The organism is Gibbsiella quercinecans (genome assembly GCF_002291425.1).
Taxonomy (GTDB): Bacteria; Pseudomonadota; Gammaproteobacteria; order Enterobacterales; family Enterobacteriaceae; genus Gibbsiella; species Gibbsiella quercinecans.
This window is the reverse complement of the sequence record NZ_CP014136.1, coordinates 4,428,842-4,486,512: the sequence shown is the minus strand read 5'-3', so window position 1 is coordinate 4,486,512 and position 57,671 is coordinate 4,428,842. Positions and strand designations below refer to the sequence as shown.

48 protein-coding genes (2 of these 48 running past the window's edge) are annotated in these 57,671 nt (G+C 57.2%); 17 read left to right on the top strand and 31 right to left on the bottom strand.

From position 1 onward, the window contains the following. The 4 genes in view from ACN28Q_RS20470 to ACN28Q_RS20455 are tightly spaced (each overlapping or abutting the next) and all read right to left on the bottom strand, a layout consistent with a single transcriptional unit that may run on beyond the window. A protein-coding gene (locus ACN28Q_RS20470; RefSeq protein WP_095848029.1) for a class I SAM-dependent methyltransferase crosses the window boundary here: on the bottom strand, positions 1-443 show its 5' portion. Its footprint begins 376 nt before the window's first position; 443 of the gene's 819 nt are visible here — the first part of the coding sequence; it begins with the start codon at positions 441-443; the stop codon falls past the left edge of the window. Further along, positions 433-1,221, bottom strand: coding sequence for an ABC transporter ATP-binding protein (locus ACN28Q_RS20465; RefSeq protein ID WP_095848028.1), 789 nt, complete (start codon positions 1,219-1,221; stop codon positions 433-435). The genes ACN28Q_RS20470 and ACN28Q_RS20465 overlap by 11 nt, the downstream gene beginning before the upstream one ends. Then, positions 1,218-2,210, bottom strand: coding sequence for a FecCD family ABC transporter permease (locus ACN28Q_RS20460; RefSeq protein ID WP_095848027.1), 993 nt, complete (start codon positions 2,208-2,210; stop codon positions 1,218-1,220). The genes ACN28Q_RS20465 and ACN28Q_RS20460 overlap by 4 nt, the downstream gene beginning before the upstream one ends. Beyond that, on the bottom strand, positions 2,207-3,229 hold the full coding sequence (locus ACN28Q_RS20455; RefSeq protein ID WP_095848026.1) for an ABC transporter substrate-binding protein: 1,023 nt from the start codon (positions 3,227-3,229) through the stop codon (positions 2,207-2,209). Before ACN28Q_RS20455 ends, ACN28Q_RS20460 begins: the two co-directional genes overlap by 4 nt. A gap of 292 nt (positions 3,230-3,521) precedes the next feature. On the opposite strand from ACN28Q_RS20455, the gene ACN28Q_RS20450 reads away from it, so the two are divergent. From ACN28Q_RS20450 to artJ (ACN28Q_RS20425), 6 genes are all read left to right on the top strand, one after another. After that, positions 3,522-4,064, top strand: coding sequence for a lipoprotein (locus tag ACN28Q_RS20450; RefSeq protein ID WP_095848025.1), 543 nt, complete (start codon positions 3,522-3,524; stop codon positions 4,062-4,064). A 236-nt stretch (positions 4,065-4,300) separates the two neighbouring features. Continuing rightward, on the top strand, positions 4,301-5,029 hold the full coding sequence (gene artP / locus ACN28Q_RS20445) for an arginine ABC transporter ATP-binding protein ArtP (RefSeq protein ID WP_095848024.1): 729 nt from the start codon (positions 4,301-4,303) through the stop codon (positions 5,027-5,029). 16 nt (positions 5,030-5,045) lie between these two features. Continuing rightward, positions 5,046-5,777, top strand: a complete 732-nt coding sequence (gene artJ / locus ACN28Q_RS20440; protein ID WP_095848023.1) for an arginine ABC transporter substrate-binding protein — start codon at positions 5,046-5,048, stop codon at positions 5,775-5,777. Between the two features lie 9 nt (positions 5,778-5,786). Continuing rightward, entirely contained in the window at positions 5,787-6,503 is a 717-nt protein-coding gene (artQ, locus tag ACN28Q_RS20435) for an arginine ABC transporter permease ArtQ (RefSeq protein ID WP_095848022.1), read from the top strand. After that, positions 6,503-7,171, top strand: coding sequence for an arginine ABC transporter permease ArtM (gene artM / locus ACN28Q_RS20430; RefSeq protein WP_095848021.1), 669 nt, complete (start codon positions 6,503-6,505; stop codon positions 7,169-7,171). The genes artQ and artM overlap by 1 nt, the downstream gene beginning before the upstream one ends. Positions 7,172-7,404: 233 nt before the next feature. Next, the gene (artJ, locus tag ACN28Q_RS20425) at positions 7,405-8,139 is read left to right on the top strand and encodes an arginine ABC transporter substrate-binding protein (protein WP_095848020.1); all 735 of its coding nucleotides are present in this window, start codon (positions 7,405-7,407) and stop codon (positions 8,137-8,139) included. Positions 8,140-8,176: 37 nt separating this feature from the next. Here the strand turns inward: artJ (ACN28Q_RS20425) and rlmC are convergent, their stop codons facing one another. The 8 genes from rlmC to ACN28Q_RS20385 all read right to left on the bottom strand — a co-directional run bounded on the left by rlmC (position 8,177) and on the right by ACN28Q_RS20385 (position 15,430). Further along, on the bottom strand, positions 8,177-9,304 hold the full coding sequence (gene rlmC / locus ACN28Q_RS20420; protein ID WP_095848019.1) for a 23S rRNA (uracil(747)-C(5))-methyltransferase RlmC: 1,128 nt from the start codon (positions 9,302-9,304) through the stop codon (positions 8,177-8,179). 71 nt (positions 9,305-9,375) lie between these two features. Then, complete coding sequence (locus ACN28Q_RS20415) at positions 9,376-9,855, bottom strand: YbjO family protein (RefSeq protein WP_165907108.1); 480 nt, start codon at positions 9,853-9,855, stop codon at positions 9,376-9,378. Between the two features lie 94 nt (positions 9,856-9,949). Next, a complete protein-coding gene (gene potI / locus ACN28Q_RS20410; protein WP_095848018.1) occupies positions 9,950-10,795 on the bottom strand; it encodes a putrescine ABC transporter permease PotI in 846 nt (281 codons plus the stop codon). Further along, entirely contained in the window at positions 10,792-11,754 is a 963-nt protein-coding gene (gene potH / locus ACN28Q_RS20405) for a putrescine ABC transporter permease PotH (RefSeq protein WP_095848017.1), read from the bottom strand. Before potH ends, potI begins: the two co-directional genes overlap by 4 nt. A 23-nt stretch (positions 11,755-11,777) precedes the next feature. Beyond that, positions 11,778-12,911, bottom strand: coding sequence for a putrescine ABC transporter ATP-binding subunit PotG (gene potG / locus ACN28Q_RS20400; RefSeq protein WP_095848016.1), 1,134 nt, complete (start codon positions 12,909-12,911; stop codon positions 11,778-11,780). Between the two features lie 126 nt (positions 12,912-13,037). Next, positions 13,038-14,147: a spermidine/putrescine ABC transporter substrate-binding protein PotF gene (gene potF, locus ACN28Q_RS20395; RefSeq protein WP_095848015.1), complete on the bottom strand. Its 1,110-nt coding sequence runs from the start codon at positions 14,145-14,147 to the stop codon at positions 13,038-13,040. Between the two features lie 395 nt (positions 14,148-14,542). Further along, on the bottom strand, positions 14,543-15,022 hold the full coding sequence (locus ACN28Q_RS20390; RefSeq protein WP_095848014.1) for a type III secretion system chaperone family protein: 480 nt from the start codon (positions 15,020-15,022) through the stop codon (positions 14,543-14,545). Between the two features lie 114 nt (positions 15,023-15,136). After that, on the bottom strand, positions 15,137-15,430 hold the full coding sequence (locus ACN28Q_RS20385) for a YbjC family protein (RefSeq protein ID WP_095848013.1): 294 nt from the start codon (positions 15,428-15,430) through the stop codon (positions 15,137-15,139). Positions 15,431-15,632: 202 nt separating this feature from the next. On the opposite strand from ACN28Q_RS20385, the gene ACN28Q_RS20380 reads away from it, so the two are divergent. Further along, a complete protein-coding gene (locus ACN28Q_RS20380) occupies positions 15,633-15,896 on the top strand; it encodes a GrxA family glutaredoxin (protein WP_095848012.1) in 264 nt (87 codons plus the stop codon). A gap of 48 nt (positions 15,897-15,944) precedes the next feature. Here the strand turns inward: ACN28Q_RS20380 and ACN28Q_RS20375 are convergent, their stop codons facing one another. After that, positions 15,945-16,337: an inner membrane protein YbjM gene (locus ACN28Q_RS20375; RefSeq protein ID WP_095848011.1), complete on the bottom strand. Its 393-nt coding sequence runs from the start codon at positions 16,335-16,337 to the stop codon at positions 15,945-15,947. Positions 16,338-16,652: 315 nt separating this feature from the next. On the opposite strand from ACN28Q_RS20375, the gene ACN28Q_RS20370 reads away from it, so the two are divergent. Then, positions 16,653-18,341, top strand: a complete 1,689-nt coding sequence (locus ACN28Q_RS20370; protein WP_095848010.1) for an aspartate:alanine antiporter — start codon at positions 16,653-16,655, stop codon at positions 18,339-18,341. Between the two features lie 591 nt (positions 18,342-18,932). Then, on the top strand, positions 18,933-19,724 hold the full coding sequence (locus tag ACN28Q_RS20365; RefSeq protein ID WP_165907109.1) for a glycosyltransferase family 9 protein: 792 nt from the start codon (positions 18,933-18,935) through the stop codon (positions 19,722-19,724). Between the two features lie 57 nt (positions 19,725-19,781). Here ACN28Q_RS20365 and ACN28Q_RS20360 read toward each other — a convergent pair whose 3' ends face one another. After that, complete coding sequence (locus ACN28Q_RS20360; protein WP_095848008.1) at positions 19,782-21,899, bottom strand: TonB-dependent siderophore receptor; 2,118 nt, start codon at positions 21,897-21,899, stop codon at positions 19,782-19,784. 464 nt (positions 21,900-22,363) lie between these two features. Here ACN28Q_RS20360 and ACN28Q_RS20355 point away from each other — a divergent pair, with 464 nt between their 5' ends. Next, the gene (locus tag ACN28Q_RS20355) at positions 22,364-24,013 is read left to right on the top strand and encodes a putative bifunctional diguanylate cyclase/phosphodiesterase (RefSeq protein ID WP_095848007.1); all 1,650 of its coding nucleotides are present in this window, start codon (positions 22,364-22,366) and stop codon (positions 24,011-24,013) included. 324 nt (positions 24,014-24,337) lie between these two features. After that, complete coding sequence (locus tag ACN28Q_RS20350; RefSeq protein ID WP_095848005.1) at positions 24,338-25,603, top strand: dicarboxylate/amino acid:cation symporter; 1,266 nt, start codon at positions 24,338-24,340, stop codon at positions 25,601-25,603. A 57-nt stretch (positions 25,604-25,660) separates the two neighbouring features. On the opposite strand, the gene rcsC is transcribed toward ACN28Q_RS20350, so the two are convergent. Then, positions 25,661-28,516 carry a two-component system sensor histidine kinase RcsC gene (gene rcsC, locus ACN28Q_RS20345; RefSeq protein ID WP_095848004.1) on the bottom strand — a complete coding sequence of 952 codons (2,856 nt, stop codon included), beginning with the start codon at positions 28,514-28,516 and terminating at the stop codon, positions 25,661-25,663. Between the two features lie 242 nt (positions 28,517-28,758). Further along, entirely contained in the window at positions 28,759-31,407 is a 2,649-nt protein-coding gene (gene gyrA / locus ACN28Q_RS20340) for a DNA topoisomerase (ATP-hydrolyzing) subunit A (protein WP_095848003.1), read from the bottom strand. A 212-nt stretch (positions 31,408-31,619) separates the two neighbouring features. Here gyrA and ubiG point away from each other — a divergent pair, with 212 nt between their 5' ends. The 4 genes from ubiG to yfaE all read left to right on the top strand — a co-directional run bounded on the left by ubiG (position 31,620) and on the right by yfaE (position 36,581). Further along, positions 31,620-32,348, top strand: coding sequence for a bifunctional 2-polyprenyl-6-hydroxyphenol methylase/3-demethylubiquinol 3-O-methyltransferase UbiG (gene ubiG, locus ACN28Q_RS20335; protein ID WP_095848002.1), 729 nt, complete (start codon positions 31,620-31,622; stop codon positions 32,346-32,348). Positions 32,349-32,767: 419 nt separating this feature from the next. Beyond that, positions 32,768-35,056, top strand: coding sequence for a class 1a ribonucleoside-diphosphate reductase subunit alpha (gene nrdA, locus ACN28Q_RS20330; protein ID WP_095848001.1), 2,289 nt, complete (start codon positions 32,768-32,770; stop codon positions 35,054-35,056). Positions 35,057-35,158: 102 nt separating this feature from the next. Next, positions 35,159-36,289 (top strand): class Ia ribonucleoside-diphosphate reductase subunit beta, encoded by a 1,131-nt coding sequence (nrdB, locus tag ACN28Q_RS20325; protein ID WP_095848000.1) that lies wholly within the window; start codon positions 35,159-35,161, stop codon positions 36,287-36,289. A 31-nt stretch (positions 36,290-36,320) separates the two neighbouring features. Beyond that, entirely contained in the window at positions 36,321-36,581 is a 261-nt protein-coding gene (yfaE, locus tag ACN28Q_RS20320; RefSeq protein WP_095847999.1) for a class I ribonucleotide reductase maintenance protein YfaE, read from the top strand. A 60-nt stretch (positions 36,582-36,641) separates the two neighbouring features. Here the strand turns inward: yfaE and ACN28Q_RS20315 are convergent, their stop codons facing one another. After that, positions 36,642-37,838, bottom strand: coding sequence for a nicotinamide mononucleotide deamidase-related protein YfaY (locus ACN28Q_RS20315; protein WP_095847998.1), 1,197 nt, complete (start codon positions 37,836-37,838; stop codon positions 36,642-36,644). A gap of 225 nt (positions 37,839-38,063) precedes the next feature. Here ACN28Q_RS20315 and tyrP point away from each other — a divergent pair, with 225 nt between their 5' ends. Then, positions 38,064-39,272 carry a tyrosine transporter TyrP gene (tyrP, locus tag ACN28Q_RS20310; RefSeq protein WP_095847997.1) on the top strand — a complete coding sequence of 403 codons (1,209 nt, stop codon included), beginning with the start codon at positions 38,064-38,066 and terminating at the stop codon, positions 39,270-39,272. A gap of 286 nt (positions 39,273-39,558) precedes the next feature. Next, positions 39,559-40,995: a catalase gene (locus ACN28Q_RS20305; RefSeq protein WP_095847996.1), complete on the top strand. Its 1,437-nt coding sequence runs from the start codon at positions 39,559-39,561 to the stop codon at positions 40,993-40,995. A 97-nt stretch (positions 40,996-41,092) separates the two neighbouring features. On the opposite strand, the gene tcuC is transcribed toward ACN28Q_RS20305, so the two are convergent. The 14 genes from tcuC to nuoL all read right to left on the bottom strand — a co-directional run. Further along, entirely contained in the window at positions 41,093-42,421 is a 1,329-nt protein-coding gene (gene tcuC / locus ACN28Q_RS20300; RefSeq protein WP_095847995.1) for an MFS transporter, read from the bottom strand. A gap of 178 nt (positions 42,422-42,599) precedes the next feature. Continuing rightward, a complete protein-coding gene (gene menE, locus ACN28Q_RS20295) occupies positions 42,600-43,997 on the bottom strand; it encodes an o-succinylbenzoate--CoA ligase (protein ID WP_095847994.1) in 1,398 nt (465 codons plus the stop codon). Further along, the gene (menC, locus tag ACN28Q_RS20290) at positions 43,985-44,968 is read right to left on the bottom strand and encodes an o-succinylbenzoate synthase (protein WP_095847993.1); all 984 of its coding nucleotides are present in this window, start codon (positions 44,966-44,968) and stop codon (positions 43,985-43,987) included. Before menC ends, menE begins: the two co-directional genes overlap by 13 nt. Continuing rightward, positions 44,968-45,825 carry a 1,4-dihydroxy-2-naphthoyl-CoA synthase gene (gene menB / locus ACN28Q_RS20285; RefSeq protein WP_095847992.1) on the bottom strand — a complete coding sequence of 286 codons (858 nt, stop codon included), beginning with the start codon at positions 45,823-45,825 and terminating at the stop codon, positions 44,968-44,970. Before menB ends, menC begins: the two co-directional genes overlap by 1 nt. 11 nt (positions 45,826-45,836) lie before the next feature. Beyond that, entirely contained in the window at positions 45,837-46,604 is a 768-nt protein-coding gene (gene menH / locus ACN28Q_RS20280) for a 2-succinyl-6-hydroxy-2,4-cyclohexadiene-1-carboxylate synthase (RefSeq protein WP_095847991.1), read from the bottom strand. Beyond that, positions 46,604-48,277: a 2-succinyl-5-enolpyruvyl-6-hydroxy-3-cyclohexene-1-carboxylic-acid synthase gene (gene menD, locus ACN28Q_RS20275; RefSeq protein WP_095847990.1), complete on the bottom strand. Its 1,674-nt coding sequence runs from the start codon at positions 48,275-48,277 to the stop codon at positions 46,604-46,606. The genes menH and menD overlap by 1 nt, the downstream gene beginning before the upstream one ends. A 412-nt stretch (positions 48,278-48,689) precedes the next feature. After that, positions 48,690-49,001: a stress response protein ElaB gene (gene elaB, locus ACN28Q_RS20270; RefSeq protein ID WP_095847989.1), complete on the bottom strand. Its 312-nt coding sequence runs from the start codon at positions 48,999-49,001 to the stop codon at positions 48,690-48,692. A 104-nt stretch (positions 49,002-49,105) separates the two neighbouring features. Further along, positions 49,106-49,870, bottom strand: coding sequence for a gluconate 5-dehydrogenase (gene idnO / locus ACN28Q_RS20265; RefSeq protein WP_095847988.1), 765 nt, complete (start codon positions 49,868-49,870; stop codon positions 49,106-49,108). Between the two features lie 183 nt (positions 49,871-50,053). Continuing rightward, on the bottom strand, positions 50,054-51,301 hold the full coding sequence (locus ACN28Q_RS20260) for an MFS transporter (protein ID WP_095847987.1): 1,248 nt from the start codon (positions 51,299-51,301) through the stop codon (positions 50,054-50,056). Positions 51,302-51,667: 366 nt separating this feature from the next. Further along, a complete protein-coding gene (locus ACN28Q_RS20255) occupies positions 51,668-51,898 on the bottom strand; it encodes a hypothetical protein (protein WP_131928994.1) in 231 nt (76 codons plus the stop codon). A 506-nt stretch (positions 51,899-52,404) separates the two neighbouring features. Continuing rightward, on the bottom strand, positions 52,405-53,274 hold the full coding sequence (locus tag ACN28Q_RS20250) for a DMT family transporter (RefSeq protein ID WP_095847986.1): 870 nt from the start codon (positions 53,272-53,274) through the stop codon (positions 52,405-52,407). A 246-nt stretch (positions 53,275-53,520) separates the two neighbouring features. Then, complete coding sequence (gene nuoN, locus ACN28Q_RS20245) at positions 53,521-54,978, bottom strand: NADH-quinone oxidoreductase subunit NuoN (RefSeq protein ID WP_095847985.1); 1,458 nt, start codon at positions 54,976-54,978, stop codon at positions 53,521-53,523. Between the two features lie 6 nt (positions 54,979-54,984). Next, positions 54,985-56,514 (bottom strand): NADH-quinone oxidoreductase subunit M, encoded by a 1,530-nt coding sequence (nuoM, locus tag ACN28Q_RS20240; RefSeq protein WP_095847984.1) that lies wholly within the window; start codon positions 56,512-56,514, stop codon positions 54,985-54,987. A 95-nt stretch (positions 56,515-56,609) separates the two neighbouring features. Next, a protein-coding gene (nuoL, locus tag ACN28Q_RS20235) for an NADH-quinone oxidoreductase subunit L (protein WP_095847983.1) crosses the window boundary here: on the bottom strand, positions 56,610-57,671 show its 3' portion. Its footprint extends 786 nt past the window's final position; only the last 1,062 of its 1,848 coding nucleotides appear in the window; its start codon lies off the right edge, out of view — the gene reads right to left on this strand; it ends in the stop codon at positions 56,610-56,612.

The window sequence follows — 57,671 nt, the reverse complement described above, 5'->3', positions numbered from 1 at the left end:
TTCAACTTGCGCATCGCCTGGCGCAGATCGGCCACCAGCGTAGAGCGCGAGGCAACGGCGATGTCGCATTGCGGCACATCGTCCCAGCTGTCTTCCCACGCCTTGCGCAGCAGGGTGGCATTGGCGATGCCCTGCGCCTGGGCGCGCTGGCGCGCCACCGCCAACATGCCGCTGCTGTAATCCAGGCCATAGACCCGTTGCAGGCGATCGGCCACGTTCAGGCACACGGAGCCCGGCCCGCACCCCATATCCAGCAGCGTCTGCGCGCCGGTAAAATCCATGCGGGCGATCAGTTGCGCCAGATAAGGATCCTGCGGGTTGGCGCAGGTCTGCGCCATTTTCTCCGCCCGCCGATCCCAGTGCTCGGGCGTTTTTTCCGTTCTTTTCGCCAGCTTCATCTGCTGTTGGTACAGCGTGGCGAAATCAATGTCATCAATCAGCATGGTGTTTGTCCTGAATGTCGTTTACGGGGTTCCCCTGAAAGTGGCGGCGAATTTGCGCGGGTGAAACCTGATAAATGGCCGCCAGCGTTTCCGCACTGAGCATCTCTGCCGGTGAACCCTGGCGCACGGCGTGCTCTGGGCTCATCAGTATCACGCTGTCGGCAACGGCCTGGGCATGCATCGGGTGGTGGGTCGACATCAGGATCGTCATCCCGCCGGCCTGCAAGCGCCGCACCTGCTCCAGCAACGCGATTTGGTGGCCAAAATCCAGGCTGGACGCCGGTTCATCCATCATCAACAGCGAGGGTTGCTGCACCAGCGCGCGGGCGATCAACACCAACTGGCGCTCGCCGCCGCTGAGCGTGGGGTAAAGACGCCGTTCCAGGTGCGCGATCCCAAGCGCCGCCAATGCCTGCCGGGCCAACGCATGCTCCCGCTTGCCCGGCGACGTAAACAGCCGCAGCCGGGCGCTGCAGCCCATCATCACCATCTCCCGCACCCGAAACGCAAAGGGGCCGTCATGCGCCTGCGGCACATAGGCTACGGCCCGCGCCAGTTCGGCGGCCGGCCAACGGGATATCGGCCGATCATAAAGGCTGATGTCGCCCGCAAGCGGCGGCATCAGGCCCAACAGCGTGCGCATCAGGGTGGTTTTTCCGCAGCCGTTGGCGCCGAGCAGGCAGGTTATCTGCCCGGCTTGCAGCGTAAAGTTGACATCGCGCACCAGCGGCCGCCGCCGGTAACCCAGGCTGACCTGCTCTACCTTCACCACGTTCATCGCCGCCCGCCTCCCAGTAACAGGGCCAGAAAGAACGGCGCCCCAACCAACGCGGTCAGGATGCCGAGCGGCAACTCAATGGCGGCGATGCTGCGCGCAAGGGTATCGGTCAACAGCAGCAGCAATGCGCCGCAGCCCATGGCCGCAGGCAGCAGATAGCGGTGATTCGCGCCCACCAGCAGCCGGCTGATATGCGGCACAACCAGCCCGATCCAGCCAATAATACCGGCAACCGAAACCGCGGCGGCGGTCACCAGCGTTGCGCACAAAATCAATACCAGCCGCAAGCGAGCAACATTGACCCCCAACGTGCGCGCTTCGTCGTCGGGCAGGCTGAGCAGGTTCACCCGCCAGCGCAACAGCAGCATTGGGATCATCCCCAGCAACAGCGCCGGCGCCACCGCCAGTAAGTCCGCTGGCGTCAGGGTTGACAGGCCGCCAAGCAGCCAGAAGGTGATCGACGGCAGTTGCAGGTAAGGATCTGCCAAAATCTTGATCAGAGAGATCACCGCGCCGCACAGCGTCCCGATCGCAATCCCCACCAGCACCAGCGACAAAACCGGATCGTGGCGGGTTGCCAACCTTGCAATCAAACACACCGTGATCACCGCCGCCAGGCCGCCGAAAAAAGCCAGCAATTGGATCATCAGCATCGGCAAGCCGAGGAAAATCGCGATGCTGGCCCCCATACCGGCGCCGGCAGAAACACCCAGAATATCCGGCGACACCAGCGGGTTGCGAAACATGCCCTGATAGGCGGCCCCTGCAGCCGATAACGCGGCGCCAATCAGCAGCGCCCCGGCCACGCGTGGCAAGCGCACCTGCCAGAAAACCACCGCCAGGCGCCGATCCGCCGGCGTGATCGGCTCCGGCGCCATCAGGTGCAAGATTTGCGTTAACGACAGCGAAAACGGGCCGGTGCACAGCGCCAACAGCACGGCGGCGCACCCCAGCACGCAAAGCAGCACCATGCGTATCCGTATGCTCATGAGCGCACCAACAGTTCGGCCAACTGCGCATCGTTCAGTTCCGCATGATAAAACAGCCGAAAGAACTGCCCAATATCATCGGCGATACCGGCGGCCAGTTGCGGATCGAAATGGCTTTGCAAGCGGCGCAGCCCCAACAGGCGGTTGATGCCCGGCGGCGCATCCAACCAACCGAACGGCAGGCCAGTGAAACCGTATACCCGCCCTTGCGCCACCGCATCCAGGCTGCGCCAGACGGGGTTGGTGTTCAGATACTGCCGCGTCATGTCGCTTTGCGTGATGATAATCTCGGGGTTCCAGTGCGCGATCTGTTCAAAAGACACCTGCGCCAACCCGCTCAGCCCCTGTTCGGCGGCAACGTTCACCAGCCCGAGCATTTCAGCCGCTTGCGTATGCAACGAGCCGCGCAGGCCGGTTTCCAACCCACGCGGCCCGCGCGCGGCATAGAAACGCCTGGCGCTACCCGGCCTGGCGGCAAATGCCTGCGCGTCCGCCAGGAAACGCGCGGCCATATCGGCCAAAGGCGCACTGCGAGCTTCAACACCAAGCAACGCGGCCAACTGCCGAATCTGCTGCGCCGCATGGGGCAGCCCGCCATCAATCAATACGTAGGGAATGCCGGTTTGGGCGGACACCCGTTGCGCCAGCGAACGATAGGTGGCGTCGACGCTGCCACAATCAATGATGATGTCCGGATTGATTGCCAGGATTTTTTCAATGGAGAGCGTGCTGCCGCGCCCGGCTAAACGCCCCAGCCGGGGCAACCGGCGCAAGCTGTCGGGCAACATGGCCGCCGTGGAGAAATCGAACGACGATAAACCGGCCAGGCGCTCCGGCGCCACGGCCATCAACAGAAGATCGGCCGGCGCCCCAGCGCTGACCACGCAGCGGATCGCGGACGGCGCCGGCAATTGCCCAAAGAGGCTGACGAGCGCCGGCGGGCGCGCTACTGCGGGGAACGCGCTAAAACAGGCGGCGGTAAACGCATAGCGAAGAAAACGGCGCCGGGATATATCCATATCGATACCTGTGATTCCATCCGTTATATAAAATATAACATAACGAAATAGTCACCCTGTTGTATTGATGTACATCAACAGGCCGGCCAGGGCATGGCCACGCCCGGCGGGCAAGCGGCGAGAATAGCCATTTCAGACACCTACCTTCACAGCAAAATCTATTTATACTGTAAGCTGTTGGTGTATTCATGGCATGCTCTGTGACAACAGCCTGCTGGGGGAGAGGTTCGCTTGCCGCCTGCCGGTGCCTTGAAATCTATGGGATAGAGAGACTTTCACAAAAGGTATTAAGATGAAAACAAAAACGATTGCGGCTGTTTTGCCTTTAGCGTTATTACTGAGTGCCTGTACTACCGTTGAGCCGGCTTACAAGGATATCGGCACCCGCAACGGCGGCTGTATAGACGGCGGCCCAGACAGCGTGGCGCAAGCGTTTTACGATCTGCGCATTGAGCAAGGCGCCGCGCGGCCGGATAGCGCCCGCCTGGGCGAACTCCAGCCCTATCTGAGCCAGCAGCTCTATCAGGAACTGCTAAAGGCCAGCCGGCAGCCGGGTAAACTGGCCGCCAACGGCGATTTGTTCTCGGGCAGTGCCGCAGGGCCGACCAGCGCCAACGTCGCCAGCGCCTCCACCATTCCGAATACCGATGCGAAAAATATTCCGCTGCGCGTCGCGCTGAGCTACCAGAAAGCCGGCGGCAACGACGTTAACTGGCAAAATGAAGTGCTGATGGTGCGTGAAGGCACCTGCTGGACCGTTAACGATATTCGCTATCTGAATACCCCGACGCCGGTTTCCCACGCCACCCTGCGGCAAACCCTGGAAGATCAATAATCACCGTGCGAAACCGGCGCTCCGGCACCGGTTTTATTATCGCCCGCAGGCAGAAGCAAACTGACTGGGGTTTTCATCGGCGGCGCGACAAATTCATGCGCCGCGGCTGCTGCCCGGCACATTGTGCTATTATTTATTAAATAACCGCATATAAATAAATTTTAACTCACAAACATTGCATAACTATGCTGTGGAAGTTAACATTCGCGGCATCTAAATCTATCCGATCCTGGCGCATGAGCATTCAATTAAAAGATATCAATTGCTTTTACGGCGCAAACCAGGCGCTGTTTAATATCACGCTGGACTGCCCAGCGGGCGAAACGTTAGTGCTGCTTGGCCCAAGCGGCGCCGGGAAAAGCTCCCTGCTGCGGGTGCTGAACCTGCTGGAAATGCCGCGTTCCGGCCATTTGCAGATTGCCGGCAACCAGTTTGACTTCACACAACCCCCGGGTGAAAAAGCCATCCGCGAACTGCGCCAGAACGTCGGAATGGTGTTTCAGCAATATAATCTGTGGCCCCACCTTACCGTGGTGCATAACCTGATCGAAGCGCCCTGCCGCGTGCTGGGCTTGAGCAAAGCGCAGGCGATGGAACGCGCCGACAAACTGCTCAAGCGCCTGCGCCTGAGTGATTTCGCCGATCGTTACCCATTGCATCTTTCCGGCGGCCAGCAGCAGCGTGTCGCGATTGCCCGCGCGCTGATGATGGAACCGCACGTGCTGCTGTTCGACGAACCCACCGCCGCGCTGGATCCAGAAATCACGGCGCAGATCGTCAGTATCATTCGTGAGTTATCCAGCACCGGGATTACCCAGGTCATCGTGACTCATGAAGTGGAAGTGGCGCGCAAAACCGCCAGCCGCGTAGCCTACCTGGAAAATGGCCGGGTAGTGGAACAGGGCGATGCCCAGCATTTCGCCCAGCCGCAAACGGCCGAGTTCGCCAACTATTTATCACACTAGGCTTAGGGGATTTTTAATGAAAAAATTGTTTATCGCCGCCGTCTTAGCCGGCATCAGCGTTTCCGCCGCCGCCGCTGAAACCATCCGCTTCGCGACGGAAGCCTCTTACCCGCCGTTTGAATTCGTTAACGCGGACAACCAGATCCAGGGTTTTGACGTCGATTTGGCCAATGCCTTGTGCAAAGAAATCCAGGCCGAATGCACCTTCACCAACCAGGCATTCGACAGCCTGATCCCCAGCCTGAAGTTCAAACGCTTCGATGCCGTGATGGCCGGCATGGACATCACTCCCGAACGCGAAAAACAGGTGCTGTTCACCCAGCCTTACTACGATAACTCCGCGCTGTTTATTACTGAAAAAGGCAAAGTGGCCGATGTCGCCGCGCTGAAGGGCAAAAGAGTCGGCGTGCAAAACGGCACCACCCACCAAAAATACCTGGCGGATAAACACCCGGAAATCACCACCGTGCCCTACGACAGCTACCAGAATGCCATTCTGGATCTGAAAAACGGCCGCATCAACGCCGTCTTCGGCGATTCTGCCGTGGTTAACGAATGGCTGAAACAGAACGACACGCTGGCGGTAGTGGGCGAAAAAGTGACAGACAAAGACTACTTCGGCACCGGCTTAGGCATTGCCGTGCGCCAGGGCAACACCGCGTTACAAGGTAAATTCAATGCGGCGCTGGACAAGATCAAACAGGATGGCACTTACGAAACCATCTACAAAAAATGGTTCCAGCAGTAATTAACCCCGATGAATGAAATCCAACCCTTAGCAAGCGCCGCCGGCATGACCGTCGGCCTTGCCGTTTGCGCCCTGGTGCTCGGGCTTGCCCTGGCCATGCTGTTTGCCGCCATCGAATCTGCACGCTGGCGTCTGGTCAGCTGGCTGGGCACCGTCTGGGTTACACTGCTGCGCGGCCTGCCGGAAATCCTGGTGGTGCTGTTTATCTATTTCGGCTCATCGCAGTTACTGCTGTTGCTGTCCGACGGTTTCACCCTGAATTTCGGCCTGTTCCAATTGCCCATCCAGTTGGCGATTGAAAACTTCGACGTCAGCCCGTTCCTGTGCGGCGTGATCGCCCTTGCCCTGCTCTATTCTGCCTATGCTTCGCAAACGCTGCGCGGCGCGCTGAAAGCGGTGCCGCAGGGGCAATGGGAATCCGGCCAGGCGCTGGGTATGCGCAAATCAGCGATATTTTTCCGCCTGATTATGCCGCAGATGTGGCGCCATGCCCTACCCGGCCTTGGCAACCAATGGCTGGTGCTGCTGAAGGATACCGCGCTGGTGTCGCTGATCAGCGTTAACGATCTGATGCTGCAAACCAAGAGCATCGCCACCCGCACCCAAGAGCCGTTTACCTGGTATGTGGTCGCCGCCGCTATTTATCTGGTTGTTACCCTGCTTAGCCAGTACGTCATTAAACGGATCGAACGGCGTACCACGCGTTTTGAACAGGGGGCATCCTGATGCTTGACTACCTGCCCGAAATCGCCAAAGGGCTGCACACCAGCTTAACCCTCACCGTAGCCGCGCTGATTGTCGCCCTGCTGCTGTCGCTGGCGTTGACGGTGGTGCTGACGCTGAAAACGCCGCTCCTCACCCCGCTGGTGAAAGCCTACATCACACTGTTCACCGGCACGCCGCTGCTGGTGCAGATCTTCCTGATCTACTACGGCCCCGGCCAGTTCCCGGCGATCCGCGATTACCCGTGGCTGTGGAACTTGCTGTCACAGCCGTGGCTGTGCGCCATGATCGCGCTGGCGCTCAACAGCGCCGCCTATACCACCCAGCTGTTCTATGGCGCGGTGCGGGCCATCCCGGCGGGGCAGTGGCAATCATGCGAAGCGCTCGGCATGTCGCGCCGGCAATCGCTGCGCATCCTGCTGCCGTTCGCCTTTAAACGCGCGCTGTCGTCGTATTCCAACGAAGTGGTGCTGGTATTTAAAAGCACTTCGCTGGCCTACACCATTACGCTGATGGAAGTGATGGGCTACAGCCAACTGATGTACGGCCGCACCTATGATGTGATGGTGTTCGGCGCCGCCGGCCTGGTTTATCTGGTGGTCAACGGCCTGCTGACGCTGCTGATGCGCCTGGTGGAACGCCGTGCGCTGGCATTTGAACGCCGCAACTAGCCGTTTTTCCCTTGCGTCCGGGGCCGGGCGCTTCCTCATGCCCGGCCTGTATTTCCCCGCCCTTTGCGTCAAGCCACCGTCAAACCACTTTTTTAATCATTTTTATTGCATATTAATTCACTCAATGGCATGGTTAACGCCATCACCACCACGGATGATTTTCGGCGGTTTGCCCGCAGAATCAAACGGTGGCCTAAAATAACAGCAGATAAATTGCAGACAGGAATTTGTGCATGAAAAAACTATTGCTTGCCGCCACGATGCTGGCCGGGATCGCCTTTACCGCCCAGGCGGCCGATACCATCCGTTTCGCCGCTTCCGCCACCTACCCGCCATTTGAATCGCTGGACGCCAATAACCAGATTGTCGGCTTTGACATCGATCTTGCCAAGGCGCTATGCAAGCAGATGCAAGCGGAATGCACCTTCACCAACCAGGCTTTCGACAGCCTGATCGCCGCGCTGAAATTCAAAAAATACGATGCGGTGATTTCTGGCATGGATATTACGCCAGAGCGCAGCAAACAGGTGGCGTTCACCCAGCCGTATTATGCCAACTCGGCGATCGTCATTGCGCAGAAAGGCAAATTCAACAGCCTGGCGGATTTGAAAGACAAAAAGGTGGGCATGGAGAACGGCACGACCCATCAAAAATACATGCAGGATAAACACCCGGAGATCAATACGGTGGCCTACGACAGCTACCAGAACGCGATTCTTGAGTTGAAGAACGGCCGTATCGACGGCGTATTCGGCGACACCGCCGTGGTCAATGAGTGGTTGAAGAACAACCCGAACCTGGCGCCGGTCGGTGAACATATCACCGATGCGCAGTATTTCGGTACCGGCCTGGGTATCGCCGTGCGCCCGGATAACAAGGCGCTGCTCGCCAAGCTAAATGCCGCGCTGGAGGCGATCAAGGCCGATGGCACCTATAAGGCCATCAACGACAAGTGGTTCCCGCAGTAAACGCCCCATAGCCCTCGCCGGCGGCGGGGGCAACCTTTCAGGCTCGCACCAGCAATGCCAACACTTCGTAATGCGCCGTATGCGGGAACATATCAAACAGTTGCACGCGCGCAACCCGGTAACCGGGCAGCAAGGCGATATCGCTCGCCATGGTTTGCGCATTACAGCTGGAATACAGCAGATAATCCGGCGCCATGGTATTCAGATACTCGCACAGCGCCCGGCCGATACCGCGCCGCGGCGGGTTGACCACCACCAATTGCGGCACCTGGCCTTCGGCGGTGGCAAAGCGGGTTGAATCCAACGCCTGAAACCCAACCTTACGCAGCCCCAGCGCTTGCGCTGACTGGCGGGCGCAGGCGATCGCCTCGGCGCTGATTTCAATACCGGTCAGCTGCGTTTCCCGATCGGCGCAGTGCAGGCCAAACCCCCCCACGCCGCAAAACAGATCCCACATGCTGCTGATGCCAAGCGCCCGCACCCAGTCACGGGCGGTGGCGTAAAGGTGGGCCGCCACCTGCGGGTTGGTCTGGAAAAAGCTCTGCGGGCGGATATACAGCGGCACCTGATTAAACTGCTCTTCCAGCGCCTGCTGCTCGGTGAGCGGGATCTCGCGTTCACCTTCCATGATCGCCATATGCACCGGTTGGATATTGGCGGATATCACCTTAAGCTGCGGCAGTTGCTGCTGCAACCAGGGCAACGCAGCACGCAACTGGGCCAGCTTGGTTTCCGAGCGCAACACAAAACGCAGCATCACGCCGCCGCTGTGGGTGCTTTCGGTCAGCAACAGGTATTTTAGCTCGCCGCGTTTGCGCGCCACGTTATAGGGCGTTAACCCCGCGCGGGCGATAAAGGTTTTTAATAGCGGAAACAACGGCGCAAAGCTGGCGGGATACAGCGGGCAGGCGCATAAATCGGCGGGCGTGCCGTCGCGCTGTAATATGCCGAGCAGCGGCCTTTCCACGCTGCCGCTGACCACCATCTTGGCTTTATTGCGAAAAGCGGCCTGCGGCCCGGTTACCGGCGCCAGCCACTGCGCCACCGGGTGCTGCGCCAGCAGGTTTTGCAGGTGTTGCTGTTTGTCAGCCAATTGCTGCGGATACGGCTTTTCCAGCCACTGACAGGAACGGCAGTTGCCCGCCGTGTACAAAGCGCAATGCATGACGATTAACCGGTAAAATTCAGGATGACGATTCAAGGGCGCAGAGTTTACCACTCTGCGCGGCTAAAATCTCAGTTGCGCGCGCGGAAGAAACGGCGGCTGGCTCGCGGGACAAACAGCAACAGCAGGATCACCAGATCGGGCAGCTTGACCAGTATCAGCCGGTGGAGGATTTGGCTACTGGTTTCCCCTTCCACGGTAAACACTTCGGGAAACTGGCTGCCGATAGTCGCCAGCAGCAGGTAACCGACCACCAGGCATTGGCAGACAACGTAGCCCCAGCGCCCCCAGTTGCGGCCACGCGTCACCATGATGCCACAGCCAATCTGCCCGCACAGCACCACAATGCCCGCCAGAAAAATCAGCGTTGAATCCCACGCCTGCGCACTGGTGCTGACGAACTCCCTGGCGCCGGAAAAACCCAATTCCCCCAGTAACAACACCACGCTCAGGCACTTAATCGCCACTATCGCGGTGCCTGCTACCATCACCGCTACCGGTGCATCAGCCCGCATATGTATTCCCTGCCCGCTTTTCAGCATATCAGCCATATCCGTATTCCGCGCAACAGCGCCGCCCCGTAAGGCGGCGGATCGGGAGATTATGCAACCACAACCCAAGCAAAAGTAGCAGGTTTAGCCGCATTCAGCCACGGGCAGCCTTGTGCAACTCGCGCACGCGCTGTTTTTCCGCTCGCGCCATAAACCACCAGGCGATAGTGCCGATGATCCCCACCACCAGCAGGATCAGCGTCGCCAGGGCGTTAATTTCCGGGTTGACCCCCATACGTACGCTGGAGAACACCAACATTGGCAGCGTTGTCGCCCCTGGGCCCGCCACGAAGCTGGCGATAACCAGATCGTCCAGCGACAGCGTAAACGCCAGCATCCAGCCCGAGATCAGCGCCGGCGCGATCATCGGCAGCGTGATCACAAAGAACACTTTCAGCGGTGCCGCGCCGAGATCCATCGCCGCTTCTTCGATCGAACGGTCAAGCTCACGCAGGCGAGAAGCGATCACCACCGACACATAGGCGGTACAGAAAGTGACGTGCGCCAGCCAAATGGTGAACATACCGCGCTCCGACGGCCAGCCGAGCGTGTGCCCCATCGCCACGAACAGCAGCAGCAGCGACAGGCCGGTGATAACGTCCGGCATAACCAGCGGCGCCGTCAGCATGAAGGCAAAGCCGGTGGAGCCGCGGAAGCGGCCGAAGCGCACCATCACCACCGCGGCGATAGTGCCGAGGATCACCGCCGCCGTCGCCGAAGCTGCGGCAATGGTCAGGCTCAGCCCCACGGCGCTGATCATCGCAGAGTCGTGGAACAGCTCGGTGTACCAGCGCGTCGACCAGCCGGCCCACACCGTCACCAGTTTTGAGCTGTTGAAAGAATAGATCACCAGCATCAGCATCGGCGCATACAGGAAGGTGAAGCCCAACACCAAAATAAAAATACGCCACGGGGAACGCACTACCGGCAAATTGCTCATCCCTGGCCCCCCATTTCTTTGTTCTGGTGCTTGTGGAACCAGAGAATCGGTAAAATCAGCAGCAGCAGCATGATAACCGCCACCGAAGAGGCCACCGGCCAATCGCGGTTATTGAAGAACTCCTGCCACAACACGCGGCCGATCATAATGCTGTCCGGCCCGCCGAGCAGTTCCGGAATAACGAATTCACCCACCGCCGGGATAAACACCAGCATCGAGCCGGCGATGATGCCGCCGCGCGTCAGCGGCACAATCACGCTGAAAAAGGTTTTGAGCGGCCGGGCGCCAAGATCGAGCGACGCTTCCACCAGGCTATAATCGATCCGGGTCAGTGCGGTGTAGATCGGCAACACCATAAACGGCAGGTAGGAATAGACGATACCGATATACACCGCCAGGTTGGTATGCAGGATCACCAACGGCTGATCGATCACCCCCAGCCACATCAGGGCGTTGTTCAACACCCCGTTGTTTTTCAGAATCCCCATCCAGGCGTAAACGCGGATCAGGAACGAGGTCCACGAAGGCAGGATCACCAACAGCAGCAGGATATTGCGCGTTGAGGATCTGCTGTGCGCCACCGCCCATGCCAACGGGTAACCAATCAGCAGGCAGCAAACCGTTGAGACCGCCGCCACCTGCAGCGATTGCAGATAGGCCTCCACGTACAGCGGATCGTCCGTCAACTGCAGGTAGTTGGCAAAGTTGAGCGCAATATCCAGCTTGCCGTCCGCCCAGCTCATAAGATCGGTATAAGGTGGGATAGCGCGCGCCATTTCGGCCAGGCTGATTTTGAAGACAATCAGGAACGGCAGCAAAAACAACAGCACCAGCCACAGATACGGCAGCGCGATCACCAGCTTGCGACCATGCGCCATTTGCACACGGCGGAAAAACGCTTTCAGCGGGCCGGGCTGCTGCACCGGCGCCGATGGGGGCTGTTCAGAAAGTATTGTCATAACGGTAACTCCTCACATCCCCATTAGACCGTCAGCACCACACAGCTATCGGTATCCCAGCACAAGCGCACTTCATCACCCCAGGTGGGCATCCCTTTGCGGAAGCGGTGGCCGTTTTGTAACTGGGCGCTGATCATCTGGCCGCTGAGCAACTTCACATGGTAAATCGACAAATCGCCCAGATAGGCGATGTGCACCACTTCGCCCACGGCAAAGTTGCAGCCGTCTTCCGGCACGTCTTCGCACAGCGTGATCTTTTCCGGCCGCAGCGCAACCTGGATCGGCACCCCGTCCACCACCGACGCATCCGGATCCACCTTGATGGCGTGGCGCAGGCCGGGGCTTTGCAGAATCAGCGCGTCGTCCTGCCGCTGCTGTAAAACGCATTCGAACACGTTAACCGAGCCGATGAATTCCGCACTGAAGCGGCTGTTCGGGTGTTCATAGATCTCTTCCGGCTCGCCGATCTGAACAAACTTGCCGCGGTTCATGATGGCAATGCGCCCGGCCATGGTCATCGCTTCTTCCTGATCGTGGGTCACCATCACGCAGGTGACGCCAACGCGCTCAAGAATATCCACCACTTCCAGTTGCATGCGATCGCGCAGCTTTTTATCCAGCGCGCCCATCGGTTCATCCAGCAGCAGCAGCTTCGGCCGTTTGGCCAGGCTGCGCGCCAGCGCCACGCGTTGGCGTTGGCCGCCGGAAAGCTGGTGCGGTTTGCGCTTGGCGTATTCCTGCATGTGCACCAGCGCCAACATCTCTTCAACGCGCGCGTTGATTTCGCTGCGCGGCATTTTGTCTTGCTTGAGGCCAAAGGCGATGTTCTGCTCCACGCTCATGTGCGGAAACAGCGCATAAGACTGGAACATCATATTCACCGGCCGCTGATACGGCGGCACCAGCGCCAGATCTTGGCCATCAAGGACAATCTGCCCGGCGGTGGGCTGTTCAAAGCCCGCCAGCATACGCAGCAGCGTGGATTTGCCGCAGCCCGAAGGCCCCAGCAGTGCGAAGATCTCGCCTTTGTAAATGGTCAGGCTGGCATCTTCCACCGCGTTCTGGCCATCGAAGGTTTTCGTGAGGTTACGGATTTCCAACAGCGGGGTGAAAACCTTCTGCTGCCGGGTTTGAGGACGAGGAATCGCGTCGTTCAACGAGGGGCTCTCCGGTGCTAAATCAGTACAAACCGCCACGGCAATGGCCGTGGCACTAAAATGGCAACACAGGCGGGAAAGGCCCGCCTGCGGTTGATGATTACCGTGAGGGTTGCCCCTTACTCATCACTTCCCACTTTTAACCTTAGTCCAAGAGCGGGTAATAACACGGTCAATTTTTGGATCCTGCACCTTCAGCGTGAACAGCTTGGCGCGAATATCCGCCGGCGGATAAACGTTCGGGTTATTACGCACTTCGGCGTCCACCAGCGGCGTTGCGTCTTTCACCGCGTTGGCGTAGTAGACGTGGTTGCTGATATCAGCAATCACGTCCGGCTTCAGCAGGAAGTTAAGGAACTGGTAGGCTTCGTCCTTGTTCTTGGCATCCGCTGGCATCGCGAACATATCAAAGTAGGTCAGCGCCCCTTCTTTCGGAATCGAATAGGCGATATTGACGCCGTTCTTCGCCTCTTTGGCGCGGTCTGCCGCCTGCATGACGTCGCCGGACCAGCCGATCGCTACGCAGATATCGCCGTTAGCCAGATCGTTGATGTACTGGGAAGAGTGGAAGTAACGAACGTTCGGCCGCAGCTTGAGCAGCAGATCGTTCGCCGCGCCGGTGTAATCCGCCGCATTGGTGCTGTTGGGATCTTTACCCAGATAGTGCAGCACGGTGGCGTAGACTTCGCTCGGCGCATCCAGGAAGGAAACGCCGCAACTTTTCAGCTTCTCCAGGTTTTCCGGCTTGAAGATCAAATCCCAGCTGTTGACCGGCGCATCTTTACCCAGCACCGCTTTCACCTTGTCGATGTTATAGCCGATGCCGGTGGTCACCATCATGTAAGGGATGCCGTATTTGTTGTCCTTGTCGTTATGCGCCACCAGTTGCAGCATTTCAGGATCAAGGTTTTTGTAATTCGGGATTTTGCTCTTGTCGAGCGGCTCGAAGATGCCGGCCTGCGATTGACGCTCCAGGAAGTTGGAGGAAGGCACCACCAGATCATAACCGGTGCTGCCGGCCATCAGTTTACCTTCCAGCACTTCGTTGGAATCGAAGACGTCGTAAACCACTTTAATGCCGGTTTCCTGCTGGAATTTGGCTAAGGTATCTGGCGCGATATAGTCTGACCAGTTATAGACGTGCAGCGTTTTCTCCGCTGCTGACGTGGTGACGGAAGTCGCCATCAGCAACCCCGTAACAACACCCGCTAACCATTTTTTATGTTGGGCGACCATCCGTAACTACCTCCAAGAACAAGGGGAGCTCAATTTGTATCGGCAATGATACAAAACCTTTCCTGATCGAGCGCAATCGCTGCAACCGCGGGTGCATAGCCATGCAATTGATGCTGCAGGCATTTTTACCGCTCAGCCCACGTGGTCACAAAGGTAATCGCAAGCCCTTAGCAGAATCAGCAGCATACCCGCTGTTGTAAACAGGCACCAGTCCTGAGGGTGAAAAACGCCTTTTATCGATTTTCTATGCAAATTTTCTCTATGTGCTACGCCAATAACGGCGAACTAACGAGGAATATCTGGCAAACTGGCTTGAAATGCAGAATATATGATTACTGAATGGAATAACGCTGGCACACCGCCGCGCTGGCGGTGCGCATCATTTAAACAAGTGGTTAGTGCACGGTTATTTGGCGGGGAGCGCTAGCCGGGTTCTCTTCTTCCTCCCCCATAAACAGCAGATCGTTCGCCCGGGCTTCCAGGATAATCATCGAAATCTGCTCTTCGCCCTGCTGCATAAAGTGGGCGAACTGTTCCAGAGTAATGCCGACCACGCCGCTCAAGGACTGGCACACCACCAGTTTGGGCAAATTGTCATCTTGAATATCGACAAACGCTTTGGTGGTCAGAGAACTGGCATTGATTTGGCTGAGATCGCCCACCAACGGGATCAACGCGGTTGGCTTCACCTCCGCCAGCGCCGAGAACAAGATCACGTTGTCGACCAAATCAATCTTGGCGTCGAACACCCCATCAAAGTTCTGCATGTGCGGCAAGTGCAGCGCCTGGCAGGCATCGCATTCGAAGAAGGAGATCCCTAACTGATCCAGCCAACGTCGTAATAACGCTAAATCCGGGACGATGAGTGAATCCATAAATACCAGCCTCAAATATTCAACATGCGAAAAGGCGCATAGCTTACGGAATATTCACCCAATACGCCACGGCCAATCCGCCTTAATTGACAAATCTGCTCGATCACGCAGGGCTTAACGGCGCGGATCCCGATCCGGCTTCTCGCCGCCGTGTTGTTCGCTATCCGGCGGCAAATCACCGCGCATCAGCGGGCTAAACCCCTGCACCACGCGCCACACCAGAAAGGCGGCGGCCGGCACCATCAGCGCGACGCCAAGAAAAATCATCCCGACCGCCGCCATCTGGCTGCCAAGCATCCCCGGCAGTTGCACATGCCCATGGATGCACAAATACGCCAATATCAGCAATAGCATGCCGATCCCTTCCAACACCAGAACCGGGCGCGGCAGATCACCCAACGATCGCATATTTTTGTCTCCAGCAGGGCAATGGCTAAGCCATCGATTGTATAAATCAGATTAACAGGTAATTCCTGCTTTGTTTTACGCCGCCATATGGGCATAGTGTGCCGCAGCAACAGTGGTGCGCCAACGGCAGTCTTATTTTAACCGGCAAAGCGCCATTGCAATGACAGCTATTTATCTGAATATAAAAACGAAGGAGTATTGCATGTATGCAGTAATTTTTGGGCGCCCTGCTTGCCCTTATTGTGTCCGGGCAAAAGAGCTGGCGGAAAAACTGGCTAACGAACGTGACGATTTCAACTACCGCTATATTGATATCCATGCCGAAGGCATCACCAAGGCCGATCTGGAAAAAACCGTCGGCAAACCGGTAGAAACCGTTCCGCAAATCTTCCTGGATGAAAAACACATTGGCGGCTGCACCGATTTTGAAGCCTATGCCAAAGAACACCTGAGCCTGTACCAGTAATCAGGTTGGTGCCCTCCCCCGCTATCGCTGAGGGCACCGCGGCCTTGTTTACTTTAAGTGCGAGCCGTTGCCACCGCCCTGGCGGCAAGCCTGCAGCATCACCTTGATACATAAAAACAGCATCGCACCCGATAAGCACCAGAATACTGCACTGGTGGCATAAGCCAATTCCTGCCAAAACCAATACGCTGTCGGCCTGAAATAACGGACGAGCAGGCACAGTGGCACCGCACACAACGTGCCGATCAGCGGGCAGCGGATACGCCGACGGCCGGAGAGCGCGCTGGCAATAAATCCTGGGATCATAAACAGCAGCAGGCCAATTTCGCCACGATGCTCGTGATCCATACTGCGTAGCACATCATCCCGTTGGCCCAAAAACACCAGGCTGAACAACAGGAAGCTGCTGACTATACCTGCCCAGTAACGATAGGTCGTCATGGAACTCCTCCTCGATAGTGACGGCCAGGTACCCATACCCAATGACATACCCGCCTTGCCATTTACCTGTAGGCAAAGGCCGAACTTTCCCTTGTCAATAAAAAGAGGATTAATGCAGCAGGCGGTAAACGTTATCCCGCTTTGTGCTGGCTGTCATGCGCCAGAGCGACTAGAATAAGCGCCGCTGAACGATGGAGCGAATTGCCTTCGGCGTTCGGCAATTTTTATAGGATTTTTCTATGTATTTGATGGCTGAATTTAGCGCTTATAGCCATTAATATCAAGCACTTACTGGTAAACAATAAGTTATCCTCCGTGAACATAAACGTCGCTAGTTTGTTAAACGGTAACTACATCCTGTTACTGTTTGTGGTACTCGCTCTGGGGCTTTGCCTCGGAAAAATTCGTTTGGGCTCCGTCCAACTCGGTAATTCGATTGGCGTTTTGGTCGTGTCGCTGCTGCTTGGGCAGCAACATTTCACCATTAACACCGAAGCGCTAAATCTGGGCTTTATGCTGTTTATCTTCTGCGTCGGCGTTGAAGCCGGGCCTAACTTTTTTTCCATTTTCTTCCGCGATGGCAAAAATTACCTGATGCTGGCATTGGTAATGGTCGGCTCCGCCATGGTGCTCGCCATCGGCCTGGGTAAACTCTTCCACTGGGATATTGGCCTTACCGCCGGTATGTTGGCCGGCTCAATGACCTCAACCCCGGTGCTGGTGGGGGCCGGCGATACGCTACGCAACACCATTACCAACGGCCCGGCGCTACTGGCCGCGCAGGATCACCTCAGCCTGGGTTACGCCCTGACCTATTTGATTGGCCTGGTGAGCCTGATATTCGGCGCACGCTACCTGCCGAAACTGCAGCATCAGGATCTGTCGACTTCCGCCCAGCAAATCGCCCGCGAACGCGGCCTGGATGCGGACAGCCAACGCAAGGTCTATCTGCCGGTTATCCGCGCCTACCGCGTCGGGCAAGAGTTGGTGGCCTGGGCCGATGGGAAAAACCTGCGTGAGCTGGGCATTTATCGCCAGACGGGCTGCTACATCGAGCGTATCCGCCGTAACGGTATTTTGGCTAACCCGGACGGCGATGCGGTGTTGCAAGTGGGCGACGAAATCTCGCTGGTGGGTTACCCAGATGCGCATGCGCGGCTGGATCCGAGCTTCCGTAACGGCAAAGAAGTGTTTGACCGCGATCTACTGGACATGCGCATCGTCACCGAAGAAATCGTGGTGAAAAACAGCAATGCGGTCGGCAAGCGCCTTAGCCAGTTAAAGCTGACCGACCACGGCTGTTTCCTCAACCGCGTGATCCGCAGCCAGATTGAAATGCCTATCGACGACAGCATCGTGCTGAATAAGGGCGATGTGCTGCAGGTCAGCGGCGACGCGCGCCGGGTGAAAGGCGTAGCGGAAAAGATCGGCTTTATCTCGATCCACAGCCAGGTTACCGATCTGCTGGCCTTCTGCGCCTTCTTCATTATCGGCCTGCTGATTGGGCAAATTACCATTCAGTTCAGCAACTTTTCGTTCGGCATCGGTAATGCCGCCGGGCTGCTGATGTCCGGTATCATGCTCGGCTTTTTGCGGGCCAACCACCCTACCTTCGGCTATATCCCGCAGGGCGCGCTGAATATGGTGAAAGAGTTCGGTCTGATGGTCTTTATGGCCGGCGTTGGCCTGAGCGCTGGCGCCGGTATCGGCCATGGCCTGGGCGCCATCGGCGGCCAGATGCTGATTGCCGGGCTGCTGGTCAGCCTGGTGCCGGTGGTGTTCTGCTTCCTGTTCGGCGCCTATGTGTTGCGCATGAACCGGGCGCTGTTGTTCGGCGCCATTATGGGGGCCCGCACCTGCGCCCCGGCAATGGAGATCATCAGCGATACGGCGCGTAGCAACATCCCAGCGTTGGGCTATGCCGGCACCTATGCTATTGCTAACGTATTGTTAACTCTGGCGGGTTCGCTGATTGTGGTGATTTGGCCCGGCCTGTTTGGATAACGGGAACAATATCGGCAAAAATTGGCGGTAAATCTTTGCGATTTTTTTACCCTTCGTGAGAACTTTCCGCCCAGGCCACAGTCTTAATTAGTGCCACTGCTTTTCTTTGATGTCCCCATTTTGTGGAGCCCGATAATCCCGCCTTTTTAGGTTCAAGATTATCGGGTTTTTATTGTCTGTATAACCCCTATTGCCGCCCAATAATCCCCAGTCCATAAGCGAAAAACTGCCGCTATCTGCACGAAATACATACGATTTTATTTCTAACTATTTACCCGGCGCCGCCTGAACTTACGCAGAAGCAGTGAGTCATATGAAAATATTTTTTGAATTACGCGGGAGCCATGTTTGAAAGCCTTGATAATCTGCAGAGATAACATTGGGGATACCATTGTTGCGACACCACTCATCAGGAGTATTTCTGCCGAACTTAATTATGATGTCGATGTGCTGGCTAATAGTTACAACGCTGCAGTATTAGAAGGCAATAGCCACGTCAATAAATTGTATATTTATCAAAAAACGCACCACCGGGAAAAAAATGCGTCGGTGATGAAAATTGTTTTCAGGCGCATAGCGCTGGTCCTGGCATTGAGAAAAAATAAGTACGATGTGGTATTTATCGCCAAGGGCTGCTGGGATAAACGCGTGATGCGTTGGATCTCGTTGATTAAGCCGGGGCGCGTTATCGCCCTGGGTAAAGAAAAACACCCGCTTATCAGCGATCTGGTCACGCCGCCGGAAAACTGCGCCATGAGTATCGTCACGCGTTTTCACTACCTGATGAAGCCGTTTGCCGCTCACTCGCAGCCCGGGCCGTTAGCGATCGCCGCCGATCCGTATCAGGTTTCATCATTGCGGAAAAAACACCCGATCTCGGATACGCTGCCGGTGTTTGGTTTAAACATCAGCTCACGTAAAGTCCGCCAGCGCTGGTCGGTGGAAAACTTTGCCGAATTGGCCAAACGCCTGGCCGCAACGCTACCTTGCCAGCTCGTTCTCCTGTGGTCGCCGGGCGCAGAAGATAACCCATGCCACCCCGGCGATGATGAAAAGGCCCGGAAAATGTTAGCGCTTTGCCAAGGGCTACCGATAACAGCCGTCCCGACCAGCGAACTGAAAAACATGATAGCTGCCACGCAGCTGTGCGATTTCGTGGTGTGCAGCGACGGCGGGGCCATGCATATCGCCGCCGCTCTGCAAAAGCCGATCGTGGCACTGTTCGGCAATAGCGATCCTGTCTGCTGGGCGCCGTGGGGTGTGCCGCATGAAATACTGCAAACGCCTGACGAGAACGTCATGTCGCTCTCCGTCGACGCGGTGTTTGAGAAAACCATGCATCTTGCCCGCGCGGTTAACCTGGTTAACTCGAACGTGGCGTGATGCGGCTGGTTGGCCCCGCACGGTAATAACCGCCGCGGGGCCGCTCATCGGCTTTGATTAAAAATCATAACCCACGGTCGCCATCACCGTGCGTTCTGCCCCCCAGTAGCAATATCCCGTGCCATAGCAGGCAGCCACATACGCTTTATCCGTCAGGTTATTGGCATTCACCTGTACAAATGCCCCCTTCAGCGCAGGGTTCCAGGCCGCCAGATCCATCCGCACCGACGCATCAACCAGGGTTGTCGAAGGCAGGCGCAGCGTATTTTCATTATCGGCCCATTGTTTGCCAATGTAGCGCACGCCGGCGCCCACGCTGATACCGTAGTCAAACTGGTATTTCGCCCAGGCAGATGCCATCTGGTTAGGCACTACGTATGGCGTATGGCCATCGTTGCCGTCCACCGAATCCTTAAAGCGCACGTGGCTAAGCGTATAGCCCATAATGGTGCTCAGGCGCGGGGTCAACTGATTGCGCGCTTCCAGCTCGATCCCCTGCGAGTGCACCTTACCGGCCGGGACATAAGTGGCCGTCAGCACATCACGGTTGGCCACATCTTTTTGCATCAAGTCATACACCGCCAGCGTATACAAATCTGAAGTGCCAACCGGTTGGTATTTCACCCCGGCTTCATACTGCTCGGCCGTGGTCGGTTTGAGCAGATTACCGTTGGCATCGGAAAGCGAAGTGGGCGTAATCGCCTGGCTGTAGCTGACATACGGCGAAATGCCATTATCAAACGCGTACAGCACCGAACCACGCCCGCTGACGTGATCGTCACTGCGGCGATCGGCGGTGGCATAACTGTCGCTCACCCGTTTGGAGACGATACGATCGTAACGCATGGACAAATCAACGTGCCATTTATCCAGCGTCATCGCATCCTGCACATAAATGCCGGTTTGGTAGTAACGCCGATTATTGTCATCGTCTTTATAGAACGTCAGCGCATCGCCGCCGGAAACGCCGGTTACCGCGTTCAACGTGCTGGCATAAGCCCCGCCGTCCCACAGATTATTGCGGTACTGATGATATTCCGCCCCCAGGATCACCTGGTGCTCCAGCGCGCCGGTGGCGAAATCCGCCTCCAGTTGGTTATCAATGGCAAACGCATCCAACGATGAGCGCTCACCGGTATAGTAGCGGCTCATCTCATTGCTATTGCCCACCCAGCCGGCCTGGTAAATCTGATCGATTGCAACGTTGGAGTGGGTATAGTTGGCGTTGGAGCGGAACGACCAGGTATCGTCAAAGGTGTGGGCAAACTCATAGCTGTACATCTGGATACGGCGCTTGTATTGATCCAGGCTGCTTTCCCCGTCGTAAAAACTGCGGCTCAGTTTGTAACCATTACGTGAGAAAAGGCTGCCTTCGGCGGGAACGGCGCTGTGATAACCGCCGGAAGGATCCTTCTGCAAATAGGCTTTTAATAACAGCGAGGTATTGTCATCCGGCTGCCACAGTAAAGAAGGCGATATCGCATAACGCTCTTCGCGGGTATGGTCATACTGGGTGTCGCTGGTACGGGTCATCCCGGTGATGCGGAAGGCCCACTGATCGTTAATGGCATTGGTATAATCGAATGCGCCCCCTTTGGTATTCTGGCTGCCGGCAAACAGCCGGAAGTGCCCTTCAGAGGTAAACTGCGGGCGTTTGGAGGTCATATTGACCAGGCCGCCCGGCACCGTCTGGCCATATAACGCCGAAGACGGCCCTTTTATGATATCAACGCGTTCCAGGAACCAGGGATCGATCTGCAAATTGTTATGGCTGCCGCTGTCGCTCATCACCCGCAGGCCATCAAGGAAGGTGTTATCCACATCCCCTCCATGAAAACCGCGCAGCGAAATAGTATCAAAGCGGGTCGCCGCGCCGGCGAAGTTGGTAAACACCCCTGGCGTATAGTTGAGGGCCTGGTTCAGGTTCGCCGCCCCCTGATCTTCGATCTGCTGGCGTGTCACGACAGAAACCGACTGCCCGGTGGTGATCAGCGGCTGGTCCGTTTTGGTTGCGCCACTGCTGGTCTGCACGGTATACCCGTGGGTTCCGCTCTGTGCGGAATCTTCAGGCGCTGAAGTCACCACTACGGTTTCTTCGGCAAACGAAACGCCGGGCAGCAGGATAGCCAGCGAGCATAACAGGCAGGATCGTTTTACACTGAAAGGCACCCACATAATCTCTGAACTCCTAATAGAAGAATTGAAAATCGCACCGTGCAACACTTGCCGTATGGCCGGCAAAATAAATGGAATGATAATCATTAGCGTCGAACTGTAAAACTTTCAAGCATATTCAGAAATTTATTATTCAAAATAATACATTGAAAATATTGTGGTTATTGACTGCTTCCGCCGTTGGACTCATTAAGCAGGCAAATAATTAGCTGATTTCAAATAAAAAAACAAGGAGACGCCAGGGTTAGCGCAACGCAGCTAAACAATGCCAACGCGGGTAATATCGCGCGACAAAAATACCCACACAATTAACAAGGCCTGTTAAAAAATAATTATTTTGCAGATAATCATTACCCACAACATTATCCCCTGGCGGCCATCACAACTCTGGCTGGAATGCATTTCTTTTTCACCATGCGCCGTATAAACTTACTAAAAATAGCCATACAAAAGGTTTGGTCGACATGGGTCATCTGGGGTTAAGCGATCTTTCCTATCGCCATTTTGTGGAAAACGTTAAAGACTACGCGATTTATATGCTGAATCCTGATGGCACCATCGCCAGTTGGAATTTAGGTGCGCAAAAAGCCAAAGGCTATACCAGCGAAGAAATCGTTGGTCAGTTTTTTGGCATTTTTTACAGTGAATCCGAACAGCGGGCCGGGGTGCCGGAAAAAAACCTGGCGGTGGCGCGCCTGAACGGCAAATTTGAAGGCGAAGGTTGGCGCTACCGCAAAGATAGCTCACGGTTTTGGTCACACGTGATGATCGATACGATTTATGACGGAGAAGGTACGCTGCTCGGTTTTGCCAAAATAACGCGCGATATTTCCGAACAGAAGCAGATGAACGATCGCATGCATTACATGGCGCGCTACGATTCTCTGACTGAATTGCCCAACCGCCTTGAGTTTTTCACCGTGGTTGAAAAAATGCTCGCCGAAGCCCCGGAGCGCAACATCGCGATTTGCACCATTGATGTGGATAAATTCAAAGAGATCAACGATCGCGAGGGGCACCATACCGGCGATCTGTTGCTGCAGCAAACCGCCTCGCGCATCCGGCAAACCCTCAGCGGTGATGAGATCGTCGCGCGTTTTGGCGGCGATGAATTTGTCGCCGCCAAGCCGTTTAGCGACAAGCGCGAGCTGGAAACCTTCGTGCGCCGCCTGTATTCCTGTTTTGCCGGGCACCGCGCCTTTGCGCAAACCGAGCTGGTGGTAAACGCCAGCATCGGCGTCTCGGTATATCCGGATGACGCCACCGAAATCAACACGCTGATCGGCAATTCCGATCTGGCCATGTATCGCGCCAAGCACAATATTAATGAGAAAATCTGTTATTACGTTGTCGAAATGGATGAGAAAACGCGCCAACGCAACCAGATCGCCGCCGATATTCGCACCGGGCTGCAGCAGGAACAGTTTTATATTAATTATCACGAAAAATATTCGCTCAAGGACGGAACGGTTACCGGCTATGAAGCATTATTACGCTGGAACCACCCCAGGCTTGGCCCAGTATTGCCAGAAGTCTTTATTGTTATTGCCGAGGAATCCGGCGCAATTATCTCTTTAGGCTATTGGGTTATTGAGCATGTGTGCCGTGAAGCGTTAAATAACAAGGTGGATAAAAAGATCTCCGTCAATATTTCACCGGTGCAATTACGCGATCCGGTTTTTATCGACAAGGTGCGTGAAATATTAATGCGAACCGCGTATCCGCCAACGCTGCTGGAATTTGAAGTCACAGAAACCGCATTTATCACCAATAAACAATTGGCGTTCAACCTGCTGCATCAATTACAAAAAATGGGGATTAGCATTGCATTGGACGATTTCGGCACCGGCTATTCTTCGCTAAGTATGCTGCGCGACTTTAATTTCGACGTGATTAAGCTCGATCGCTCGTTCGTCAGCAATGTTGAAAGCAATTTCCAGACGCGCTCCTTTGTGCGCGCGATGGTCACGCTAAGCCACTCGCTCAAAACGCCGGTCGTCGCTGAAGGCGTAGAAACGCGTGAGCAACTGCGCATTCTGGAAGAGGAAGGCTGCCAGGAAATTCAGGGTTTTCTGTTCGGTCAGCCGGTGGGGATTGAAGATCTGCGCAAATAAGCCGCCACCGCCACGATAACGGGTACGGCGCAGCGGCTGCCGTGCCCATCACAATAAAACATTAATTCAGTGCCTCCTATCATAAAAAAAACTTATGGCAATTAGAAAGCGGTTGTATTACCTTCCAATTGATAACATTCTTACGCGTTTATACCCTTCATACTTCAAGTTGCAGGTGTGTTGGCTTTCCTCGCTCACCCCAGTCACTTACCGGAGTAAGCTCCTAAGGACTCGCTGCGTTGCCGCCTTCCTGCAACTCGAATTATTTTGGTTATAGGATAAGCCAGTAGCACAGACAGGTTAATTAAAAGGTTCACAACATCTATGTCACAATCAAACAAACTAACATCATTTATTCTTATATTTATGGTGTTAGGGGTCATCACCGGCGCATTGGTCCACCAATATTTGGCGCCTGATATCGCCCAGTCTTATGCCAGCAATGTCTCCCTGTTGACCGATATATTCCTTCGTCTGATTAAAATGGTGATCGCGCCGCTGGTTTTCACCACGCTGACCGTCGGCATCATGAAAATGGGCGACACATCCAAAATTGGCCGCCTGGGCGGGAAAGCCTTCCTGTGGTTTATTTCTTCCTCGATCATCTCGATATTTCTTGGCCTGCTGGTGGTGACGTTACAGCAGCCTGGGCATGGGCTTAACCTTCAGATCCCGGCAGGCGCAGTGGACACCGGCCTGGCCGTCAGCGGGATGTCGCTGAAAGCGTTTATCTCGCATACCTTCCCTTCCAGCATCATTGACGCGATGGCCAACAATGAGATCCTGCAGATTGTGGTGTTTGCCCTGTTCTTTGGCATTGCCGGCGCGTCCTTCGGCGAAACCTTTACCAAACCGTTGAGCGACAGCCTGAACGTGGTTGCCAATATCATGCTGAAAGTGACCGGCTACGTGATGTACGTTGCCCCACTGGCGATTTTCGCCGCGATATCATCAGTGATCGCCACCCAGGGCCTGGGGATTTTGCTCAACTACGCATCGTTCGTCGGCGGCTACTATATTGCCATTCTGCTGGCCTGCACGCTGATGATCGCCTTCTGCTACCTGGTATTAAAACAAGACACCTTCCGCCTGGTCAGCATGCTGAAATCGCCGGTATTGGTCGCCTTTACCACCAGCAGCTCGGAAGCGGCTTATCCAAAAACGCTGGAACAGCTGCGTAACTTTGGCTGCCCAGGCAACATCGCGTCGTTCGTGCTGCCCATCGGCTATTCGTTTAACCTGGTCGGCTCGATGATCTATTGCTCATTCGCCTCGATGTTTATCGCCCAGGCATACAACATCCATCTGTCATTTTCTGAAGTTGCGGTGCTGATGCTCACACTGATGCTGGCTTCCAAAGGGATCGCCGGGGTGCCGCGTTCGGCGCTGGTGGTGTTGGCCGCCACCATTCCCAGCTTCAACATTCCCGTCGCCGGCATCCTGCTGCTGATGGGGATTGACCACTTCCTGGATATGGGCCGTTCGGCGATTAACGTGCTGGGCAACGGTATTGCCACCGCTATGCTGGCGCGCAACGAGCCGGCAGAAGAAGAAAGCAGCGAGCTGGCGGGTTCAACCGAACTCCCTTAAGCCAGCCACGTAACGGGCAGGGGCGATGCCCTGCCCTGTTTAGCTTCCCATCCACCGTTACGCCTCTTCACGTTCCGCCCGAGTGCGCCGTACCTGCTGGCTATAGAATGCCAACGTCTGTTCCAGCGACTCCAGCGTCACCGGTTTCGACAGGCAGTTATCCATCCCCGCCGCCATACAGCGTTGCCGTTCCTCTGCCAGCGCATTGGCGGTGACGCCGATCACCGGCGCGCTAAAGTGCATTTCTCGCAGGCGCTGCGTCAGCTTATAGCCGTCCATATTCGGCATGTTCACGTCGGTCAGCACAATGTCGACCGGGTGATGGTTCAGCATCCCCAACGCATCGACACCGTCGTTGGCGGTCACCAGTTGGTAGCCTAATGAAGAGAGCTGATCGGACAGCAAACGGCGGTTGATCGGGTGATCGTCCACCACCAGCAGGTGGATATCCTGGTTGCCCGCCGCCGGCGTTTTGGCCGCCGCCGGCAGTTGTATCGGCGCCTTGTTGCCTCCCACCCCGAACAGGCGGTTGAGCAGGCCGATGGTTTCCCGCGGGGTGGACGTGCTGTGCACCCAATAGCCCGGCCGGGTTTGCTGCGCCGGGCCGATATGCTCAATGGAAAACTCGATCTGCGCCAACAGCGGCTGGGTAAACATCAGCGGGTAATCGCTGATCAGCACGTCGCCCTTCCCGGTCGCCTGCCCGGTATAACGCTGGAGCTGCGCGCCGTAGCCGGCGAGGATCTCCATCAGGTAGTTCTCCAGCCGTTGGTTGCGAATGTCCAGCCATAGCTTGAGCCCCTGCCAGGTGTCGCTGGCCTGCGGCAGTACAAACTGGGCATCGAACAGCGGGATGCGGATAATAAACATGCTGCCAAGCCCAGGCTCCGACTCCACCGCAATATCACCATCCATCATATTGATCAACTTTTCGCAGATCGCCAGCCCCAGGCCGGTGCCCTGGAAATGGCGCTGCACGCCGGTGCCTACCTGGAAGAACGGATCAAACAGCCGCGGGATCTCTTTCGCCTGAATGCCGACGCCGGTATCGCGCACGCTGAATTCCAGGTAGTTATCACGCGCACGCACTTGCAAAATAATGCAGCCGGTATCGGTAAACTTGATGGCATTGTTCAGCAGATTGGAAAGCACTTGCTGCAGGCGCACCGGATCGCCGGAGATACGTTCGGGCACGGTTTGCTCGATAAAGCAGAACAGCCCCAGGCGTTTTTTCACCACCAGCGGCAGATAGTTGCCGGCGATATGGGTAATCAGTTCCAGGCAGGAAAAATCCCGCGGCTCAATCTTGAGCTGTTCCGATTCAATCTTGGAGAAGTCCAGAATATCGCTGATGATTTTCAACAGCAGCCCGGACGAGTTGTTCATCGCGTTTACCAGCCTATCGACCCCCAGCGGCAGCTCCTTGGTTTGCAGCAGCTCCAGGTTGCCGATAATACCGTACAGCGGGGTGCGCAGCTCATGGCTGACGGTCGCCAGGAACATCGACTTCGACTGGCTGGCCTGTTCGGCGGCGGCGGCCATTTCCTGCAGCGACTCTTCCATCTTCACGCGCGCGCTCACGTCGACCAACACGCAAATCGCCACATCCTCGTTGCGGTAACGGGAGTGAACGAAGCTGATCTGCAGGTTGTTGTTGTCGCTGGTCATGACATCGACAAAGTTCACCTGCTGCTCGCAGATGATGCGCGTGATGCGTTCCCTATCTTCATGGGTCAACATGTTGATGTAATTATGCGCCAGCTCATTACTCAGGATGTTGGTGCCGTCGCTGATGCGCAGAATACAGATCCCCACCGGCGCCGAAGCGACAATCTTGCGGTTAAACTGTTCGTGCTCTTCCAGCCGGAAGGCGTTGTTTTCCGCCGGCATGAACATTTTGCGTTCAAATAGCCAGGCCAGGCTGAACAGCACGATCGCCGAGAGCATGTTGAGCAGGACGGCGTTGAGGATCAGGATCTTGAAGCGCTCCGCCACGTTTTTTATCGGCAGCGAATACACCACGCTTAATGAAGACGGTGGCAGCGCCTTTTTCATGATCAGATCGTGGTAGCTGTCCACGTAGCCAAAATAGATGTGCGAATCTGGGTAGCTGTCCGTCGGCAGCGCATCATCGGCCAGGCGCAGCACGGGTTCATTATCTTCATCCAGCAAAGTGACGCCGGTCGACAGGTTGCCCGGCGCAACAAAATCCTCCAGGCGCACCGTTTGCTCGATGCCCAGCAACGCCTCTAGCTTGTTGCCGATATACACCGGCGCCAGTACGTAGAGATAGCCCACATCCGGCCGCTGCGAGCTGGGATTGATCCAGTACAGGTTGCTGTCTTTATCCTGGTTTTTGGCATTGCGGTATTTCAGGATGCGATCGTGCAGCGATTTCAACACATCTTCGCGATCGATCACCCCGGTGCTATTACCGAACTCCGCCATACACAGGCTGTCGCCGCCGATCACAAACACCCGGTTAAGATCGTAGGCGGCGACGAAGTTCTCGCGCCAGTATTGAATCAACCCGCTTAGCGAATCGTACAGGCTGTGGTAGTTGGTATTGAGCGAACAGTTGGATTCAGGGTAGAGGGGATAAAACACCGGCGGGCTGCTTTTGGCCGGGAACACGCCGCTGAACATGTCCAGATTGCTGACTGAACCGTTGAGGCGGTTCTCAGCCATATATTTGATGTCGCGCATCACATCCGCCGCATGGCGAATATAGCCCTGGGCCTGATCAAAATTCAGGTTGTATTCTTGCCGCAGCTCGGATTCTTTATCATGCAAGATGTTGAGAATATAAAAGGTGGTGAGCAACGCGCCCAATATCCACAGCATAATCGCCAACACCCGGAACAGATAGCGGGATATTTTTAGCGCAGTACGAAAAGAGGCTAGATATTTCAATCTGATACCATATGAATGTAAATGGTGGCAAGCACGTTCTTACCTGAAGCCACATCCTGTGTTTGGCAGACCCATCACCCTGTTTATCCCCTGCATCATTCAAGCTGCAGCAACGCCTTTACGCCTGCAACCAGAAGTACGACGAGTATAACTGAAAAAAGGGCCCGGCATCGCAGCCAGGCCCCCTCTTTTATAACCTGCCGAAGCGTTACGCCCCGGCAGGCATAGCCACCCACTAAACGTTATGCGTCTTCGCCATCCGCATCGTCGGCCGCTTCGTTGTCGTCGCCGTCATCATCCAGCGGTGCGGCATCTTCTTCTACCGCTTCACCCGCTTCGATGCTGTCCAGCTCTTCATCTTCAACCGGTTCGGCAACGCGTTGCAGACCCACCACGTTCTCATCTTCAGCGGTACGGATCAGCGTTACGCCCTGGGTATTACGGCCCACCACGCTGACTTCCGCCACGCGGGTGCGCACCAGCGTACCGGCATCGGTGATCATCATGATCTGGTCGGTGGTTTCCACCTGAACCGCACCGACTACCTGGCCGTTACGTTCGCTCACCTTAATGGAGATAACCCCCTGGGTGGCGCGCGATTTGGTCGGGTATTCAGTCACCGCGGTGCGTTTGCCGTAGCCGTTTTGCGTCACGGTCAGGATATCGCCTTCGCCGCGCGGCACAATCAACGACACCACGCGATCGCTTTCGCCCAGGTTGATGCCGCGCACGCCGGTTGCGGTACGCCCCATTGATCGCACCTGCGACTCTGGGAAACGCACCACTTTACCGTTGGCGGAGAACAGCATCACTTCGTTGCTGCCGTCGGTCAGATCGACACCAATCAGCTCATCCCCCTCGTTGAGGTTGACGGCGATGATACCGGCGCTGCGCGGACGGCTGAACTCGGTCAGGGCGGTTTTCTTCACGGTGCCGCTGGCGGTGGCCATGAAGACATGGCGCCCTTCTTCATACTCGCGCACCGGCAGGATGGCGGTGATGCGTTCATCGGCCTCCAGCGGCAACAGGTTGACGATTGGGCGGCCACGTGCGCCACGGCTGGCTTCAGGCAATTGGTAAACCTTCATCCAGTACAGGCGCCCACGGCTGGAGAAGCACAGAATGGTGTCGTGGGTGTTGGCCACCAACAGACGATCGATAAAGTCTTCTTCTTTTATTCGGGCGGCAGATTTGCCTTTGCCGCCGCGGCGCTGGGCTTCGTAATCGCTCAGCGGCTGATACTTCACATAGCCCTGGTGCGACAGCGTCACCACCACGTCTTCCTGGTTGATCAAATCTTCGATGTTGATATCGGAAGTGTTGGCGGTAATCTCGGTGCGACGCTGATCGCCAAACTGTTCGCGCACGGCGACCAGTTCTTCACGGATCACTTCCATCAGGCGTTCAGGGTTTTCCAGGATGAAGATCAGTTCAGCGATCTGGTTGAGCAGCTCTTTGTACTCATCGAGCAGTTTTTCATGCTCAAGGCCGGTCAGTTTCTGCAGGCGCAGATCCAAAATCGCCTGAGCTTGCTGTTCGGTCAGGTGATATTTGCCGTCACGGATGCCGAATTCAGGCTCCAGCCACTCTGGCCGTGCCGCATCGTCGCCCGCGCGTTCCAACATCGAGGCCACGTTGCCCAGTTCCCAGGATTGTGCAACCAGCCCGGCTTTCGCTTCCGCCGGAGTCGGCGCGCGGCGGATCAGTTCAATGATCGGATCGATATTCGCCAGCGCGATCGCCAAACCTTCCAGGATGTGCGCACGATCGCGTGCCTTGCGCAGTTCGAAAATAGTCCGGCGGGTAACCACTTCGCGGCGGTGGCGCACAAAGGCTTGCAGAATGTCTTTCAGGTTCAGCAGCTTTGGCTGCCCTTGGTGCAACGCCACCATGTTGATGCCGAAAGTCACTTGCAGTTGGGTTTGTGAGTACAGGTTGTTCAGCACCACTTCACCCACGGCGTCGCGTTTGACTTCAATCACAATGCGCATGCCGTCTTTGTCGGACTCGTCGCGCAAGCCGCTGATGCCTTCGACGCGTTTATCTTTCACCAGCTCGGCGATTTTCTCGATCAGGCGCGCTTTGTTCACCTGATACGGAATTTCGTGCACGATGATGGTTTCGCGGCCGGTTTTCGCGTCGGCTTCCACCTCGGCACGGGCGCGGATATACACTTTGCCGCGGCCGGTGCGATAGGCTTCTTCAATGCCGCGACGGCCGTTAATGATTGCCGCCGTTGGGAAATCCGGCCCTGGGATATGTTCCATCAGCCCTTCAATGCTGATGTTTTCATCATCGATATAGGCCAGGCAACCGTCGATAACCTCGGACAGGTTATGCGGCGGAATATTGGTCGCCATCCCTACCGCGATACCGGAGGAGCCGTTGATCAGCAGGTTAGGGATTTTGGTTGGCATGACTTCCGGAATCTGTTCCGTACCGTCATAGTTAGGCACAAAGTCAACGGTCTCTTTTTCCAGATCCGCCAGCAATTCGTGGGCGATTTTCGCCATGCGTACTTCGGTATAACGCATTGCCGCTGCGGAGTCGCCGTCGACCGAACCGAAGTTCCCCTGGCCGTCCACCAGCATATAGCGCAGCGAAAACGGTTGGGCCATACGTACAATGGTGTCATAAACCGCGCTGTCACCGTGCGGGTGATATTTACCGATCACGTCGCCGACGACACGGGCCGATTTCTTGTATGGCTTATTCCAGTCGTTACCCAGTACATTCATCGCGTACAAGACGCGGCGGTGCACCGGCTTTAGACCATCACGAACATCTGGCAACGCACGTCCGACGATAACGGACATCGCGTAATCCAGATACGAGCTTTTCAGCTCTTCTTCGATGTTTACCGGTGTGATTTCTCTGGCAAGGTCGCTCATGGAGCTGCTATCCCTCTACTAATGATTCATCTGCCCGCATGCCATAGTGGCAAAGGTGTAAAACTATATCACAAAGCGCGCTTTACAGGAAAATTACCGCAGCAAAGAACCGTTTCCTCCCGCCGGTTCGTGCCTTGCGGCACAGGCTGGGGACAGCGGCGCGCCAGAACATGTATACTCTTCGCAACAGGAACAGGAGCCAGAGCATACCCATGAATGTAGAGACATCCAGCCAAGCGCAAAACGTCGACCAACAGGAAATCGCCAAGTTTGAGGCCGTGGCCTCGCGCTGGTGGGATTTGGAAGGGGAATTCAAACCGCTGCACCGCATTAACCCGCTGCGCCTGGCGTACATCATGCAGCGCGCCGGCGGCATCTTCGGCAAGACCGTGCTCGACGTCGGCTGCGGCGGCGGCATCCTGGCCGAGAGTATGGCGCAGGAAGGCGCGCGGGTCACCGGCCTGGATATGGGCGCGGAGCCGCTGCAGGTGGCGCGCCTGCACGCGCTGGAAAGCGGTGTCAACGTCACCTATACCCAGGAAACGGTGGAAAGCCATGCCCATGCCAACCCACAACAATACGATCTGGTGACCTGCATGGAAATGCTGGAGCACGTGCCGGATCCGGCCTCGGTGGTGCGCGCCTGCGCTCACCTGGTAAAACCGGGCGGCCATGTATTCTTCTCCACCATCAACCGCAATACCAAGGCCTGGCTGATGGCGGTGATCGGCGCCGAGTATATTCTCAAGATGGTGCCGCAGGGCACGCACGATCATAAAAAGTTTATTCGCCCGTCTGAACTGATCGGTTGGGTCGACAGCACCCCGCTGCGGGAAAAACACATGATCGGCCTGCATTACAACCCGATCACCGATCGCTTCAAGCTTGGCCGCAACGTGGACGTCAACTATATGGTGCATACCCAGCGCGAAGGTTGTTAATGCTCCCCATATCGTCGCCGATGGGGTCTATAGTAAATAGACCCATCACACATGCTTACCCGGTGCCCGCCGGAAAAAACGGCGGGCGGCAGTTTTTTTATAATATTAAACCAGATCAATATGCCGTTTTTTTCTAATGTTTAAGAAAGCGGCAAACGATCATGTTTTTTAGCAAATCAGCAAAATCCTATCCTGCTTATTGACAACAGCGCCATGCCAGACACGGCGCGCATTGCGGAGCGGGCATAACATTTTGCCCCCAAGTTATCCACAAAACAGGCCGTTTCTGTTCACTTGCCAAGGCCCTTTTTTCTCACTATCTTGACGCCTCTACCACCTATAACCCCTATATATAGTGTTTACATACTGAGCAGAGCGACTACACTTCTGCCTGGCAGACATTATACGGAAAACAGCATATGAACCAGAGTCTACTTGTTACTAAGCGCGATGGCCGCAAAGAGCGCATCAATCTTGATAAAATTCACCGGGTCATCGACTGGGCCGCAGAAGGTTTAAATAACGTCTCGGTTTCTCAAGTAGCATTGCGTTCCCATATTCAGTTTTACGACGGCATCAAGACCGCCGATATCCATGAAACCATCATCAAGGCGGCGGCCGATCTGATCTCACGCGATGCGCCGGATTACCAATACCTGGCCGCACGCCTGGCCATCTTCCACCTGCGTAAAAAAGCCTACGGCAAGTTCGAGCCGCCGAAGCTGTATGCGCACGTGACCCGCATGGTCGAGATGGGCAAGTACGATAAGCATCTGCTGGAAGACTACAGCACTGAAGAGTTCGAGCAGATGGACGGTTTTATCGATCACTGGCGTGACATGAACTTCTCCTATGCCGCCGTCAAGCAGTTGGAAGGGAAGTACCTGGCGCAGAACCGCGTTACCGGCGAAATCTACGAGAGCGCGCAGTTCCTGTACATTCTGGTGGCAGCCTGCCTGTTCTCCGGCTACCCGCGCGCTACGCGTCTGGATTACGTCAAACGTTTCTACGACGCGATCTCGACCTTCAAGATCTCGCTGCCGACGCCAATTATGTCCGGCGTGCGTACCCCTACCCGCCAGTTCAGCTCCTGTGTGCTGATCGAATGCGGCGACAGCTTGGATTCGATTAACGCGACCTCCAGCGCGATCGTGAAATACGTCTCCCAACGCGCCGGCATCGGCATCAACGCCGGCCGTATTCGCGCGCTGGGCAGCCCGATCCGTGGCGGTGAGGCTTTCCACACCGGCTGTATCCCGTTCTATAAACACTTCCAGACCGCGGTGAAATCCTGCTCCCAGGGCGGCGTGCGCGGCGGTGCCGCCACCCTGTTCTACCCAATGTGGCACCTGGAAGTCGAAAGCCTGCTGGTGTTGAAAAACAACCGCGGCGTGGAAGGCAACCGCGTGCGCCACATGGACTACGGCGTGCAGTTGAACCGCCTGATGTACCAGCGCCTGATCAAAGGCGGCGACATTACCCTGTTCAGCCCATCCGACGTGCCGGGGCTGTACGACGCCTTCTTCGCCGACCAGGACGAATTCGAACGTTTGTACACCCAGTATGAGCAAGACAGCAGCATCCGCCAAAAACGCGTGAAGGCCGTGGAGCTGTTCTCGCTGATGATGCAGGAACGCGCCTCTACCGGCCGTATCTATATTCAACACGTCGACCACTGCAATACCCACAGCCCGTTTGATCCGCAGATCGCTCCGGTGCGCCAGTCTAACCTGTGCCTGGAAATCGCCCTGCCGACCAAGCCGCTGGAAGACGTTAACGACGAAAACGGCGAAATCGCGCTGTGCACCCTGTCGGCGTTCAACCTGGGCGCGATTGACAGCCTGGACGATTTGGAAGAGCTGGCCACCCTCGCCGTGCGGGCGCTCGACGCCCTGCTCGATTACCAGGACTACCCGATCCCGGCAGCCCGCCGTGGCGCGATGGGGCGCCGTACCCTGGGGATCGGTGTCATCAACTTCGCCTACTACCTGGCGAAAAACGGCGTGCGTTACTCCGACGGCAGCGCCAACGCCCTGACCCACAAAACCTTCGAGGCCATCCAGTACTATCTGCTGAAGGCGTCCAACCGCCTGGCCCAGGAACAGGGCGCTTGCCCGTGGTTCAACGAAACCACCTATGCGCAAGGCATCTTGCCGATCGACACCTACAAAAAAGACTTGAACGCCATCTGCGACGAGCCGCTGCATTACGACTGGGAAACGCTGCGTAAAGAAATCAAAGAAACCGGCCTGCGCAACTCGACCCTGTCTGCGCTGATGCCGTCGGAAACGTCTTCACAGATTTCCAATGCCACCAACGGTATTGAGCCGCCGCGCGGCCACATCAGCATCAAAGCGTCGAAAGACGGCATTCTGCGCCAGGTGGTGCCGGAATATGAGCGCCTGAAAGAGGCCTATGAATTGCTGTGGGAAATGCCGAACAACGACGGTTACCTGCAGCTGGTTGGCCTGATGCAGAAGTTTATCGATCAGTCGATCTCTGCCAACACCAACTACGATCCGGCTCGCTTCACAAACACCAAAGTGCCGATGAAGCAACTGCTGAAAGATCTGCTCACCGCCTATAAGTTCGGCGTTAAAACGCTGTACTATCAAAACACCCGTGACGGTGCTGATGATATTCAGGAAGACATGCTGCCGGCACAGGGCGGCGATGACGACTGTGAAGGCGGCGCCTGCAAAATTTAACATTCATGCGGCGGGCCGTAGTTATGCGGCCCTCTGGCGTTTTCCTCACCAGGGCCGGATCACTCCGGCCTGTCTGCGTGGGGCTGCAAAGGATTAAGGCTTATGGCATACACCACTTTTTCGCAAAATAAGAACGATCAACTGCTTGAGCCGATGTTTTTCGGCCAGTCGGTCAACGTGGCGCGTTTCGACCAGCAAAAACATGAAATCTTTGAAAAACTGATCGAAAAACAACTCTCCTTCTTCTGGCGCCCGGAAGAGGTGGACGTCTCACGCGATCGCATCGACTATCAGGCGCTGCCGGATCACGAAAAACACATTTTCATCAGCAACCTGAAGTACCAGACGCTGCTGGACTCCATCCAGGGCCGCAGCCCGAACGTGGCGCTGTTGCCGTTGATTTCCATCCCGGAGCTGGAAACCTGGATAGAAACCTGGTCGTTCTCGGAGACCATCCACTCCCGCTCCTACACCCACATCATCCGCAATATCGTCAACGATCCGGCGCTGGTGTTCGACGACATCGTCACCAACCAAGAGATCCTCAAGCGCGCGAAAGATATCTCCGGCTACTATGACGATCTGATCGAAATGACCGGCTATTATCATCTGCTGGGGGAAGGCAGCCATCAGGTGAACGGTAAAACCGTCAAGGTTGACCTGCGCTCGCTGAAAAAACAGCTTTACCTGTGCCTGATGAGCGTCAACGCGCTGGAAGCGATCCGCTTCTACGTCAGCTTCGCCTGCTCGTTCGCCTTTGCCGAGCGCGAACTGATGGAAGGCAACGCCAAAATCATCAAGCTGATCGCCCGTGACGAAGCCCTGCACCTGACCGGTACCCAGCATATGCTGAACCTGATGCGCGCCGGCAGCGATGATCCGGAAATGGCGGAAATCGCCGTTGAGTGCCAGCAAGAGTGCTACGATCTGTTCCTGAAAGCAGCATTGCAGGAAAAAGAGTGGGCTGAATATCTGTTCAGCGGCGGCTCAATGATCGGCCTGAACAAAGAGATCCTCTGCCAGTATGTGGAATACATCACCAACATCCGCATGCAGGCGGTTGGCCTGAGCCTGCCGTTTGAAACCCGATCCAACCCGATCCCGTGGATCAACGCCTGGCTGGTTTCCGATAACGTGCAGGTTGCCCCACAGGAAGTCGAAGTGAGCTCTTACCTGGTCGGCCAGATCGATTCCGAAGTCAACGCCGACGATCTGAGCGATTTCGAACTGTAATACTCGCCCAGGGAGGGATGCCTTTACCATTATGGCAACGTCAACCGTAACGCTGCGCGCCACCGGCGCGCAGTTGGCCTGCCCGGACAGCGAACACTGCCTGCTTGATGCGCTGGAGCGGCATAATGTTCAGGTGGAATACCAATGCCGCTCCGGATACTGCGGCTCCTGCCGCTTGAAGCTGGTGAAAGGCCAGGTCGCCTATCGCCAGCAGCCGCTGGCGTTTATCAATGACGGTGAGATCCTGCCCTGCTGCTGTATGCCGCTGGCGGATATCGAACTGGAAATCTGAAACGCCTCTGTACGCCCCGCCCGTTTCCCGACGCGGGGCGTGCCGGATCCTTTCCTGCCGTTAACCAATACGCTCCACCACATCCAGCCAGCTATAGTTGCCGCACGCATTGCCCCCTTGCAACCAACGGCGCAGCATATCCAGCGCCAACATCGCCACCGATTCCTGGCGCAGGCTCAACCCGTGGCGCGCCGCGCGATATTGTACCGTCTGGGCAAATTCGCCCTGCGGCGTATACAGCGCGATATTGATCCGTTCGTCGACCATCGCGCCGACCGCCAGCGCCAGCGGCGCCCCGGCAAGCTGCGCCAAAGAGCGGGCGCGCGCCAGCACCGTGGGCAAATCCTCGATGCAATGGCTGGGCAACAGTTCGCCGCCCGCCAGCGGCGTGCCGGCGGTTTGCAACTGCAGATTGATGAGGCCGGCACTGAATTGCTCGCTGAGCGCCAGGTGCAGCCCACGCTGTTGCAGCGTTTGCGCCAACAATCCCGGTAGGCCGATGGTGCCTTCGAAAATAGTGTTATCGCCCGCAACGGCGCGCACCCGCTCCCATGCGGTTTCCATCGCCGCCCGCTGCTCCGCCGGCCCGGTTAACTTCAGCTCAATAATCGGGCTGGATGAGCGGTAACCGAGCATCACGCCCGCCGGCAACGCCATACCATCCAGCTCGGCGGCCAGATCGCTTTCCGAGGTGCCAAAGGTGGTCAAACGCAGGCACAGCGGCGGCTCGGGCAAGGTAAAGCGCTGGCGCAGGCGCGGCACAATCTGTTCCGCCACCATCACCTTAAATTCTGACGGCACGCCGGGGGTGAAGAACATCAGACACTTATTCAGCGTCAACGCAAAACCACAGGCGGTGCCGACTCGGTTATCAAGCATCTCCGCATTGGCCGGGATCTGCGCCTGTTTACGGTTGGACGCCGCCATCGGGCGCCCGCGTTCGGCAAAATAGGCGGTCATGCGCGCCAGCCATTCAGGGTGCTCAACCAACGCCACGCCGCAGGCATTAGCCGCCGCCAGCGCGCTGAGATCGTCACTGGTCGGCCCCAGGCCGCCGTTAACAATCAGCACGTCCGCGACGTGGCTGCGCTCCTGCAGCGTTTCCACCAGCGAAGACAAATTATCCCCCACCGTTTCACGCCCGCTCATCGGTAAGCCCTGTTGGAACAGGTAATCCGCCAGCCAGGCCGCGTTGGTATCGATAATTTGCCCATATAGCACTTCATCGCCAGTGCTTAACATCTCCACCCTTAACATTGCTCTCTCCTGCATTTTTTGTTTTACCCACTATAGATGGCTGTAAACAACTTTTCACCCGTCACGACCCCTTCACGGCGGCCAGATCCATTACCCCCTTAATCGTAAATATAAATTTACATGCCATGTAACGCCGGTTTGACAGAAAATAATCGTTCCTCTATTCTGCCGCCCTGCAATGAGTTACTGATTATGTTGCCAAAATAGGCGGCGGTAGAGAAAAACGTGAAGAATCGCACCCTTGGTAGTATTTTTATCGTCGCCGGCACCACTATCGGCGCCGGTATGCTGGCGATGCCGCTGGCGGCGGCCGGCGTTGGGTTTGGCGTCACCCTGGCGCTGCTGATCGGGCTGTGGCTGCTGATGTGCTATACCGCATTGCTATTGGTGGAAGTGTACCAGCACCACCCGGCGGAAACCGGCCTAGGTACGCTGGCACGGCGTTATCTTGGCAGCGGCGGCCAATGGCTGACCAGTTTCAGCATGATGTTCCTGATGTATGCCCTCACCGCGGCCTACATTAGCGGCGCCGGCGAATTGCTGGCCGCCAGCATCAGCCAATGGACGGCCCGCAACGTGCCGGCCGTCTTTGGCGTGGTGCTGTTTACCCTGGTGGCGGGCGGCGTGGTGTGCATCGGCACGCATTCCGTCGATCTGTTCAACCGCATTCTGTTCAGCGCCAAAGTGTTCCTGCTGGTGGTCATGCTGGCGTTAATGTTGCCCAATATTCACCGGGCCAACCTGCTGACGCTGCCGCTGGGGCAAGGCCTGACGCTCTCGGCAATCCCGGTGATCCTTACTGCGTTTGGTTTCCACGGCAGCGTGCCCAGCGTGGTGAATTACATGGGCGGCAATATCCGCCGGCTGCGCTGGGTGTTTATCATCGGCAGCGCAATCCCGCTGATTGCCTATATTTTCTGGCAGTTGGCCACGCTCGGCAGCATCAGCTCGCAAACGTTTGTCGGTATACTGGCGCAGCAGGCGGGGCTGAACGGGCTGTTGCAGGCCGTACGCGATGTGGTGGCTTCCACGCATGTAGAATTGGCGGTACACCTGTTCGCCGATCTGGCGCTGGCGACCTCGTTCCTTGGCGTGGCATTAGGGCTGTTCGATTTCCTGGCCGATCTGTGTAAACGCCGGAACACCGTACATGGCCGCCTGCAGACCGGGCTTATCACCTTTTTGCCGCCGCTGGCCTTTGCCTTATTTTATCCGCGCGGCTTCGTGCTGGCGCTGGGCTTCGCCGCCATTGCGCTATCGGTGCTGGCCTTGCTGTTGCCCACCTTGCTGGCCTGGAAAACCCGCCAACAACACCAGGCCGCCTACCGGGTGCGTGGCGGCCGCCCTGCGCTGGCGCTGGTGTTTGCCTGCGGCGTGTTAGTGATCGCCATTCAACTGGGCATCGCCGCCGGCCTGCTGCCCGCCGCCGGCTAACCCTCTTCCCCGGTTTGCCCTTCACGCCGCCCTGACGTCACCGACAGGGCGGCAATGTATTTTTTGCACCTGATCATCACCATCATCAACCCGGGTACGCGCCGGCAATGATAACCCACGCCTATTTGCTGCCGGCAAATAATAGGTCTACAACTAATAGGGAAAATTTAAACAGGCGATTAAGGAAAGCATGCCATTGCTTTAACGGCGCTACGGCGCATTACGGGATACAACCCGGCCACCCGTTCACGTTAACGATTTCACTGTGAAAAGTAAGGAGCAACTGATGAGCAAGAAAGGACTGACCACCGTCGCCGGCGCGCCGGTGGTGGATAATAATAATGTGATTACCGCCGGAAAGCGCGGCCCGATGCTGCTGCAAGACGTCTGGTTCCTGGAAAAACTGGCCCACTTCGACCGTGAAGTGATCCCGGAACGCCGCATGCACGCCAAAGGCTCCGGCGCCCACGGCACCTTCACCGTCACCCATGACATTACCCGCTATACCCGTGCGAAAATTTTCGCGGAAATCGGCAAACAAACCGAGATGTTCGTACGCTTCTCCACCGTCGCCGGTGAACGCGGCGCCGCCGATGCCGAGCGCGACATCCGTGGGTTCGCCATGAAGTACTACACCGAAGAAGGCAACTGGGATCTGGTGGGCAACGACACCCCGGTATTCTACCTGCGCGATCCGCTGAAATTCCCGGATCTGAACCACGTGGTAAAACGCGATCCGCGTACCAACCTGCGTAACCCGGTATACAAATGGGACTTTTTTTCCCATCTGCCGGAAGCCCTACACCAGTTGACCATTGATTTCAGCGACCGCGGCCTGCCTAAATCCTACCGCCATATGCACGGCTTCGGCAGCCACACCTACAGCTTTATCAATGCCAACAACGAACGTTTCTGGGTGAAATTCCACTTCCGTTGCCAACAGGGCATCGAAAACCTGATGGATGACGAGGCCGAAGCCATCGTCGCCAAAGACCGTGAAAGCTCACAGCGCGATCTGTTCGACGCCATTGAACGCGGCGACCACCCGCGCTGGAAGCTGCAAATCCAGATCATGCCGGAACATGAAGCCTCGCAGACCCCGTACAATCCGTTCGATCTGACCAAGGTATGGCCGCATGCGGATTACCCGTTGATTGACGTCGGCTTCTTTGAACTGAACCGCAACCCGGACAACTACTTCTCCGAAGTGGAACAGGTGGCGATGAACCCGGCCAACGTGGTACCGGGCATCAGCTTCTCGCCGGATAAAATGTTGCAGGGCCGCCTGTTCTCGTATGGCGACGCACACCGCTACCGCCTGGGCGTCAACCATCATCAGATCCCGGTCAACGCCGCAAAATGTCCGTTCCACAACTATCACCGCGACGGCGCGATGCGCGTTGACGGCAACAGCGGCAACGGCGCCACCTACGAACCCAACAGCTTTGGCGTGTTCCAGGAGCAGCCGGATTTCAGTGAACCGCCGTTGAGCATTGAAGGCGCGGCCGACCACTGGAACCACCGTGAAGACGAGGACTATTTCAGCCAACCGCGCGCCCTGTTCAACCTGCTGAGCGCCGAAGAGCACCAGCGCATGTTCACCCGCATTGCCGGTGAACTGTCGCAGGTGCCCGAGGCCATCCAGCGCCGCCAAATTGAACTGTTCACCAAAGTACACCCCGACTACGGCGCAGGCGTAGCCAAAGCGCTGGGCCTTTCATAAGGCGATAATCGCCGGTGCGTAAACGCGCCACAACAAAACGCCCCCGGCCTTGCGGCTGGGGGCGTTATACGTTTGAACGCCGCGATACGCCAACGGATTAGCGGATTGGCGAACCGGCGGGCAGTTGGCCGTGCTGGCGCTGCTGTTGCCGCTGCAATACTGGCAACAGCAGAGCAGCAACCAGCCCGAACAGCGCCGCAATCGACAGCCACACGCCCGGCATCGCCTTATTGCCGGTCGCGTGGATCAGGTAGCTGGCGATGGCCGGCGTAAAACCGCCAAACAGCGCGGTCGCCAGGCTGTAGGCCATGGAAAACCCGGTGGCGCGCACTTCCGCCGGCATCACTTCCGTCAGCGCCACCACCATCGCCGAGTTGTAGCTGGCATAGAGGAACGACAACCACAGTTCTGCTTCCAGCAGGTGGATAAAGCTCGGCGCGCTCACCAGCCAGCTCAACACCGGGTAGGCGGTCAGCAAGATCAGCACGGTGAACAACAGCAACAGCGGCCGGCGCCCCACCTTATCCGAGACGCTGCCCATCACCGGCAGCCAGAACAGGTTGGACAACCCCACGCACAGCGTCACGATAAAGCTTTGCTGCTCGCTGAACTGCAATACGGTTTTACCGTAGGTCGGCGTGAAGGCGGTGATCATGTAAAAAGCCACCGTGGTGGTCACCACCATCATCATCCCCACCAGCACAATCGGCCAGTTGCTGGCCACCGAGCGGGTGATTTCCCCCATCGACGGGTGATGGCGGCGCTGACGGAATGCGTCGGTTTCTTCCAGCATCCGGCGGATCCAGAACAGGAACGGCACAATCATGCAGCCGACGAAGAACGGAATGCGCCAGCCCCAATCCGACATGATGGTTTTGCCCAACCAATGGTTCAATGCCACCCCAAGCAATGCGGCGAACACCACCGCAATCTGCTGGCTGGCGGATTGCCAGCTAACATAGAAACCCTTTTTCCCTTCTGGCGCGATTTCAGACAGATAAACGGAAACGCCGCCCAGCTCCACCCCGGCGGAGAAGCCCTGCAGCAAACGCCCAACCAGCACCAGTATCGGTGCTAATACGCCAATGCTGTGATAGCCGGGCACACAGGCGATGGTCAGCGTACCGATGGCCATTAACCCCAGGGTGATCAGCAGCCCCTTGCGCCGGCCATGGTGATCGATATAGGCCCCCAGCACCATGGCCCCCAACGGGCGCATCAGGAAGCCGGCACCGAAGGTCATCAAGGTTAACATCAGGGAAGCGAACGGATTGGAACCGGGGAAAAAAGTGCCGGCAATGGCGCTGGCATAGTAGCCAAACACCATGAAATCATACATTTCAAGAAAGTTGCCGCTGGTAACGCGGAAAATATTCTTGGCATTCCCCTGCCGTGCGGCGGCAGGCCGGGTGTGTTTTGCTAACATACTGGCAGCTCCTGTTAATTTATTATTAAATAATTAACATCTGTTTATCATCTGCCACTGTGATCGCGCCGACACTTTCCCCCCAGGCGGGGAAAATTTCAGTAACACAATGTAAATCAAAAGGTTATGGTTTTTATGCCGTTTATGGTTTTAATGGTGTTAATCCCTGCCGGCGCCTTTAGCCGCCGCAGCGTTGCCCGCTTTGCAGTACCCCCTCCGCCCAGGCTTGCACCTGCCGCCGGGCGATTTTAATCCCGCCGGTTTTCAACTGCGCCGGCAGCGGCAGCAACGCCACCGGCCGCTGGAAGTTCGCCAATTTATCTTGCGCCCATGCCAGTAGCGCCGGCAAAGACAGCGCCGCATCCCCGTCAAACACCGCCACCGGGCGCTGACCAAATTCCGCATCGTCCACCGGCACCACAAACACCTGCTCTATCTTTGGATGGGCCGCCAGCACACGCTCCACGTCTTCCGGCTGCACCCCTTCGCCGCCGCTGAAAAACAGGTTATCCAGCCGCCCAAGGATGCGCAGTTCGCCGTCGGCCATCACGCCGCGATCGCGGGTGTGAAACCAGCCCTGACTATCGACAATCGGCTGCAGCGCGCCATCGCGCCAATACCCCAGCGCCAGGCTGGCGCCGCGTACCCACACTTCCTGATCCACCAGTCTGATCTCACGGCCATGCAGCGGCAGCCCGACGCCCGGCAGCGCATCGGCGCGTTTGCCGCAGACGGTTGACGCCAGCTCGGTCAGGCCATAGCCGCACCAGCAGCGGATGCCCGCCGCCTCTGCCCGTTCGGTAAGTTCCACCGGGATCATGGCGCCGCCCAACAGCACATCGGTTAACCCCGGCGCACGCCGGGGTTCAGCCAGCAAACGCCAGAGCTGGGTTGGCACCAGCGACGCATGGCTGCAGCCAGCCAGCGCATCGGCCAGCGGCAGCCGATCACGCACCACCAGCCGGGCGCCCGCCGCCAGCCAGCGCCAGACGATCCCCTGCCCAGAAACGTGGAACAGCGGCAGCGACAGCAACCAGCTGTCCTGCGCCCGGAAGTTCATCAGCCGCAGCACCCCTTGCGCACTGGCCAAATGCCCCTGATAGCTGTGCACCGCGGCTTTCGGCAGCCCATTGGAGCCGGAGGTCAGCGTCAGGGTGGCTAAACGATCGGCAGCCCACGCCAGCGGCGGCGAGGATACGGCCGTTGACCGCGGCGCCAACGGCCGTATTGAATCAGGCAACGACGGCGCGCCGTCTGGGCAATAGGCCAAAGAGATATTCAATGCCGGCAGCAACGTGGCCAGCAGCGCCGGCGGCAACGCCGGGTTCAGCGGCAGCAGCCGGGCGCCGCACTGCAGCAGCGCCAGATAGGCCAACAGCAACGGGTAGCTGTTTTTGCCGCACAGCGCCACGCCGATGCCGGGGCTAACCCCCTGCTGCCGGAATGCCGCTGCCAGTTGCACCACCTGTTGTTGCAAAGCGTGCCAACTGACGGCCTGTTGGCCCACCAGCAACGCCGTAGCCTGCGGCCGGTGCTGCGCCCAATAGCGCCACGGCCAGTCGGTCAACTGCGCCATACGCACTCCAGCTCGGCTTCGCCCTGCACGGGCAATGCGCTGCCGGGCCATGGACGCAGCAGCTGCGCCTGCATCAAATGCAATGTGTCCAGGCCCGGTACGGTGCCCGGCGTCAGCCACTGGGCCAGCCGCGCCAGTTGGGTCAGCCCCAGGCTGGATTCAATGCTGGAGCTGATCACCGCCGTCAGCCCGGCCTGATGCGCCTGCGTTACCAGCGCGCGGCAGCGTGCCAGGCTGCCGACCAGCGTCGGCTTGATCACAATCGCCGCGACGCCAGGCTCGGCCTGCACGACGAAATCGGCGTCTCGCACGCTTTCATCCCAGGCAATGGCAATACCGGTTTCCTGCGCAAAAGCACGCGACTCATCGCGGGTTTTGCACGGTTCTTCCAGAAAAGCGATACGATCGCGCCAGGCGGGATTGACGTATTTGGCGAAGCCTTGTGCCTTGGCCAGCGGCCAACTGCGGTTGGCGTCCAGCCGCAGTTTCAGATCCGGCAGCGCTTCCAGCAACATATTAACGATCATGCCGTCGCGCACCGCTTCATACAGCCCGACCTTCACTTTGGCGATCTTCTCCCCTGGCAGCGCCGCCAGCAGCGCGAACAGCGCATCGGGATCGCCGGTGCACAATGGCGCCGTGCGGTAATCCGCCTGCGGCGGCAACGCCCCGCTTAGCTCCGCCAGCGCGCAACTGGTGCCGAACGCCACCGCCGGCAGGTCGCTTTCCACCGGTTGCTGGCCGCATAGCCAAACCGGCAGCCACGCCAGCAGCGCGCTTTGCGCCTCGGCCAGCGTTTCCTGGCTAAAACCCGGCAGCGGCGCGATCTCTCCCCAGCCTTGCTGCTCACCCTGTTGCAGGTGCAGCAGCAGGCCGTCGCGGGTTTTCAGCCGTTGGTTGCGCAGCACCACGCCGGCTTCCATCGGCAGTTGATAACGGTATAGCGCCGCGCTGCGGATTAGCTTATCCATCAAGGGTTACGCTTGAATTTGCTGAAGTCTGGCTGGCGTTTTTCATTGAATGCGTTGCGCCCCTCCTGGCCTTCGTCGGTCATGTAAAACAGCATGGTGGCGTTGCCCGCCAGCTCTTGCAAACCGGCCTGCCCGTCACAGTCGGCGTTCAGCGCCGCCTTCAGGCAGCGCAATGCCATCGGGCTGTTTTGCAGCATTTCACGGCACCAGCGCACAGTTTCTTTTTCCAGATCTGCCAGCGGCACCACGGTGTTCACCAGCCCCATATCCAGTGCCTGCGCGGCATCATATTGGCGGCACAGGAACCAGATTTCGCGCGCTTTTTTCTGGCCGACAATGCGCGCCATGTAAGAGGCGCCCCAGCCGCCATCGAACGAGCCGACCTTCGGCCCGGTCTGGCCAAAAATGGCATTGTCGGCGGCGATGGTTAGATCGCACATCATATGCAGCACATGGCCGCCGCCGATGGAATAGCCCGCCACCATCGCCACGATCGGCTTCGGGCAGGTGCGGATTTGGCGCTGGAAATCAAGCACGTTCAGATGGTGGACGCCGCTGGCGTCTTTGTAACCGCCGTAATCGCCGCGCACTTTCTGATCGCCGCCGGAGCAGAACGCTTTCTCGCCGGCGCCGGTAAGAATAATGGTGCCAATGCCGTCGTCATAGCGGGCGTTGGCCAACGCTTCCAGCATCTCTTTCACCGTCAACGGGCGAAAAGCATTACGCACCTGCGGGCGGTTGATGGTGATTTTGGCAATCCCGTCGCTGGATTTGTGATACAGGATATCCTCGAAATCACCACTGCAGTCTTGCCATTCAATCGGCGCGTAAAGCTGTTGTTCATCTGGGTAGAGCATGTTCTGTTCCTTCAAACGGGGTTATCGAGAAAATGATGCAATTGGGCGACGAAATCCTGCGGGTTGCCCAGGTGGGCGTTGTGCCCGGCCTGCGGCACAATGCCCAACGGCAACCCGGCTTCGCGCACCAACGCCTGAAATTTATGATCGCTGTCGCCGCAGAGTACGCGCAGCGGCACCGGCAGTTGGCGCAGTTGGTCGCCCAGGTAAGGCTGGCGCCCAAGCGAGGTGGCTTCAAGCATGTCCGCCACCGCGGGGCCGTCGTTAACCGCCCGTACGGCAATCAGCGCTTCGCGATGCACGGTGCTGAGATCGGCAAACACCGGCTGCTGGTACCAATCGGCCAGCACGCGGGTAATGGGTTCATGGCGAAAACGGCTGGCCCAGGCGGCGTCATGGGCGCTGCGCTGCTCGCGCAGGCTTTCACAGCCTAAACCGGGGTTGCCGCCTTCAATCACCACGCCCTGCAGACCAGTGTGGTTGCCCTGGCAGGCATGGTACATCGCAATGCGCCCGCCGAGCGAATAGCCCACCAGCCAGTACTTCTCAATACGGTAAAGCGCCAGCACCGCATTGATTTGCCGGCTGACATCGTCAAGACCGGTGCAGTGCTGGTTGGCCGAATCGCCATGGCCGGGCAGATCGATCGCCAGCGATGGCCACTGCGGGCAATGGCCGGCGATCACCCGCCACTCATTGTTATTACCAAGAAAACCATGTAACCACACCAGCCAGGGGCGATCGCCCTCACCGCTTTGCAATACTTTTGCTGCCAGCATCAGCCTGCCACCATTTGTTGTATCAGGTATTGCACCGCCTCTGCGCCATCGCTCGGCGATACCTGTAATTCAATCAGCGTAGCGCCGCTGTGGCGCCAGCCCTGCTCCACCGCCTGGCGTAACTGTTGCCAGTCGGCCGGGCAGTCATAGTTAATCTGGAACATCGCCGCCGCGTGGCTAAACTCCACGTCCTGCGGCATGCAGTAGAAGCGCTGGCGCTCCGTTTCCGGGGTGGGTAATAGCGAAAATATCTGGCCCCCGTTATTGTTCACAACAATCAGCACCGTCGGCGCCGAGCAGTGGCGCAGTAGCGCCAGCGCATTCAAGTCATACAACGCGGAAAGATCGCCCACCAACGCCAGCGTGGGCTTGGCCGTGGCGCGCTGCACCCCAGCCGTCGTGGAAAGCAGCCCGTCAATGCCGCTGGCGCCGCGGTTGCTGAACACCGGGTAGCCCGGCGGCAACTGCGCCAGCGCATCAACCAACCGCACCACCAGGCTGTTGCCCAGAAACAGTTGGCCGTTTTCCGGCAGCAGTTGCGCCAGGCGATGCGCCAACAGTGCTTCGCCAAAGCGATCGCGCAGATAGCCGGTCACCAGCTCGTGGGTTTGCGCCGCGATGGCGGCCAGATCGTCGGCCCAGGGGGAACGCAACTGCGCCGGGTGCGCATCAAGCCATTGCCCCACCGGGCAACAAATACGCCGGCCGCGGTGCTGGGCGGGATCACGCTGCCCCGGCAGCGCGTCCACCAGCCAGTATTCTTGCGGCTGGCACTGCGCCTGCCATTGCAGCACGCGTTTGCCCGTCAGGCTGGCGCCAAATTGGATCACCAACTGGGCGTTGGCCAGGATGCCCTTGGCTTGCGGGCGCGCCAGCCACAAATCGGCACACGGCAACGGCTGCCCGGTCTGCGACAGCACATCGCCAATCAGCGGCCACCCCAGCATCTCGGCCCAGGCCGCCAGTTGCTCGCCTTCTTCTGCGCTGATGCGCCCGGCCACAATCACCCCGCGTTTCTGGCGCCAAAAATGCCAGTCAGGCTGCTTCGCCACGCTCAGCGTGGCCGGGGTGCAAAGCCAGGGGCGACGATCGTGCCACCAATTGCCTAATTCAGCCGACCAGGCCGCATAGTGTTGTTCGTCACCGCCGTACAACGGCTCGGCGAACGGGCAATTGATATGCAGGACGCCATGGGCCAGGTTCGCCATGGCGTTGTCCACGGTGGCGACCAGCCAGCGCGCCGGAATATCCGGGGTGGGCCGCGGCAAATCTATCGCCTGCGCCGGGTGGCCGGCATACAGGCCGTGCTGGCGGATCGCCTGGTTGGCGCCACAGTCGATCAGCTCAGGCGGGCGATCGGCCGTCAGGCAAACCAGGCGTTCGCCGGTGAGGCTGGCTTCAATGATGGCGGGATACAGGTTGGCAGCCGCCGTGCCGGAGGTGACGATCACCGCGACGGGCTCTTGCGATGCTTTCGCCAGGCCCAGCGCCAAATGGCCCAGGCCGCGCTCGTCAAAATGGGTATGGCAAATGAAGGCGGGGTTGGCCGCCGCCGCAAGCGTCAACGGCGTGGAACGCGATCCGGGGGCAATGCAGACATGCCGCACCCCATGCCGAGACAGCGCTTCCAATAACAACGCCGCCCAGCGGCGATTAAAAACACTTGTCGACATAGTCCGCTCACAAATCCGTTAACAGAATTATTTCTCTGGCATTAATCACGCCAACACAATGATCAAATTATATGAGTAGTTTTCAACACGGCTTTTGCGCTGGCGCAAAAACGCCGTATATCCTTAAAGCGCAATGGCGGCTTCTTACCCTGAAAGATCAAAGTTAATGTCTTGGTGAATGGCCGGGCGCCCAGGATTGCAACCAAAAATGAACAAATAAATTACAGGTAGCTTACACGCAAGCGCGCGGCTTCTCCATGCAAGGCCGTGATTTCGGGATACATAAACAGCACGCTTAGACAGTTAGCGAGTTTACCGGCAAACGCAGCGCAGAAGGCAGAGAAAAGAGAGGGAAATGCGTGGGGATGGAGAGAAAGAAACAGGGCGCGGCACACGCCCTGCCCGCTTCGCGCTAGCGGCGCGCCAGCAATAGGCCGAACACCAACCCCACGGTGGCGCCGATGCCCACGCTTTGCCAAGGCTTCTCGTGCACGTAGAAATCCGCGCGCAAAGCGGCATCTTTGGCACGCGCGCAGTACGATTCCGAGACGCTTTCCAGCCGTGTTCTTACCTCTTGCAGCGCCTGCTCGGCATGGGATTTGATATCGACATAGGCCTGATCGGCACGATCGCCGGAATACGCCAAAACCTCTTCCAGCGTGTCAGACAGCATTTTCAGATCGTCATCAAGGGTAGTTTGATCGTCGTCCGTATTTTTCGACATTTTCGTTTCCTCCGCCGTTAGAAAATTCACCATGCCCCTAACTATAGGAACAAACCCCGTTTGCCGCCATGAGACTTTTGGCACACCGGGTTGAACGCCAGACGCTATACGGCGACAGACATCCCGCCATCGACAAACAGCAGTTGACCGTTAACAAAATTAGCCGCGCCGGAGGCCAGGAACACCGCCGCACCGATCAGTTCCGCCGGATCGCCCCAACGGGCCGCCGGCGTGCGTTTGGTCAGCCAGCCGGTAAATGCCGGATCGTCCGCCAGCGCCTGCGTCATTTCCGTTTTGAAATACCCCGGCGCGATGCCGTTTACCTGGATATTGTAACGCGCCAGTTCCACGCACATGCCGCGCGTCAGCATTTTCACCGCGCCTTTTGACGCCGCATACGGCGTGATGGTGTCGCGCCCAAGCTCGCTTTGCATCGAACCGATGTTGATTATCTTGCCACGCCGGCGCTGCACCATATGGCGTGCGACCGCCTGTGACACCACGAATACCGCCTTCTGGTTAACCGCGATGATTTCGTCCCATTCGCTTTCCGGAAAATCGATAAACGGGTGGCGGCGTTGGATACCGGCGTTATTGATCAGCACGTCAATCGGGCCAAGATCCGCCTCAACTTGTGCAATCGCCTGGTGGATAGCCTGCGAATCGGTAACGTCGAACGCCACCGCTTCGGCCTGCAGGCCCTCGCTGCGCAGGGCGTTCACCGCACGCTCGGCGCTTTCCGCCCTGGTGGCGTTCACCAGGATCTGCGCGCCGCGTTGCCCCAGCCCTTTAGCCAACAGGAAACCGATGCCGCGTGAAGAACCGGTGATAAGTATTCTTTTGTTTTCCAACGAAAATAACGGATCCATAATGCCCCCCAGCCAATGCCCTGTAACGAAAATATCGTCATGCGATAGCGTCTCTGTAGCATAGCTTACGCCCTGCCGGTGCCCTTATGGTGGTTGTTGCTCGCAAAAAAAACAGCGTGCAAGCACGCTGAAAATGATACACAACAACACCAGGGAAAACGCTCGCCATACTGCGCGGGGTTATCAGCGCGGAAAGTCTGCGCGCATCGCCCACAGGCCCAACCCCAAACACACTACGGCATTAACCAAAAATAGCAGATTGACCGCCAGACTCAGGCTGACATGGTCAATAACCAGCCCCAACAGGATAGGCACCCAGTTGGCAATGTAAGCAATCACGTAAAACAGCGATACCAGCCGCGCATGGCTTGCCGCGGGGGATATCAGGTTCACCAGCATGGCGCTGCCGACAAAAACCGCGCCGTAGGCATAACCGGCGATCGCCATCCCCACGGCCGCCATGCCCAGTGAGTGAAACGCCAGCGCAACGGCAAACACCGCGACCGACAGCGCCTGCGCCAGGCAGCCGAGCATCAGCGAGTAACGGGCATTTGCCCGGCGGCTCAGCAGTTGGCTGATGCCGGCAATCACCAGATACACGGCAATCACATAGCCAAACACCCCGCGGCTATGCATGCCTAACAACGTCTCCGCCACGCTGGGCCCGATCACCAGCATACTGGCAGCAAGCACCCAGCAGAAAAACAGCGCGCCGGCACACAGGAAAAACTTACCGCCGGTGGCCCGCAGGCCCTCGGCCAGCGCCCCGCGCGCGGGCAGCGATTTATGCGTTGCCGCCGTACTCACCACCGCAGCGGCGGCAGGCACAGGTGGCCAGCGCAACACCACGCCGATCAGCGCCACCGCAGCGATCACCATAATGATAGCAAACGGCAGCGAGGTGGTATAAAAACCGGTTTGCAACGCAATGCCGCTGAAAATCGGCCCCAGTGCCAGGCCGGCAGTAAACGATAAGGTGGCAATCAACGCCGCCGTTTTGCCCCCGTCCTGCGGGCCAAAGCGCATCAGCGCGATATTGGCAGCGCCGGTCAGCGCCCCGGTGCCAATGCCGGCCAGCAAACGCGCCATCAGCATCATCACCAACGAATCCGCCATGGCGAACAGCAAAGCGCCGCCCAACACGGCCAGCAGCGCTGGCACAATCATGATACGCAGGTCTTTAACCCGGCCCGCCAGGTTGCCCACGCTAAACAGTGAAATGAGCACGCCAGCGGCATAGGCGCCATAAATAACCGTCAGGCTAACCGACGAAAGCCCCAGTTCCCGTTGGTAAAGCGGATACAACGGCGACGGCGCGCTGCTGTTAAGCAATGCGGCCATTAACGCCAGGGCCAAAAACAGCAATACCGCAAAATGCGACGTGCGCGGCCCTATTTTTAGGGCCTTTTCAACAGCAATACCTGCCGGCATCGATTCTCTCCCGAAACAATAAGGCACCAACCTTAAATAAATGTGTCACCCTGAAAGGAATTTCTAATAAGGGAACACAGTTATCTTACTGCCCGGGTATAAGGCAAAACATCACCAGAAATGCATCACGGTGATTCATTAATGCATCCCGACGGGAAAGGCCAGCCAATCAGGCAACCACGCGCGCATTTAATAACCAATTCAGTGCAATCAACAACGTATGAACTTATTTTGGCGACTAAGCCGGCAAAAGGCCAGCCCAACAGATGAATCAATCGGGAATAATAATATAAGAGAACGGACTAAGAGATGCCGTACAATTTGTGGTTACCTTTCACTGCGCACAAGAAACAGCGCGGGAAAGCATTACAGCGGCAATTGCCTTTTTTCCATCTCGGCACGATAGAGCGCATAAAATTCGCCCTGCATCCTAACAAAGGATTTATAGAAAATACCGAAGATCAGAATGGGTATCAGGCGCTGATCTTTTTTCTTTTTATAAGAATGGTAAAATTTTGTAACTTTCTTATCGCTCATTTTCCCTGAACTCAGACGGCGCTGGAGTAGTTTTTTTGATAGCGCCGTTATTCCACGCACATAAAGCCCCAAAATTAAATATACCCTTCATACTTCAAGTTGCAGGTGTGTTGGCTTTCCTCGCTCACCCCAGTCACTTACTGGAGTAAGCTCCTGGGGATTCACTGCGTTGCCGCCTTCCTGCAACTCGAATTATTTTGGGTATAAACACTCACAACAATAACCACTAAAATAGCGATCTGCGCAATAGCATTTAACATTCCCGCATCCTTTAAAAATGAAAACGGAATGTATTGTAAGCGCCTGCAATATACCGAACAAAGGAAAAGGTCAGGTTTTGATTATGGAGTATACACTGCCAGAGAAGTAACGTAGCGGCTTTAACGTCATTTGTCACATACGCTATTTTTTAATACACTAACGAATTGAAAAATATGAAAATAACCGCATAAAGAGATATAACGGCATGCAGTTAAGATTAATCTCAAAAACATGCCGTACATTTCATTCTTTATTCAAAATATTAAATGCTCCCTTTGACCGGCATTACTTTCACACGCCCTGTCTCACTGCTTTATGGTGATGGTTTTGGCCTTCCTGGCCGGAGCCCGCCTTAAAATAGCCAATGCCCCCGACAATATAATCAGCGCCATACCCGCCGCCGCGATATAAGACAGACTTTCGTCAAAGATCAGATACCCCAATAGCGTAGAGAAAATAATCGTGCTGTATGACAGGATGCTGACAATCACTGGGTTGCCGCTGCCGTAGGCCCGCGTCATGCTGATTTGCGCCAGGCTGCCAAACAAACCAATGGCGCACACACAGAGGAAGGTGCCGGCATCAAGGGCGGAAAAGCCAACCGTGGTCGCCATCACCACCCCAACCAACGTGCCAACCAGCGAAAAATAAAATACCACGCGCAGTTCTGGCTCACCGCTGCGCACCAGTTTCCCGACGTTGAAATAGGCCAGCGCAGTCAGCAGGCCGGCTGACAGGCCGATAAGGGTGGCGGCATATTCACCGTGTGGCATATCCGGCCGCAGCAGCACGATGATGCCGAGAAAGCCAAGCAATACCGAAAAGAGCAGTTTGCCCGTCAACTGCCCCTTCGCGGTGATAAAGGTGATGACCGACTGGAAAATGGGATTGGTATAGCCCAACGTCGTGGCAGTGGCGATCGGTAGGTGAATCAACGCATAAAACCCGCAGTACATCGCCACATTACCGATCGCCGCGCGTTGCATGTGCAGCCCCAGCTTGCGGGTACGAAAGCCGATATTCTTTATCTTGATCAGCGCCGCAACGATCAAGACATTGATAAACGAACGGTAGAAAATGATTTCGAAGAAACCGACTTTAGCCGAGGCCAATTTAATGCTGGCGCCCATTAGCGCGAAAAACGCGCTGGCGACCACCATCCATAACGCAACCATGATTTCCCTTAAATACCACCCAAGCAGGCATTTTTTATTTATGATAACGGGGCACAAACGCCTCCCAGCGCCACGCCCGGCGTGAAGCATCAGCCAGGCAAACAACATCTGCATCTTCGCGCCATTCAGCGCAGAACACAATATCCCTTGGCAGGCCAACCGCCGTTTTCCCCGTCACTTTCGGCATAAAAAATGCCAGCCGGTAAAACCAGGCTGGCACGTTACGCTTGAGCCGGCGAGCGGCGATCAGAACATCGGCTGTGCCAACTGAACCAGGCTAATCAGCGGCTGCGGGTAGAGCCCCAAAAACAGCACCAGCGCCGCAGAGATCAGCACCACGACGCCACCGGCCGTCAACGCCCAGTTGTTTGGCGTATCACGCACCGGTGTTTCCGGTGCGCTAAGGTACAGGCTCACCGTGACACGCAGATAATAATACAGGCCGATCGCACTGCCCACCACCACGGCACCGGTCAACCACCACTGGTGTGCGCTTACGCCGGTGGCGATAACAAAGAACTTACCGATAAAGCCCAGCGTCATCGGGATCCCTGCCAACGACAGCATCATCACCGTCATGACCGCCGACAGTACCGGCTTGTGCCAGAACAGCCCGCGATAAGCGAACAGAGAGTCGGCGTCCGGGCCACGGTACGGGCTGGACATCAGGCTGACCACGCCAAAGGCCCCCAGGCTGCTGAACAGGTAACCGGCCAGGTATACGCCGACGGTTTCCAGCGACAGCTGGTGGGTTTGTACCGCCACCAGCGCCACCAGCAGATAGCCCAGATGCGCAATGGAGGAGTAACCCAGCAAACGCTTGATGTTGGTCTGGCTGATCGCCATCAGGTTGCCGAACAGGATCGAGCAGAAGGCAATGATCGCCAGTACCATCCGCAACGCATCGCTATCCGCCGCCGGGGCGTACAGGAACAGGCGCATCACCACCGCAAAAATGGCGATCTTGCTGGCGGTCGCCAGGAAGGTGGAAACCGGTGCCGGCGCCCCCTGATACACATCGGGCGTCCACAGTTGGAACGGCACCAATGACAGCTTAAAGCCCAGGCCGACGATCATCATGCCCATACCCGCCAGAATCAACGGCTGGTGCAGCATGTTCTCGCTCAGGCTTTTACCGAGCATCGCCAGCGACAAATCGCCGGATTCCGCATACAGCAGCGCCATACCGAACAACAGGAAGCTGGACGCCGCCGCAGACAGCAGCATGTATTTGATGGCTGCTTCCAGCGAACGTTTCTGGCGGTAGGCATAGCCCACCAGCCCGAACAGCGGCAGCGAAATCAGCTCAATACCAATGAACAGCGAAGCCAGGTGATTGGCGCTCGCCAGCAGGATACCGCCCATCGCGGCAATCAGCACCAGCAGGTAGAACTCTTCACGGTTGTCCGGATACCCCACCAGCCACGGGTAGGCGAAGGTACAGGTTGCCAGGCTGGCCATCAACACCAGGCCGGTGTAGAGCATGGAATAACCGTCAACCCGCAGCAGCGGGGTCACATCCATCGGGCCTGCCTGGCCGACAAAGTAAAGTGAAAGCAGCGCCAGGTTGAGGCCAACCACTGCCAGCGTGGCGTTGATAAAGTGGTCGCGTCGCCACGCAATGCTTAGCATCACAACCACCACCGTCAATCCGACGATCAACAGCGGTAATAGTGCGATCAGTTGTTGAGGAGTTATTGTCATGGCGAATTACGGCCTTGTTGTTGAAATTGCAGAAACTGACGAACCAAACCAATGTTGCACGTTGCTCATCGCCGTGGCCGAGGTATCCAGAATCGGCTGCGGGAAGAACCCGAGCAGCACCAACAATACCGCCAGCAGCAGAATGATGAACAATTCCCGCGCGGTCATGCCCGGCAACGGCTGTTCGGATTTCGGCGCGCCATAGTAGGCACGCTGCATCATGATCAGCGAATAAACTGAAGCGAACACCAGGCCGAAGGTAGATATCACGGTAATGACCGGCACAACCTGGAAGCTGCCGAACAGGATCATGAATTCACCGACGAAGTTACCGGTGCCCGGCATCCCCAACGTTGCCACGGCGAAGAACAGCGATAGCGCCGGCAGATACTTGATACGGCCCCACAGCCCGCCCATTTGGCGCATGTCGCGGGTGTGCAGGCGCTCGTAAAGCTGGCCGCAGATAATGAACATCCCGGCCGCCGACAGGCCGTGGGCAATCATCTGGATCACCGCACCCTGATAGGCCAGTTGGCTGCCGGTGTAGATGGCGATCAGCACAAACCCCATGTGGGAAACCGAGGTGTAGGCAATCAGGCGTTTGATGTCGGTTTGGGCAAAGGCCATCCAGGCGCCGTAGAAAATCCCCACCACGCCCAGCCACATGGCGATCGGCGCAAACTCATGGGATGCGTTCGGGAACAGCGGCAGGCTAAAGCGCAACAGGCCGTAGGCCGCAGTTTTCAGCAGGATCCCCGCCAGGTCGACCGAGCCGGCGGTTGGCGCCTGGCTGTGGGCGTCCGGCAGCCAACCGTGCAACGGCACAACCGGCATTTTCACCGCAAAGGCGATGAAGAAGCCCAGCATCAGCAGGTATTCCACATGGTGCGACATCGGCGTGCTTAGCAGATCCTCATAGTTGAAGGTCCACACGCCGGTGTTGTTATAGTGCACAAACACCAGGCCCAAAATGGCAATCAGCATCACCAAGCCGCTGGCCTGGGTATAGATGAAGAATTTGGTCGCGGCGCTAATACGTGTTTTACCGTCCGATGCCTTATGGCCCCACAGGGCAATCAGGAAGTACATCGGCACCAGCATCATTTCCCAGAAGAAGAAGAACAGGAACATGTCGATGGCAAGAAACACGCCGATGACACCACCCAGGATCCACAGCAAGTTGAGGTGGAAGAACCCCTGGTATTTCTGGATCTCATTCCAGGAGCACAGGATCGCCAGCACGCCCAGCAGCCCGGTCAAGACCACCATCAGCAGCGACAGGCCGTCCAGCGCCAGATGAATGGAAATACCAAAGCGCGGGATCCACGGCAGAACAAATGTTTCCTGCCACTGCGGAATACCCTGCGGCGTGGTCAACGTATAGCCGCCCTGCAGCCACAGCAGCAGCGAGAGCACCAGTGTCAGCCCCATGGCAATCAAGGCGATCCAGCGTGGCATCTTCGTGCCAAAGCGCTCGCACTGCCAGCACAGCAGGCCGCCAATAAAGGGGAGAAGAATTAGCCAAGGTAATAGCATGGCGTTTTGTGTCCCTTATCTGAATAATCTAAAGTCTGTATCAGGCCCCTGCTCACCAAGGGCCAAACCCAAAATGCGTTTGTTTAAATTATTCGTTAAACCCAAATCAACAGCGCCAAGACGACCACTGCACCCACACCCATCGATGCGATATACCACCGCACCTGACCATTCTCCGATACCGTCAGGCCACGATTCCCGAAGCGGGCGAACACGGCTGGCAGATTCATCAGGCGGTCCAGCGGATCGCGCTGCAGCAAACGGGCGATTCCCAGATACGGCCTGACGAACAGTTTGTCGTACAACCAGTCAAAGCCCCAGGCATGGAACCACCAGACGGAGAAGAAACGGCCCGGCGCGCTAGCCGCCACGCTATTGACCAGGCTACGTTTGCCGAGCCACAAGACGGCCGCCAGCACGATGCCGATAATGGCGACGATGCCGGAGGTGATTTCCAACGTCAGCATGGAACCGTGCGCCAGCTCGGCCCTTTCCGGCAGCACCCCTTGCAATGGCGGCACAATCAGCGCCCCGACAAAGGTGGACAACACCAGCAGAACCAGCAGCGGCAGGTGGTGGGTAATCCCCCGCCCCGCGTGCGCTTTGATTTTTTCTTCGCCATGGAACACGATGAAAATCATCCGGAAGGTGTACAGCGACGTCATAAACGCGCCGATCAGCCCCGCCAGCATCAGGTTGATATGGCCGTTGGCCATCGCCCCCGCCAGAATTTCATCCTTACTGAAGAAGCCGGCGGTAATCAGCGGCAGCGCCGACAGCGCCGCGCCCCCCACCAGGAAGCACACGTAGACCAGCGGAATGCTCTTGCGCAGGCCGCCCATTTTGAAAATGTTCTGCTCGTGGTGGCAGGCCAGAATCACCGAACCGGAAGACAGGAACAGCAGCGCTTTGAAGAACGCGTGCGTCATCAGGTGGAAAATCGCCGCGTCCCACGCCTGCACGCCCAGCGCCAGGAACATATAGCCGATCTGGCTCATGGTGGAATAGGCAAGCACGCGTTTGATGTCGGTTTGCACCAGCGCGGCAAAGCCGGCCAGCAGCAAGGTCACCGCCCCAACGATCCCCACCAGGTGCAGCACTTCCGGCGCCATCAGGAACAGGCCATGCGTACGGGCGATCAGGTAAACGCCCGCGGT

Excerpts from the sequence above, each read along its gene's own strand:
- ACN28Q_RS20465 (WP_095848028.1), bottom strand. The coding sequence starts at position 1,221 with ATGAACGTGGTGAAGGTAGAGCAGGTCAGCCTGGGTTACCGGCGGCGG.
- ACN28Q_RS20460 (WP_095848027.1), bottom strand. The coding sequence starts at position 2,210 with ATGAGCATACGGATACGCATGGTGCTGCTTTGCGTGCTGGGGTGCGCC.
- ACN28Q_RS20455 (WP_095848026.1), bottom strand. The coding sequence starts at position 3,229 with ATGGATATATCCCGGCGCCGTTTTCTTCGCTATGCGTTTACCGCCGCC.
- ACN28Q_RS20450 (WP_095848025.1), top strand. The coding sequence starts at position 3,522 with ATGAAAACAAAAACGATTGCGGCTGTTTTGCCTTTAGCGTTATTACTG.
- artP (WP_095848024.1), top strand. The coding sequence starts at position 4,301 with ATGAGCATTCAATTAAAAGATATCAATTGCTTTTACGGCGCAAACCAG.
- artJ (WP_095848023.1), top strand. The coding sequence starts at position 5,046 with ATGAAAAAATTGTTTATCGCCGCCGTCTTAGCCGGCATCAGCGTTTCC.
- artQ (WP_095848022.1), top strand. The coding sequence starts at position 5,787 with ATGAATGAAATCCAACCCTTAGCAAGCGCCGCCGGCATGACCGTCGGC.
- artM (WP_095848021.1), top strand. The coding sequence starts at position 6,503 with ATGCTTGACTACCTGCCCGAAATCGCCAAAGGGCTGCACACCAGCTTA.
- artJ (WP_095848020.1), top strand. The coding sequence starts at position 7,405 with ATGAAAAAACTATTGCTTGCCGCCACGATGCTGGCCGGGATCGCCTTT.
- rlmC (WP_095848019.1), bottom strand. The coding sequence starts at position 9,304 with ATGCATTGCGCTTTGTACACGGCGGGCAACTGCCGTTCCTGTCAGTGG.
- ACN28Q_RS20415 (WP_165907108.1), bottom strand. The coding sequence starts at position 9,855 with ATGGCTGATATGCTGAAAAGCGGGCAGGGAATACATATGCGGGCTGAT.
- potI (WP_095848018.1), bottom strand. The coding sequence starts at position 10,795 with ATGAGCAATTTGCCGGTAGTGCGTTCCCCGTGGCGTATTTTTATTTTG.
- potH (WP_095848017.1), bottom strand. The coding sequence starts at position 11,754 with ATGACAATACTTTCTGAACAGCCCCCATCGGCGCCGGTGCAGCAGCCC.
- potF (WP_095848015.1), bottom strand. The coding sequence starts at position 14,147 with ATGGTCGCCCAACATAAAAAATGGTTAGCGGGTGTTGTTACGGGGTTG.
- ACN28Q_RS20390 (WP_095848014.1), bottom strand. The coding sequence starts at position 15,022 with ATGGATTCACTCATCGTCCCGGATTTAGCGTTATTACGACGTTGGCTG.
- ACN28Q_RS20385 (WP_095848013.1), bottom strand. The coding sequence starts at position 15,430 with ATGCGATCGTTGGGTGATCTGCCGCGCCCGGTTCTGGTGTTGGAAGGG.
- ACN28Q_RS20380 (WP_095848012.1), top strand. The coding sequence starts at position 15,633 with ATGTATGCAGTAATTTTTGGGCGCCCTGCTTGCCCTTATTGTGTCCGG.
- ACN28Q_RS20375 (WP_095848011.1), bottom strand. The coding sequence starts at position 16,337 with ATGACGACCTATCGTTACTGGGCAGGTATAGTCAGCAGCTTCCTGTTG.
- ACN28Q_RS20360 (WP_095848008.1), bottom strand. The coding sequence starts at position 21,899 with ATGTGGGTGCCTTTCAGTGTAAAACGATCCTGCCTGTTATGCTCGCTG.
- ACN28Q_RS20355 (WP_095848007.1), top strand. The coding sequence starts at position 22,364 with ATGGGTCATCTGGGGTTAAGCGATCTTTCCTATCGCCATTTTGTGGAA.
- ACN28Q_RS20350 (WP_095848005.1), top strand. The coding sequence starts at position 24,338 with ATGTCACAATCAAACAAACTAACATCATTTATTCTTATATTTATGGTG.
- gyrA (WP_095848003.1), bottom strand. The coding sequence starts at position 31,407 with ATGAGCGACCTTGCCAGAGAAATCACACCGGTAAACATCGAAGAAGAG.
- ubiG (WP_095848002.1), top strand. The coding sequence starts at position 31,620 with ATGAATGTAGAGACATCCAGCCAAGCGCAAAACGTCGACCAACAGGAA.
- nrdA (WP_095848001.1), top strand. The coding sequence starts at position 32,768 with ATGAACCAGAGTCTACTTGTTACTAAGCGCGATGGCCGCAAAGAGCGC.
- nrdB (WP_095848000.1), top strand. The coding sequence starts at position 35,159 with ATGGCATACACCACTTTTTCGCAAAATAAGAACGATCAACTGCTTGAG.
- yfaE (WP_095847999.1), top strand. The coding sequence starts at position 36,321 with ATGGCAACGTCAACCGTAACGCTGCGCGCCACCGGCGCGCAGTTGGCC.
- ACN28Q_RS20315 (WP_095847998.1), bottom strand. The coding sequence starts at position 37,838 with ATGTTAAGGGTGGAGATGTTAAGCACTGGCGATGAAGTGCTATATGGG.
- ACN28Q_RS20305 (WP_095847996.1), top strand. The coding sequence starts at position 39,559 with ATGAGCAAGAAAGGACTGACCACCGTCGCCGGCGCGCCGGTGGTGGAT.
- tcuC (WP_095847995.1), bottom strand. The coding sequence starts at position 42,421 with ATGTTAGCAAAACACACCCGGCCTGCCGCCGCACGGCAGGGGAATGCC.
- menE (WP_095847994.1), bottom strand. The coding sequence starts at position 43,997 with ATGGCGCAGTTGACCGACTGGCCGTGGCGCTATTGGGCGCAGCACCGG.
- menC (WP_095847993.1), bottom strand. The coding sequence starts at position 44,968 with ATGGATAAGCTAATCCGCAGCGCGGCGCTATACCGTTATCAACTGCCG.
- menB (WP_095847992.1), bottom strand. The coding sequence starts at position 45,825 with ATGCTCTACCCAGATGAACAACAGCTTTACGCGCCGATTGAATGGCAA.
- menH (WP_095847991.1), bottom strand. The coding sequence starts at position 46,604 with ATGCTGGCAGCAAAAGTATTGCAAAGCGGTGAGGGCGATCGCCCCTGG.
- menD (WP_095847990.1), bottom strand. The coding sequence starts at position 48,277 with ATGTCGACAAGTGTTTTTAATCGCCGCTGGGCGGCGTTGTTATTGGAA.
- elaB (WP_095847989.1), bottom strand. The coding sequence starts at position 49,001 with ATGTCGAAAAATACGGACGACGATCAAACTACCCTTGATGACGATCTG.
- idnO (WP_095847988.1), bottom strand. The coding sequence starts at position 49,870 with ATGGATCCGTTATTTTCGTTGGAAAACAAAAGAATACTTATCACCGGT.
- ACN28Q_RS20260 (WP_095847987.1), bottom strand. The coding sequence starts at position 51,301 with ATGCCGGCAGGTATTGCTGTTGAAAAGGCCCTAAAAATAGGGCCGCGC.
- ACN28Q_RS20250 (WP_095847986.1), bottom strand. The coding sequence starts at position 53,274 with ATGGTTGCGTTATGGATGGTGGTCGCCAGCGCGTTTTTCGCGCTAATG.
- nuoN (WP_095847985.1), bottom strand. The coding sequence starts at position 54,978 with ATGACAATAACTCCTCAACAACTGATCGCACTATTACCGCTGTTGATC.
- nuoM (WP_095847984.1), bottom strand. The coding sequence starts at position 56,514 with ATGCTATTACCTTGGCTAATTCTTCTCCCCTTTATTGGCGGCCTGCTG.